Source organism: Adhaeribacter swui, assembly GCF_014217805.1.
In the GTDB taxonomy this organism is placed as follows: Bacteria; Bacteroidota; Bacteroidia; order Cytophagales; family Hymenobacteraceae; genus Adhaeribacter; species Adhaeribacter swui.
Genome location: NZ_CP055156.1, coordinates 1,787,814 through 1,845,484, shown reverse-complemented (window position 1 = coordinate 1,845,484; position 57,671 = coordinate 1,787,814). Strand labels below are relative to the sequence as shown.

At 44.3% G+C, this 57,671-nt stretch carries 44 protein-coding genes and 1 pseudogene (2 of these 45 cut by a window edge); 30 read left to right on the top strand and 15 right to left on the bottom strand.

Going from position 1 to position 57,671, the window contains the following annotated elements; all coding sequences use genetic code 11:
- Both HUW51_RS08335 and HUW51_RS08330 read left to right on the top strand, forming a co-directional pair.
- Positions 1–360, top strand: a pseudogene (locus tag HUW51_RS08335) (sigma-54-dependent transcriptional regulator); it begins 984 nt to the left of the window's first position.
- Positions 361–841: 481 nt separating this feature from the next.
- The gene (locus HUW51_RS08330) at positions 842–2,221 is read left to right on the top strand and encodes an aspartate kinase (protein WP_185273514.1); all 1,380 of its coding nucleotides are present in this window, start codon (positions 842–844) and stop codon (positions 2,219–2,221) included.
- A 393-nt stretch (positions 2,222–2,614) separates the two neighbouring features.
- Here HUW51_RS08330 and HUW51_RS08325 read toward each other — a convergent pair whose 3' ends face one another.
- Complete coding sequence (locus HUW51_RS08325) at positions 2,615–5,941, bottom strand: choice-of-anchor tandem repeat GloVer-containing protein (protein WP_185273513.1); 3,327 nt, start codon at positions 5,939–5,941, stop codon at positions 2,615–2,617.
- Between the two features lie 583 nt (positions 5,942–6,524).
- Between HUW51_RS08325 and HUW51_RS08320 the strand changes: the two genes are divergently transcribed.
- Together HUW51_RS08320 and HUW51_RS08315 are read left to right on the top strand one after the other, a co-directional pair.
- Positions 6,525–7,841, top strand: a complete 1,317-nt coding sequence (locus tag HUW51_RS08320; protein WP_185273512.1) for an amidohydrolase — start codon at positions 6,525–6,527, stop codon at positions 7,839–7,841.
- A gap of 79 nt (positions 7,842–7,920) precedes the next feature.
- A complete protein-coding gene (locus HUW51_RS08315) occupies positions 7,921–8,322 on the top strand; it encodes a VOC family protein (RefSeq protein WP_185273511.1) in 402 nt (133 codons plus the stop codon).
- An 81-nt stretch (positions 8,323–8,403) separates the two neighbouring features.
- Here the strand turns inward: HUW51_RS08315 and HUW51_RS08310 are convergent, their stop codons facing one another.
- A complete protein-coding gene (locus HUW51_RS08310; protein ID WP_185273510.1) occupies positions 8,404–8,871 on the bottom strand; it encodes a phospholipase D-like domain-containing protein in 468 nt (155 codons plus the stop codon).
- A gap of 248 nt (positions 8,872–9,119) precedes the next feature.
- Here HUW51_RS08310 and HUW51_RS08305 point away from each other — a divergent pair, with 248 nt between their 5' ends.
- The 4 genes from HUW51_RS08305 to HUW51_RS08290 all read left to right on the top strand — a co-directional run bounded on the left by HUW51_RS08305 (position 9,120) and on the right by HUW51_RS08290 (position 17,458).
- Positions 9,120–9,740 carry an OB-fold-containig protein gene (locus HUW51_RS08305; protein ID WP_185273509.1) on the top strand — a complete coding sequence of 207 codons (621 nt, stop codon included), beginning with the start codon at positions 9,120–9,122 and terminating at the stop codon, positions 9,738–9,740.
- 72 nt (positions 9,741–9,812) lie between these two features.
- The gene (locus tag HUW51_RS08300) at positions 9,813–11,987 is read left to right on the top strand and encodes a flotillin family protein (RefSeq protein WP_185273508.1); all 2,175 of its coding nucleotides are present in this window, start codon (positions 9,813–9,815) and stop codon (positions 11,985–11,987) included.
- A 52-nt stretch (positions 11,988–12,039) separates the two neighbouring features.
- Positions 12,040–12,459 carry a hypothetical protein gene (locus HUW51_RS24545; RefSeq protein WP_228466969.1) on the top strand — a complete coding sequence of 140 codons (420 nt, stop codon included), beginning with the start codon at positions 12,040–12,042 and terminating at the stop codon, positions 12,457–12,459.
- Positions 12,460–12,508: 49 nt separating this feature from the next.
- Entirely contained in the window at positions 12,509–17,458 is a 4,950-nt protein-coding gene (locus HUW51_RS08290; protein ID WP_185273507.1) for a DNA repair ATPase, read from the top strand.
- A gap of 109 nt (positions 17,459–17,567) precedes the next feature.
- Here the strand turns inward: HUW51_RS08290 and HUW51_RS08285 are convergent, their stop codons facing one another.
- The 3 genes from HUW51_RS08285 to HUW51_RS08275 form a co-directional block, all read right to left on the bottom strand.
- Positions 17,568–17,933 carry an NINE protein gene (locus tag HUW51_RS08285; RefSeq protein WP_185273506.1) on the bottom strand — a complete coding sequence of 122 codons (366 nt, stop codon included), beginning with the start codon at positions 17,931–17,933 and terminating at the stop codon, positions 17,568–17,570.
- 234 nt (positions 17,934–18,167) lie between these two features.
- Positions 18,168–19,526: an energy transducer TonB gene (locus tag HUW51_RS08280; protein ID WP_185273505.1), complete on the bottom strand. Its 1,359-nt coding sequence runs from the start codon at positions 19,524–19,526 to the stop codon at positions 18,168–18,170.
- Positions 19,513–20,109, bottom strand: coding sequence for an RNA polymerase sigma factor (locus tag HUW51_RS08275; RefSeq protein WP_185273504.1), 597 nt, complete (start codon positions 20,107–20,109; stop codon positions 19,513–19,515). Before HUW51_RS08275 ends, HUW51_RS08280 begins: the two co-directional genes overlap by 14 nt.
- Positions 20,110–20,222: 113 nt before the next feature.
- On the opposite strand from HUW51_RS08275, the gene HUW51_RS08270 reads away from it, so the two are divergent.
- The 6 genes from HUW51_RS08270 to HUW51_RS08245 all read left to right on the top strand — a co-directional run bounded on the left by HUW51_RS08270 (position 20,223) and on the right by HUW51_RS08245 (position 26,978).
- Positions 20,223–22,127, top strand: a complete 1,905-nt coding sequence (locus HUW51_RS08270) for a vWA domain-containing protein (RefSeq protein ID WP_185273503.1) — start codon at positions 20,223–20,225, stop codon at positions 22,125–22,127.
- A gap of 371 nt (positions 22,128–22,498) precedes the next feature.
- A complete protein-coding gene (gene rsmI / locus HUW51_RS08265) occupies positions 22,499–23,185 on the top strand; it encodes a 16S rRNA (cytidine(1402)-2'-O)-methyltransferase (RefSeq protein WP_185273502.1) in 687 nt (228 codons plus the stop codon).
- A 97-nt stretch (positions 23,186–23,282) separates the two neighbouring features.
- On the top strand, positions 23,283–24,347 hold the full coding sequence (locus HUW51_RS08260) for an alpha/beta fold hydrolase (protein ID WP_185273501.1): 1,065 nt from the start codon (positions 23,283–23,285) through the stop codon (positions 24,345–24,347).
- A gap of 123 nt (positions 24,348–24,470) precedes the next feature.
- Positions 24,471–25,685, top strand: a complete 1,215-nt coding sequence (locus tag HUW51_RS08255; RefSeq protein ID WP_185273500.1) for an Lnb N-terminal periplasmic domain-containing protein — start codon at positions 24,471–24,473, stop codon at positions 25,683–25,685.
- Between the two features lie 99 nt (positions 25,686–25,784).
- Positions 25,785–26,576 (top strand): inositol monophosphatase family protein, encoded by a 792-nt coding sequence (locus tag HUW51_RS08250; RefSeq protein ID WP_185273499.1) that lies wholly within the window; start codon positions 25,785–25,787, stop codon positions 26,574–26,576.
- A gap of 213 nt (positions 26,577–26,789) precedes the next feature.
- Positions 26,790–26,978: a FeoB-associated Cys-rich membrane protein gene (locus tag HUW51_RS08245; protein WP_185273498.1), complete on the top strand. Its 189-nt coding sequence runs from the start codon at positions 26,790–26,792 to the stop codon at positions 26,976–26,978.
- A gap of 82 nt (positions 26,979–27,060) precedes the next feature.
- On the opposite strand, the gene HUW51_RS08240 is transcribed toward HUW51_RS08245, so the two are convergent.
- A complete protein-coding gene (locus HUW51_RS08240; RefSeq protein WP_185273497.1) occupies positions 27,061–27,510 on the bottom strand; it encodes a YybH family protein in 450 nt (149 codons plus the stop codon).
- Between the two features lie 242 nt (positions 27,511–27,752).
- Here HUW51_RS08240 and HUW51_RS08235 point away from each other — a divergent pair, with 242 nt between their 5' ends.
- On the top strand, positions 27,753–28,085 hold the full coding sequence (locus HUW51_RS08235; RefSeq protein ID WP_185273496.1) for a hypothetical protein: 333 nt from the start codon (positions 27,753–27,755) through the stop codon (positions 28,083–28,085).
- Positions 28,086–28,183: 98 nt separating this feature from the next.
- On the opposite strand, the gene HUW51_RS08230 is transcribed toward HUW51_RS08235, so the two are convergent.
- The 6 genes from HUW51_RS08230 to HUW51_RS08205 all read right to left on the bottom strand — a co-directional run bounded on the left by HUW51_RS08230 (position 28,184) and on the right by HUW51_RS08205 (position 35,118).
- Entirely contained in the window at positions 28,184–29,140 is a 957-nt protein-coding gene (locus tag HUW51_RS08230) for a mechanosensitive ion channel family protein (RefSeq protein WP_185273495.1), read from the bottom strand.
- A gap of 4 nt (positions 29,141–29,144) precedes the next feature.
- Positions 29,145–29,564, bottom strand: a complete 420-nt coding sequence (locus HUW51_RS08225) for a putative signal transducing protein (protein ID WP_185273494.1) — start codon at positions 29,562–29,564, stop codon at positions 29,145–29,147.
- A gap of 87 nt (positions 29,565–29,651) precedes the next feature.
- Positions 29,652–30,680: an SPASM domain-containing protein gene (locus HUW51_RS08220; RefSeq protein ID WP_185273493.1), complete on the bottom strand. Its 1,029-nt coding sequence runs from the start codon at positions 30,678–30,680 to the stop codon at positions 29,652–29,654.
- 844 nt (positions 30,681–31,524) lie between these two features.
- Positions 31,525–32,901 carry a DNA repair protein RadA gene (gene radA, locus HUW51_RS08215; RefSeq protein WP_185273492.1) on the bottom strand — a complete coding sequence of 459 codons (1,377 nt, stop codon included), beginning with the start codon at positions 32,899–32,901 and terminating at the stop codon, positions 31,525–31,527.
- Between the two features lie 216 nt (positions 32,902–33,117).
- Positions 33,118–33,738 (bottom strand): hypothetical protein, encoded by a 621-nt coding sequence (locus HUW51_RS08210; protein ID WP_185273491.1) that lies wholly within the window; start codon positions 33,736–33,738, stop codon positions 33,118–33,120.
- A gap of 135 nt (positions 33,739–33,873) precedes the next feature.
- Positions 33,874–35,118 (bottom strand): MFS transporter, encoded by a 1,245-nt coding sequence (locus HUW51_RS08205; protein WP_185273490.1) that lies wholly within the window; start codon positions 35,116–35,118, stop codon positions 33,874–33,876.
- Between the two features lie 448 nt (positions 35,119–35,566).
- Between HUW51_RS08205 and HUW51_RS08200 the strand changes: the two genes are divergently transcribed.
- Together HUW51_RS08200 and fumC are read left to right on the top strand one after the other, a co-directional pair.
- Positions 35,567–36,139 (top strand): hypothetical protein, encoded by a 573-nt coding sequence (locus HUW51_RS08200; protein WP_185273489.1) that lies wholly within the window; start codon positions 35,567–35,569, stop codon positions 36,137–36,139.
- A gap of 469 nt (positions 36,140–36,608) precedes the next feature.
- Positions 36,609–38,009 carry a class II fumarate hydratase gene (gene fumC / locus HUW51_RS08195; RefSeq protein WP_185273488.1) on the top strand — a complete coding sequence of 467 codons (1,401 nt, stop codon included), beginning with the start codon at positions 36,609–36,611 and terminating at the stop codon, positions 38,007–38,009.
- Between the two features lie 582 nt (positions 38,010–38,591).
- On the opposite strand, the gene HUW51_RS08190 is transcribed toward fumC, so the two are convergent.
- Positions 38,592–40,145 (bottom strand): M20/M25/M40 family metallo-hydrolase, encoded by a 1,554-nt coding sequence (locus HUW51_RS08190; protein WP_185273487.1) that lies wholly within the window; start codon positions 40,143–40,145, stop codon positions 38,592–38,594.
- A 289-nt stretch (positions 40,146–40,434) separates the two neighbouring features.
- Between HUW51_RS08190 and HUW51_RS08185 the strand changes: the two genes are divergently transcribed.
- From HUW51_RS08185 to HUW51_RS08165, 5 genes are all read left to right on the top strand, one after another.
- Entirely contained in the window at positions 40,435–41,541 is a 1,107-nt protein-coding gene (locus HUW51_RS08185) for a Gfo/Idh/MocA family protein (protein ID WP_185273486.1), read from the top strand.
- A gap of 615 nt (positions 41,542–42,156) precedes the next feature.
- Positions 42,157–42,663, top strand: coding sequence for a DUF6265 family protein (locus HUW51_RS08180; RefSeq protein ID WP_185273485.1), 507 nt, complete (start codon positions 42,157–42,159; stop codon positions 42,661–42,663).
- Positions 42,664–42,937: 274 nt separating this feature from the next.
- Positions 42,938–43,453, top strand: a complete 516-nt coding sequence (locus tag HUW51_RS08175) for a DinB family protein (RefSeq protein WP_185273484.1) — start codon at positions 42,938–42,940, stop codon at positions 43,451–43,453.
- 150 nt (positions 43,454–43,603) lie between these two features.
- Positions 43,604–44,620, top strand: a complete 1,017-nt coding sequence (locus tag HUW51_RS08170) for a glycoside hydrolase family 5 protein (RefSeq protein ID WP_185273483.1) — start codon at positions 43,604–43,606, stop codon at positions 44,618–44,620.
- Between the two features lie 160 nt (positions 44,621–44,780).
- Positions 44,781–45,464: a hypothetical protein gene (locus tag HUW51_RS08165; protein ID WP_185273482.1), complete on the top strand. Its 684-nt coding sequence runs from the start codon at positions 44,781–44,783 to the stop codon at positions 45,462–45,464.
- Between the two features lie 103 nt (positions 45,465–45,567).
- On the opposite strand, the gene HUW51_RS08160 is transcribed toward HUW51_RS08165, so the two are convergent.
- Positions 45,568–47,232: a carboxylesterase/lipase family protein gene (locus HUW51_RS08160; RefSeq protein ID WP_185273481.1), complete on the bottom strand. Its 1,665-nt coding sequence runs from the start codon at positions 47,230–47,232 to the stop codon at positions 45,568–45,570.
- A gap of 281 nt (positions 47,233–47,513) precedes the next feature.
- On the opposite strand from HUW51_RS08160, the gene HUW51_RS08155 reads away from it, so the two are divergent.
- The 7 genes from HUW51_RS08155 to HUW51_RS08125 all read left to right on the top strand — a co-directional run bounded on the left by HUW51_RS08155 (position 47,514) and on the right by HUW51_RS08125 (position 55,749).
- On the top strand, positions 47,514–49,292 hold the full coding sequence (locus tag HUW51_RS08155; protein WP_185273480.1) for an ABC transporter ATP-binding protein: 1,779 nt from the start codon (positions 47,514–47,516) through the stop codon (positions 49,290–49,292).
- Between the two features lie 440 nt (positions 49,293–49,732).
- Positions 49,733–51,265 (top strand): CehA/McbA family metallohydrolase, encoded by a 1,533-nt coding sequence (locus tag HUW51_RS08150; RefSeq protein WP_228466968.1) that lies wholly within the window; start codon positions 49,733–49,735, stop codon positions 51,263–51,265.
- Between the two features lie 457 nt (positions 51,266–51,722).
- Positions 51,723–53,219 (top strand): peptide MFS transporter, encoded by a 1,497-nt coding sequence (locus HUW51_RS08145; RefSeq protein WP_185273478.1) that lies wholly within the window; start codon positions 51,723–51,725, stop codon positions 53,217–53,219.
- 45 nt (positions 53,220–53,264) lie between these two features.
- Positions 53,265–53,726, top strand: coding sequence for a hypothetical protein (locus HUW51_RS08140; protein WP_185273477.1), 462 nt, complete (start codon positions 53,265–53,267; stop codon positions 53,724–53,726).
- Positions 53,727–53,781: 55 nt separating this feature from the next.
- The gene (locus HUW51_RS08135; RefSeq protein ID WP_185273476.1) at positions 53,782–54,954 is read left to right on the top strand and encodes a glycoside hydrolase family 18 protein; all 1,173 of its coding nucleotides are present in this window, start codon (positions 53,782–53,784) and stop codon (positions 54,952–54,954) included.
- A 122-nt stretch (positions 54,955–55,076) separates the two neighbouring features.
- The gene (locus HUW51_RS08130; RefSeq protein ID WP_185273475.1) at positions 55,077–55,514 is read left to right on the top strand and encodes a CBS domain-containing protein; all 438 of its coding nucleotides are present in this window, start codon (positions 55,077–55,079) and stop codon (positions 55,512–55,514) included.
- 22 nt (positions 55,515–55,536) lie between these two features.
- Positions 55,537–55,749, top strand: coding sequence for a VF530 family protein (locus HUW51_RS08125; protein ID WP_185273474.1), 213 nt, complete (start codon positions 55,537–55,539; stop codon positions 55,747–55,749).
- A 224-nt stretch (positions 55,750–55,973) separates the two neighbouring features.
- On the opposite strand, the gene HUW51_RS08120 is transcribed toward HUW51_RS08125, so the two are convergent.
- Positions 55,974–56,171: a hypothetical protein gene (locus tag HUW51_RS08120; protein WP_185273473.1), complete on the bottom strand. Its 198-nt coding sequence runs from the start codon at positions 56,169–56,171 to the stop codon at positions 55,974–55,976.
- Positions 56,172–56,548: 377 nt separating this feature from the next.
- Here HUW51_RS08120 and HUW51_RS08115 point away from each other — a divergent pair, with 377 nt between their 5' ends.
- Positions 56,549–57,671: the 5' portion of a putative sensor domain DACNV-containing protein gene (locus HUW51_RS08115; protein WP_228466967.1), read on the top strand. It continues 59 nt past the right edge of the window; the window shows 1,123 of its 1,182 coding nt (coding positions 1–1,123); it begins with the start codon at positions 56,549–56,551; its stop codon lies off the right edge, out of view.

Sequence of the window (57,671 nt, the reverse complement as noted above, 5' to 3'; positions counted from 1 at the left end):
TTCATGAACCGCTACGCGGCTAAACTAACCCGACGTATTAACAAAATGGATGCGGCTTTTCTGCAAAAGCTGCAGGAATATCCCTGGCAGGGCAACATCCGCGAATTAAAAAATGTGATAGAACGCGCCGTTATTCTGGCCGATAGTGATACGCTAACTCTCCCCTTGTTGCCCCCGGAGTTTCAGCAGTTCACGCCGCTACCAGCTTCTGAAATCAGCGAAACTGCCCTGAGTACCGTGGAACGCAATCATATTGCTAAAATCCTGCAACAAACCCACGGCAATAAAACTGAAACGGCTCGTCTGCTGCACATTGGTTTAACCACGCTTTACCGGAAAATTCAGGAATACCAGTTATAGTGGATAGTTGTTCGTTTTTAGTTGTTCGTTGCTCGGCTTGTAAAATGGGAGTTCGAGACAAGAAAAGAATAAATTCAAAAATGAGCTATTCTTTCAGAATGACGGTAATAAACTGGGAAATGGGATAGAAATTACTTTTCTAATTTGATTTATACGGCTAATTATGGTTGGTGTAGGTAAGTTTTTGCACTCAGGTTTAAAGAAGTAACCTTAGAAAAAATTTACCACTTCTGGTAAAATAACTGCTTCATTTTGGCATGCTTACTCTCATTTTAGTAAGTTTGAAGTTTGAAATAAAAGCGCAGCTGGCTTCTGATGGTATCTAAAAATCAGAAATTTTAAAAAAATAGCTTATTACAACGGCGCAGCAGGTAAAAAATTTAAAAAAATAACGGTAAGCCGGGCAGGTAATTAAGAATTATGGGCTGGTGCTTTGGCCGGAACAAAACAAAAACTGGAAATAGAATCCACTTTAATAAACATGCTTACTATTGAAAAAATTGGCGGCACTAGTATGAGTGCGCTGGACAAAGTTTTAGAAAATATCATTTATCATGGTCGTACCGGTGACCAGCTCTACAACCGGGTATTTGTGGTATCGGCTTTTGCCGGAGTTACCAATTTGCTCCTCGAAAATAAAAAAACCGGTGAACCCGGCGTTTACCACCATATTGTGGGGCACAAAGATTTTCACCAGTCGTTAAACCTGGTATCCGAAAAGCTACAAGAAATTAATAAAAGCTACGAGCACCTGGGCCTAAACGTAGAAGTAGCCAATAATTTTATCCGGCAGCGTTTACACGAAGCACAGCAATTCCTGGAAAACCTAGTTAATGTGCTGGCCTCCGGTTACGTAAGCGCCGAAAGCATTTTACAAGCGGCCCGCGAGATTTTAGCCTCCATCGGCGAAGCGCATTCGGCTTTTAATTTTGTGAATATCCTACAGAACCAGGGCGTGAACGCTACTCTGGTAGATTTAAGCGGGTTCCACGACCACGAGCCGTATACCATTGATGAGCGCATTGCGCATTCGCTGCAAGGCATTGATTTTGAAAAAACCATTACCATCGTTACTGGCTATACCAAAGGCACCGAAGGCATTATGCGGGAATTCGACCGGGGTTATTCCGAAGTAACCTTTTGTAAAATAGCCGTGGCCTTAAAACCGCAGGAAGCCATTATTCACAAAGAATACCACTTATCTTCCGCCGACCCGGCTTTGGTGGGCCTGGAAAACTGCGTGCCGGTAGTAAATACTAATTACGATGTGGCCGACCAACTAGCCGATGTGGGCATGGAAGCTATTCACCCGAAGGCCAGCAAACCTTTGGAAATAAATGGCATTAATCTGCGCATTAAAAATACCTTTGAACCCGACCATCCGGGCACTTTAATTACCCGCGACTACGTGTGGCCCAACAAGCGCGTAGAGGTAATTACCGGCACCAACAAAGTGATTATCCTGGATATTTACGATCCTTTAATGGTGGGCACCGTAGGTTCCGACTTTGCCGTGATGCAGGCTTTCCAGCAGTTTGGCATCAGTTATATTTTTAAAGCTACCAGCGCTAACAGCATTTCTATGGTTATCTGGGCCAAAGATTATAAACCGGATTTAAAACAAGCCTTGGAAACCCAGTTCCAGGAAGTAACCGTGGAAGAAGTAGCCATTGTGTGCATGATTGGCTCCAACATCGATCAGCCAGGGGTATTGGCGAAAGCTGCCGGGGCTTTAGCCGAAAATAGTATTAATATCAAGAGTGCCGGCTTCTCGCTCCGGAAAGTAAATGTGCAGTTTGTAGTGGCCCGCGAAGATTTTAAAGCGGCGGTTGTAGCGTTGAATAAGACGATGTTTTTTTAATTTGAAATTAAAAAATGCAGCTTAAAAAGTTTTAGCGGTTGTCGTGAAAGCTTTTCAAGCTTTCATGCTGCGGTGCTATCTAACTTGTTAGTTTCAAGTTTTGCCTCGTGGCCGGCGGGCCTCGTTTGGCTCTTTCGGGCTGGTCTAAGCTTCCTTTCCTCGCTCCGCTGCGGAATGCTGCGCACCGGAACCTTAGAAGGCCCTCAATAGCCAAACTGGTGTCAGTTGCCAGTAGCTACTTGCTCTACTTAGTAGCATGAATGTGACATATTTACGCTACTAGGGTGTTTCATCGGGAGTAACTTTACTAACAAAAATTTAAAAAATAAGCCGGTTACTCCTAAGGGCAACCGGCTTATTTTATTAGAATTAGTTATCTTGATTATTCAAATTCTAATTTTTTAAAAAACGCAAAACCTGCTGATTGTTATTGGCATGTACCAGCAAAGTATACAAGCCTGGTTGCAGTTGGTCCACCAGGAACTCCAGTTTATCAGCTTGGGCCCGGGTTGAAATATGAGTTTTTACGGTTATCCCTGAAGCATCTATAATCGAGAAACTAACTTGCTCGGCGGGTACTTTTAGTTCTACGGTAAATTGGTCAGTAACCGGATTAGGATATAAGCGAGTTACCAAACCTGTCTCTTCTTTTGTTGGCGTAGCTGCTTCAATTTGTTCGGTTCCGGAAGCGGGTAATACTTCAATCGCGGATACACAAGCTTTATCTACCTTGGAAATGAAGTTTAAATCTAGGGTTCCATCGCTTACCGTTACATTGCGGGTAGCTACTATGGCTTGGCGGGCACCTCCGGCAGCGACGTAGATATCATAATTGTTGAGCCAACTACTCCCTTCAGCGGTAACGTTAAATTGGCGTTTTCCGGCAGTAGTATGGAAAGTTTCGGCAAAATGCAGCTTTACGGTGTACTGCCCGTTGGTTACCGGAATAGCATACTGGAAGCTGCCGTTGTTTGCACTCGCCCGACGGTTATCCTGGTATAGGCCAGGATCAGCGGTATTGGCAATGGTAGCAGCCGTAGTAGAAACAGTAGTTGCCCCGGTAAAATAAGCATCGGCGCTAAAGTTACCTTGCGTGGTAGTTAAAGCATTTCCACCGGCATTAATCCGGATAGCAGTGGCAACCGGGGTACCTACCTGAATGGTAATGGTTGCAACCGTAGAACTTTGGCAGCCCCAGTTTACCCGGTAAGTAAAGCTATCTGTACCACTAAAATCAGATTTAGGCGTGTAGGTACGTTTGGCGCCGGAACCACTTAGGGTACCATTCTTTGGTTGGGATATAATTTCGTAGACCAGCGGACTACCACCAGTTCCTTTTAGGGTAATAACTTTAGCCGTGTTCACGGCTGTGGTAACACGCTGCGCGTATGCCGTTGGATTAGCCTTCTGGAAAATTAAACTACCGAAAGCGCTTCTGCCTTCTTTGGGTCCATCTAAATGGTGCAGAACGGTATAATTCCCTTTGGGCGTAATTTTAAAAATAACACCGCTAAAGTTATGCCCACCACCCCAGGTTAAACCATAAAAATTGCCTTCCTTATCCATTACCAGACTACCATGGGGGTTAGCACCATCCGAGATTTCATCCGTCATAAACTTCAGAACGGTTATTTTTCCGGTTGGTGTAAAACGGAAAATAGTACCATGCCCATTCTTACCTCCCCGGGCAGCCATCCCGTAAAAATTACCGTCTTTGCCTTGCACCAGACTACCAGATGGTTTATCGCCATCTTCGAACTGGTAGAAAGAATGCAGTTTGGTAACGGTGCCATCGGGTGCCATTTTAAAAAAAGTACCGGTATTGTAATCGCCGCCTACGTTGGTAAGGCCGTAAAAATTACCGTCTTTACCTTTAATTAAATTACCTTGGGGCGAAGAACCATCCTCATAATTATCAAAGCTGTGTAATACGGTATAATCACCAGTGGGGGTAACCCGAAAGATAACGCCGGATAATAACTCGCCTCCGGCATTGGTCATGCCATAATAATAACCATCGTTGCCATCCAGTAAAGTTCCCCAGGGCGAGTAGCCGGTATCGTCGTTTTGGAAGGAATACAAGACCGTAAAATTACCTTGGGGTGTTATCCGGAAATACGTACCACTGCCATTAACTCCACCATGGCTGGTTAAACCGTAAAGATTGCCGTCTTTCCCCAGCAGCAAGTCACCCCGGGGATATCCTCCATCGTTTACATCATCCAGTGACCGTAAGATTTTATAAGAGCCATCGGAGCACAACCTAAAAATAGTACCGTGATTATACTCACCGCCCCATTCGGTCATGCCGTAGAAAAAGCCATCGGGGCCTTGTACCAACCCACCCCGGGGAGCTACTCCGCCAAAAGAACCGGGCAGATCTACTAATTTTTTAAAATTGGTACCATTGGGTAAAATACGATAGATAACACCATCACCTTGAGGCCCGCCAATTTCGTTCATACCGTATAAATAACCATCAGCAGCTTGCATTAGACCGCTTGCCCGGCCACCATCCTCCGAAGGTGAAAAGGCATGTAAAGCACTTACAATACCACTCGGCGTTACTTTGTAAATGGTTCCATTAAACCAGTCTCCGCCGTTCATGGTGGTACCGTACAGGTTTCCATCTTTTCCCAAAATCAAACTTCTTTTTGGAGTATTTCCTATGGCATCGAAGCCGTAATGGTGCAGTACTTTGTAATCGCCATTGGCCGTTATTCGGAAAATAGTACCGCTATAATTATCGCCGCCCGCGGTAGTTACGCCATAGAAGTTCCCGTCTTTACCCTTTACCAAGCTACCCACCGGAGTACCACCAGTAGCTAATTCAAAAGTATGTAACAAAGTAAAAGTGCCAGCGGTGGTTATTTTAAAAATAGTACCTAACTGGTTGGCGCCAGCACTGGTAGTAACGCCGTAATAATTGCCATCGTTTCCTAGCACTAAATTGCCGGTAGGCCAGCCACCCCGGGACGTACCATTAAAATGATGCAATACGGTATAGGTGCCTGATGGCGTTAATTTAAAAACCGTACCTTTATCAAAAGTACCGCCATAATACGTCATGCCGTAAAAGTTGCCATCCGGGCCTTGCAGTAAATCGCCGTAAGGACGGTAACCTTCATTACGCGTAAAGTTGTAAATTACCTTATACTCCCCGCCAGGAGTTATTCTAAAAGCAATGCCAGGTTCCGCTCCATTATTATTCATACCGCCAGAAGAGGTCATACCGTAAAAGTTACCGTCGGCAGCTTGTATAAGATTATTACTACCCGGCGCATTGCCATCGAAACCGGCAAAATGATGCATAATAGTAATTGTACCAGCCGGCGTCATTCTAAAAATGGTTCCGAAATCACTGGCACCTCCCCGGGCAGTCATCCCGTAAAAGTTACCATCTTTGCCCTGAATCAGCTCGCCGCCCGGGTTTGAACCTAGTTTGGTAAAAGTTTTATGAACAGCAAAATCATTCCCATTGGTTTTAATAGAAAAGGCCGTGCCGCCACCTTGCGGACCATAATCCGACGTGAGTCCTAACAAAACTTCTTGAGCCTGGGCTTGCATAGCGGTAAATAATAAAAGCAATACTGCAACTACTCGGATTGGTACTAATCGGGGCGTGAAAAAGGTATTAAATCGGTTATTAATCAACCAATGTGGCAAGAAGCTTCCTCCGAAAGTATTTTCCCGGATAAGGGAAGCTAAAAGGTATTTCATAGTTAGTAAAGAATTTTGATGAATTGTTACATGTTTAAGATGATGGGACTGTTGCGGAGCTAAAGCGCTCAGAGTTTAAATTTACTAGGTGCGCTCATCGAAGGGTCGTGTTTTGCTTTTACCAATATTGCCCGGTTATTAAAAACCTACTATCTAGTACCGAAAACTTGAATTTAGACCAGGTGCTTACCAGTAATAAAAGCCTGTTAATCAATTAAATTAGCATCTATTTGATGCGGCAATTTTACAAGGAATAATCAAGCAACGAAATACGTACTTCCCGGTAATTTTTAAATTTCATAAGAATCAGGTCAGCATGTATATTGGGAATTAGTTGTTTCATTAGCTGATAACAGTTTTAGAAAGAAATGAAAACTTGCGGAGAACAGCTTTTCCTTAGCTCGCGCTAAACTCATTTTTTAAATTTTTAAAATTTCATTAATCAAAATTCTTGTTTTGGGAGTGTCCGTAAGGGTTAATTTAGTTTCTCAACCTTCTTCCGGCTGTAATCAAATTACTCCAGAATTGTCTTTTGCCTTACTTATTGCTACTTTAACTTTTAAACAAATCCAGAACTTACTTCATGAAAAATATTTACCCGCTGATACTGGGTACGCTATTAACTATTCCGGCAGTAGCTCAGCAAACCACTTTAACTTCCCAAGTAGACCAGGCTGCCAATAAAGTAGAACAAAAGGTAATTACCTGGCGCCGCGACTTTCACCAGAACCCGGAACTAGGCAACCACGAGAAAAGAACGGCCGCTATCGTGGCCAAACATTTAAAAGCCTTGGGTATAGAAGTAAAAACTGGCGTAGCTAAAACCGGTGTAGTGGGTATTTTAAAGGGCGGCAAACCCGGCCCCGTTATAGCTTTACGCGCCGATATGGATGCTTTACCTGTTACCGAACGGGTACCGCTGCCTTTTGCTTCTAAAGTAAAATCTACTTACAACGGACAGCCAGTAGGCGTGATGCACGCTTGCGGCCACGACTCGCACGTGGCTATTTTAATGGGCGTAGCCGAAGTATTGGCGGGCATGAAAAACGAGTTAAGCGGCACTGTTAAATTTATTTTTCAGCCGGCCGAAGAAGGGCCACCTTTTGGCGAACAAGGCGGCGCCGAATTAATGGTAAAAGAAGGCGTATTGGATAACCCGAAAGTAGACGTGGCCTTTGGTCTGCACATAAATTCGCAAACCGAAGTAGGTAAAATTACCTACCGACCGGGCGGCACCATGGCCAGCGTCAACGACATGAAAATTACTGTAAAAGGCAAACAGGCCCACGGCGCTTATCCTTGGTCATCCGTCGATCCGATTGTGGTATCGGCGCAAATCATCAATAATTTACAAACCATTGTGAGCCGCAATTTAAATGTTACTGAAAACCCAGGCATCGTAACCATTGGCACCATTCAGGGCGGTAACCGCTCGAATATTATTCCGGAGCAGGTAGAAATGACGGGTACCTTACGGGCCTTAAGTGCCGATGACGAAAAAATGCTGATCTCCCGCGTAAAGCAAATTGCCACCAAAACCGCCGAAAGTGCCGGAGCCACCGCCGACGTGCAAATTCCGCTGAGTATGCGTTACCCGGTAACGTTTAACAATCTGGCTTTAACCGAAAAAATGCTACCCACTTTGCAGCGCACCGCCGGATCGGAGAACGTAGAATTGCGTCCGGCCGTAACCGGCGGCGAAGATTTTTCATTTTTTCAGGAGAAAGTACCCGGTTTGTTTATTTTTCTGGGTGGCATGCCCAAAGGTAAAAACCGCCTGGAAGCACCCTCACACCACACCCCAGATTTTTTCATCGACGAAAGTGGTTTTAAGCTGGGCGTGAAAGCGATGTGTAACCTAGTGCTGGATTATTCGCAACTCAAATCAACCAATCCTTAATTAAACTTACAGCTATTACCTTGGGGCATTTAAATCAGTGATTGAGCCTACTTTTTAAATTTTTACCTTACTAGCACTTATGCTTTCCTTTACGCAGGTCCGGATTGCCCGGCCCACGAACCAACTCACCAAAGTCATTCAATTTTATACCGAAGGGGTAGGTTTGCCGCAGTTAAGTTCATTTACGGACCATGCCGGGTACAGCGACGTAATGGTAGGTTTACCTCACCGGGAATACCATTTGGAATTTACCCAGTACGAAGCCGGCAGCCCTGGTACCGCCCCAACGAAAGACAACTTACTCGTGTTTTATATTCCACACCCAATTGAGCTAAGCAGCGCGGTAGAGCGCTTACAAAACTTGGGTTATTTCCCGGTTGCTCCCGAAAACCCTTACTGGCAAGATAAATCATTCACTTTCGAAGATCCGGATGGTTGGCGGGTAATATTGTTCCGCGGTACCTGGGGTGAGGTTGAATAATTTTTTAAATTTAAAAAATCTGGACGCCCTGCCGTTGGTGTAGCTTCCTAGCCTTTTATTAAACCAAGTCCAGTGGTATTTTTACAATGCCTCCATCTCTGCCCACAAGCGATCAAACTCTTCACAGAACCCGGCTACAATTGGTTTAGCCGAGGTTAGTACAATATTTTCATGATTATACAGGGCAGCACTGCGGGTCCAGTTGTAGGAGCCAGTTACCACTACCGTGTTATCTACAATGGCAAACTTGTGGTGCATGTGATTGGGCGTATTATCTATCCGTACCGGAATGCCCGCTTGCGCTAATTGCCGGATATCTGAACCTTGGTCGTAAAGCTTTTCGTTATCGGTCACAATTTTTACTTTAATGCCGCGGCGGTGCGCCTGTAAAATAGCCCGGGTAATCCGGTCGTCGCTAATGGTAAATACACATATTTTGAGCGACGTACGCGCCGCCTCTATTTGCTCCAGTATGGCATCTAAGCACTCCGTTCCCGGACTAAAATATACTGCCTGCGTTACTTTCTCGGATTTGCTGAAAAGCGACATACTAATAACAATTGTTGATATGTTAGGCTAAAATAGAGTCTCTGATTACAGATTCCAGAATTACAAAAATTTAAAAAAATTAACTTTCTGATCGTCAATAAAGCCTTTAACTCTTCTTTTATGAAGAATCAAATAATCTGGTGCCACCCAGCTCTATTTCTCTTTAAATATAAAGCAAAAATCAGAAACTTATTTTATTTTATATTAGTTATTTAATATATTTACAATCGTGTATATTAAATACCTTTATGTCGGAGTTTTTACAGGCGGCTAGTGCCAGCGTCAACATCATTCCTAGCATCCTTTTGCTATTTGCCCTGCTTTATTGGGCAGTGGTAATCCTGGGTATTCTGGATTTAGACATGCTGGACATGGATCTGGAAATGGATAGCTCCGACGCGATCGTCTGGTTAAATCATGCTTTGGGCTTCTTTAACGTGGGCAAAATCCCATTCATGATCTTTTTCAGTTTTGTGGCTTTGCCTTTTTGGGCCGCATCTATACTCCTTAACTATTATTTAAATACCGGCGAAAGTTTGGTTGGCTTTGTGCTGCTAATACCCCTTTTCATCTTCAGCCTGCTTGCTTCCAAAGTATTAACCTATCCGTTTGTTAAAATATTTGCCGCCCTCGAAAAAGAGCATGATTCCAAAGCCTCGGTTATTGGACGGGTTTGCACGGTTACTTTGCCCGTTACCGCCACCGAAATGGGGCAGGCTACCGTCCGGACCACCGGATCGCTGCTGCTCCTGAATGTGAAAGCTACATCGGGGGCTTACCTTAAAAAAGGTGAAACCGGGTTAATTATTGATTACAACGCGGCCAAGCAATTCTACCTCATAGAGCCTTACCAAAGTCTTGCTAGCTAGTAAAATTTTTAAAAAACAGACTTACTCAATTCTCAAAATTTAAAAAGCATTTCTACAATTACTTTCTAAAACATGATTGCACAATTATCCTGGTCTATTCTTGCTATTCTGGCGGTTGTACTTTTTGGTTTTATCGCCATTGTTATCCGCATGTACCAAAAAGCCATTCAAGGCGAAGCCATGGTCCGGACGGGTTTAGGCGATACTAAAGTTTCCTTCTCCGGCATTTTTGTGGTACCCATTATCCACAAATTAGAGGTAATGGATATCACCTTAAAAACCATCGTTATTTCCCGCACCGGGCCCGAAGGCTTGATTTGTAAAGACAATCTCCGGGCCGACATTAAAGTAAACTTCTTTTTACGGGTAAATAAAACGCCCGAAGACGTGGTGCAAGTAGCGCAAGCCATTGGTTGTAAACGCGCTTCGGACCATACCGCCCTGGAAGGTTTGTTCGATGCCAAGTTCTCCGAAGCTTTAAAAACCGTAGGCAAGCATTTCGATTTTGTGGATTTATACCAAAGCCGCGACGACTTTAAACGCCAGATTTTACAAACCATCGGCACCGATTTAAACGGCTACGTACTCGACGACTGCGCTATTGATTACCTGGAGCAAACCCCACTAACTAACCTCAACGAAAACAACATTCTGGATGCCGAAGGAATTAAAAAAATTATTGACTTAACCGCCCGCCAGAAAATACAATCGAACTTAATTGAGCGCGAAAAAGAAAAAACGATTAAAAAACAAAACGTAGAAGCGCAGGAAACCATTCTGGAACTGGAACGCCAGCTCGCCGAAAACGAAGAAAAACAACGTCGCGAGATTGCCAATATTAAAGCCAGGGAATTTGCCGAAGCCGAAAAAGTACGTCAGGAAGAACGCCTGAAAGCCGAAAAAGCTAAGATTGCCACCGACGAAGAATTAAAAATTGCCGAACAAAACCGCGACCGCCAGATTTTAGTAGCCGAGCGCAGCAAACAACGCACCGATGCCGTGGAAACTGAACGCGTAGAACAGGCCCGTTTACTCGAAGCCAACGAAAAAGAACGCATTGTAGCCTTGGCTCAGATTGAAAAAGAAAAAGCCATTGAAGAAGAGCGTAAAAACATTCAGGGTATTATCCGGGAGCGGGTTACCGTAGAAAAAGCGGTAGTCGAAGAAGAAGAAAAAATTAAAGATACCCGCGCCTTTGCTGAAGCCGAGCGAGTTAAAGCCGTTGCCATTACCAACGCCGAGCAAGTAGCGCAAGCCGCCTTAGTGAAAGAAATTAAAGGCGCCGAAGCCGCCCGCCAGGCCGCCGAGTTCCGAGCTAAACAATTACTCATTGATTCGGAAGCGCAGCAAGCTTCTGCGGCTAACCGTGCCCAGGCATTAAAAGTAATGGCCGAAGCCGAAGCTACCCAGGCTGCCGCCCTTGGTTTATCCGAAGCCCAGGTTATGGAAGCCAAAGCCTTGGCCCGCCAGAAAGAAGGAGAAGCGGAAGCGGTAGTAACCGAACGCCAAGCCGTAGCGGCCGCCAAAGCCACCAAAGTAAAAGCCGAGGCGCAGGCCGAAGCAGACGAAAAGGTAGGCTTAATAGCTGCCAAAGTAGCCAAAGAAAAAGGCTTAGCAGATGCCGACGTAATTGAGAACTTAGCCATTGCCGAAGAGAAAAAAGGCCTAGCCGAAGCCCGCGTAAACAGCGAGAAATTTACCGTAGATGCCAAAGGCATTGAAAGTAAAGCCGAAGCCATGCGCAAATTAGATGGTGTGGGCAAAGACCACGAAGAATTTAAACTTCGCCTAGATAAAGATAAATCCATTGAACTGGCGCAGATTAACATACAGAAAGACATTGCTGCGTCGCAGGCCGAAGTAATTGCCGAAGCTCTAAAAGCCGCCAAAATCGATATCGTGGGTGGCGAAACTATGTTCTTCGACCAGATTATTGGTTCGATTACCAAAGGTAAATCCGTGGACCGGGTAGTGGATAACAGCCAGGTTTTGGGCACTGTGAAAGATACTTTTTTCCATACTAACGGAAACGGTAAAGTACAGTTCCGCGATAATCTGCAGTATTTCCTAAATCAGTTCGGGATGAAGTCAGAAGATGTGCGCAACCTGAGTGTCTCGGCTTTATTACTGAAAATGATTCAGAAGAGCGCCGACGAAAACACCACCGGTTTGCTGAAGGAACTCACGCAAACTGCCACTTCCATGGGCATCTCGGATAAACTAGTTAGAAGTATGGAATTAGTTTAAAAATGGGTTAGCTGCGTCTGCCAAGCGCAGCTAATCCCTATTTTTTAATTTTATGTCTTCTTTCAGATATAGTATTTGCAAGCCCTGCGAGCCCGAGGCCGTGGAACTAACCATTATGGAGCGCAAGGATTATTTTTATATTTTCAACGAAGTGCCCTGGCTGAAACTGCTAAACGAAGTAAACGTAGCCGAGACCAAAGGCGATAAAATTTACTTTTCGCCTTCTCTGGAAATAGAAAATACCTATAACAAACATGGCGTGAGTATTTCGATTGTGGGCGATGTAGAAGATTATGAGTTTTACATCTTCTATAAACGCCCAAAAATTAAAAAATACTTCTTCGGACTTTTTCAAAAACTGAACGAAAAATACTTCACTGGCCGAACCAACCAAACCAAGTACGATGCCCTGCTAGCTATTAAGGCTTTGCTGGATAACAACCTGGAATTGCTCCGAACCAAATGGGGGTAATAATGCCGTTTAACATTCAATCATAAATTACTTTAGTTTACTGCCGCTTATGGCCGAAAACAATACACCAGCTGCCCAAAATGTACAATTAGAAGGCGGTACTTACGACATACTAAGGGGCCGGCTGCAAAAAAGCGGACAAGATTTACGTAATCGCTTAAATCAGTTAAACCAGGAACGCAAGCAGGTTTTTGGTGCTATCGCTACCACTTTGCTGGCTACGGAACGCGTAACTACCGATAATAATTGCATTCCTTGGGACATGGTGCCCGTGGGAAATTCTTTTATTTTTGGCTATAACGTGCATCTGGGATTAAAAGCGGAGATAGAACTGGCGGATGTATTTAGTATTTACAATTACCAGAACCGGACTTTTCAGCAGCAGACCTTAACGTTACTTTCGGACGCGGTATTTCTGGATGATTTTAAAAAACTGTATCGTTATTACAAGAACACCCAGTTCGTAAAATTTGCGGTAATGGGTACGCACCTGTACATGGTGTTCCGGATTGGCAAAGGCGTAAACGATATTAAAACGTTTAAGTGGCTGATCAAGGAAAACTCCCTGACTTACGTGGACAATCGTAGCGATCACGAATTTGTATTCCCGAACCAGCATGATTTTGCCTGGAAGCGCACCGTACGGGAAGCCCAACGCAAAGGCAAGTTCCCGCACGTTTCCATCGAAGACAAAGTATTTGTAGAAACCACCCACGGCGACCTCACCATAAAAGTAGAAGATAACACGGAAACTGGCTTGGGTATTTACGCCGAACCCGTGGAGGACAAAGACCAAACGCTGGATGATTCGGAAATCTACTACGCCATTATCGGCAACATTATAATTTTAAAAATACGGCCTTACAAAGAGATCAAGTATCGCTACCTGGTTTTTAACGCGAAGTTGCGCGAAGTGCGCCGCATCGATGCCCTCGAAAACTGCTGCGTGCTGCTTCCGGAAAATCAAGGCATTATTTACGCGTACGGCTATTATCTGCAAACCGGCGAGTTTAAAGAATTTGACAATGGCTTGGCGGATATGCTTTTTGAAAAACGGATTGCCTCGCCCAACGGCGAAGATTATCTGTTCGTCTTTTACAACAAAGCCAACGGCGTGTACTTGCTGCTATCGTACAATGTAATCACGCAGAAAATAGAAAACCCGATTGTTTGCCACGGCTACGCAATTTTTGAAAATGGCGAGTTATGTTATTTTAAAGCCGATGCCGAAGCCAAAAAACACCACGCTATCCAAATCTGGCAAACGCCTTATATTGGCAGCAATTACGCCATACCCGTAACCCTGGATTCTTACCTGTATAAAGTAGGCAACAAAGATATTGTGCGGGCCATGGCCGAAAGCACCGAGGTGTTGACCTTGTTACAAAAAGAAGATTCGTACGGGAATTTATACCTCGATTTAATCAAGCTGAGCACCGATTTGCTGGATACTTACCACTGGCTGAATCGTACGGAAACTTATAACCTGGCGGAACCCATCAGCGCAATCCGGCAAAGCGCTACGGCGGCGGTAGAAGAATACGAAAAGGTACTGCGCATTAAAAAAAGCACCCGCGAGCAGGTAACCAAGGTAATTGCAAAAGCTGAGGATTTAATTAAAAATTTAAAAATTCAGAAGCCCACGGCTATTCTGGATTTCGTGAAGTACCTGGCGGAACTGCGTTCGGTGCGTGGCGAAATGATCTCGTTAAAAGATTTGCGCTACGCTGACCTGGCTTTAATCGACACTTACGAACAACAAATACAGGAATATACCCAGCAAACCGCCAATGCCAGCATTACTTTCCTGCTGCAACCCGATGCCCTTACACCTTACGAGCAACGCATCCGGAACATCCAAGCTGATATTCAAAAAATTGAGAAAGTAGTAGAAGCGGATGCTACCGAGAAAAGCATTGCGGCCATAGCCGGTGAGCTGGAGATGCTCCTTGATGTGGTCAGTAATTTAAAAGTAGAAGACGCCACCCAAACCACTAGGATTGTAGATACTATTTCGGCTATTTACGCCACTTTCAATCAAACCAAAGCCGGTTTAAAACGCAAGCGTTTAGAACTAGTAAGCCAGGAAGGCAAAGCCGAATTTAACTCCCAGATCAAGCTTATCAGCCAAAGCGTTATTAATTACCTGGATGTTTGCGATACGCCGGCTAAATGCGAAGAATACCTGGCCAAAGTAATGGTGCAGTTGGAAGAACTGGAAGGCAAGTTCACGGATTTCGACGAGTTTACCGACCAGATTAGCCACAAGCGCGAGGAAATTTACAGCGCTTTTGAATCCAGAAAAGCCGCCTTACAGGAAGCTCAAAACAAACGTGCTACTAACCTGCAACAAACGGCTGAGCGTATTTTAAAAGCCATGCAGGGTCGGGTAGCCAAACTTACCACGGTAAACGATATAAACGGGTATTTTGCCGCGGATTTAATGGTGGAAAAAGTCCGGAATACCGTGGTGGAGTTATTGCACATCGGCGACACCGTGAAAGCCGATACGATCCAAAGCCGTTTAAAAGCCTTAAAAGAAGACACGGTAAGGCAGCTAAAAGACAAAAACGAGCTTTTTGTGGTGGGTTCGAACATCATTCAATTTGGGCCGCATGCTTTTACGGTAAATACCCAACCGCTGGATTTAAGCGTAGTACTGCGCGACAACGCCATGTATTACCACCTTACCGGCACCAACTTTTTTGAAAAAATAACCGACCCGCATTTTTTGAGTTATCAGCCAATTTGGGAACAAACGCTGGTATCCGAAAATAATACGGTGTACCGGGCCGAGTACCTGGCTTTTCAAATTTTGCAGGCTGCTCAAAGCGCCTCGGACTTTGCTTCAAGCGAAGGTTTCGCTTATTTGTCGGTGAATGATTTGCATAAGCTGACCGCTGCCGAACTGTTGGAGTACACGCAAAAATTTATGGCGGCGCGCTTCAACGAAGGGTACATTAAAGGGGTGCACGACCAGGACGCAACTCAGTTGTTAACGGTGCTGGTTCGATTTTTAAAAACCGCCGATCTGTTGCGCTACGCTCCCCTGGACCGGGCAGCAACGCAGTTATTCTGGAAAGCTTTTATCGCCGAAGATCAGAAAGAAATACTAACCAACCAGTTACAAGGAATAAGCGCTATTTTACAGGTTTTCCCCGAAACCCGGCAGTTCGAAGCTGTTATTCAGGAATTGCAACTAGGTATCCAGGCGTTTGTAAACGAAACCGGGTTGTGCGCTAACGCTAACAGTGAAAAGGCGGGCGAGTACTTGTTTTACGAATTAATTCGCCCGAACCATTTTATTATCTCGGACCAGGCTGCGGCCTTGTACCAGGGTTTTCAGCAATATTTAACAGATAAAAAAGTTATAAGTACATACGATACTTCTGTAGCAGCTTTTGCTAACAACCCGGTACAGCAGTTTAAGTTAATTCAGCATTGGCTGAAAGCCTTTTTACAGCAGGCTGGTAGTAGCTTTAACCCCGATTATGTAGCAGAAGCCGCAGTACTTTTGTTTACCCATGATTTTAATTTGCAACGCGTGCATCACGCGGCTTTAACCGAGATTGTAACGAGTATGCAGGGCGCGCACCCATTGGTTCAAAAGCAGCAATACCGTCTAGATTTTCACGCGTTTCAGGAAAAATTAACCAGCTACGCCACTACGGTAGCACCCCGGTTTACACAATTCAACGAGCTAAAAAGAGGCTTAACCCAGGCCTTTGCCGAAGAATTGCGCTTATCAGAATTTAAGCCCCGGGTGTTATCCTCGTTTGTGCGGAACAAATTAATTGATCAGGTTTATTTGCCTTTAATCGGCGCCAACTTAGCGAAACAAATGGGTACGGCCGGCGATACTAAACGCACCGACCTGATGGGAATGTTATTGCTGCTCTCGCCGCCGGGTTACGGTAAAACCACACTGATGGAGTACATTGCCAACCGGTTGGGCGTGATTTTTATGAAAATTAACGGCCCCGCCATTGGCCACCAGGTTACTTCTTTAGACCCCAGCGAAGCGCCGAATGCCGCAGCCCGCGAAGAATTAGGCAAGCTGAACTTAGCTTTCGAGATGGGCGATAACGTCATGATTTACCTGGACGATATTCAGCATTGTAATCCGGAATTCTTGCAAAAGTTTATTTCGTTATGCGATGCCCAACGCAAAATTGAAGGCACGTACAAAGGTAAAACCAAAACCTACGATTTTCGGGGTAAAAAAGTATGCGTGGTTATGGCTGGTAACCCGTACACCGAAACCGGCGAAAAATTCCGGATACCCGACATGCTCGCGAACCGGGCCGATATTTACAACTTAGGCGACATCATCGGCGATACCGAAGCAGTTTTTAAATTGAGTTACCTGGAAAATGCCCTTACCTCTAACGTTACATTGGCCCAACTCACCAGCAAAAGCCAGCAAGATATATATACCTTAATCCGGGTAGCCGAAACCGGCGAAAAGGAAAGCTTAGAACTGGAAGGCAATTACGCTGCCGAAGAAATAAACGAATTAGTGAGAGTATTTCAAAAGTTACTCAGAATCCGGGATGTCATTCTAAGGGTAAATACCGCGTACATCTATTCGGCTGCACAGGCCGAAGAGTACCGCACCGAGCCGGCGTTTAAACTGCAAGGCTCTTACCGCAACATGAACAAGCTGGCCGAAAAAGTAAATCCGGTGATGAACGACCAGGAACTGGAAACCTTGATTTTAGCGCACTACGAAGCCGAAGCACAAACCCTAGCCACCGGCGCGGAAGCTAACTTATTAAAGTTTAAAGAACTTACCGGATTTGCTAATGCTGCAGAATTACAACGCTGGGAAGCCATTAAAGAAACCTTTAGCCGTAACTTAAAATTAAAAACTTTTGGTGCAGACAACCAGGTGGGGCAGGTACTGGCGCAAATGGAAAGTATCGCGGCTGGTTTAAGCGGCATTAAAGAAGTACTCGGCCAATTTAGTCAGGATAAAGTAGCAGCCGCTGATTTTTAAAATTTACAGTTAGACTGGAACAAGGCATGTAGCATAAAAAGATAGCGGAAGCAAGATGCCTGCGCTATCTTTTTATTTTTTAAAATTTTCTTCCTCCGGTGGGAGTACATTAAAAACCATTCCCTGCTTGCCCCATCACTAGAATATTGGTGCGTTGGGCTTCTTTTATATTGGCATTAAACGCTATACCGCGATATTTAATTACATCCACAATGGTACCAATAAAGCAGAGTCCGGCCGTAAAGAAATACAGAATTCCCAACCCAATATCACCCACCACAAAGCGCTGAATACCCGCAAACCCGACAAAACCGAGCAGGGCAGTAAACAGAATAAGCTCAGGTCTTTTCCGGCGCAAACGGTAAATGTCCGTGAATTGCTGGGCTTGCTGCTCGTTAAAATTTTGAAAAAAGCCTTGCACAAAAGCCATCTCGTCGGCTTCCAGTTCGGGTAAATAATTTAAGACGTTGGCCATAGTAGATATACTTAATTTAGAAATGGAATGGACAGTTGTACCTGAAGCTTATTCGAGTTATTCTGATTTGCATTTTAATGCTGCTCAGGTACGATAAATTCTGTTTTGCCAATTAAAAATACATCAGAACGAACCCGAAACGCTGAGGTAAATTGGCGGATTATTCTACTCAAAACAAGATAATAATTAAAAACTTACCGCAGCGGATTATAGCTTAACAGCTACCGCCTGCGTTTACAGCTTAAAACGTACGCTTACCTGCACGTTTTCTGGTTGGGGCTGGCCCTGCATAACGGTGGGTTGCCAGGCCGGACCTTCTTTAATCAACCGGATAGCTTCGGCGTCGCAGGCGGGGCTCAAACTTTTTAAAATTTTAAAATTTGTTAAAGCGCCATGCTCCGTTACGGTAAAACCAACGTCTACCCTCCCTTCCTGCTTTTGCTGCCGGGCTTCGACGGGATATTGCAGATTTTCGCGGATGTATTGATTAAATTCTTTACGTCCGTTTTGCGGTTTAGCCCGGGTTACTTCCACGGCAATGTTGCGGGGCTGACTATAGGAAAGCACCGCTACTTCCTGCAAACTGTTCGGGTCCTCTCTTAATTTTACGGCCAGAGTAGTTTCCTCCTTAATTTTTTGCTCCTGCGATTGGTACCCGATGTAATTAAAGGTAAGGGCATCTTTCCCGGCGGGTACGTTCAATGAAAACTTGCCGGCGGCATCGGTGGTAGTGCCGGTGGTAGTGCCGCTTACCACCACGTTGGCTCCTGCAATAGGTTCTCCTTCAGAATCAGTAACCTGACCGGTTACCCGTTGGCCGGTAAATGTTCCGGTTCGCCGCAAGGCTATTCCCATTTGCTTACCCGCTAACGACGAGGCTACTTTATTTAAAGCTCCCGTTAAATCTACCTTACTGGCATTCCCTTGCGGCGTAGAACTTGTATAACCAGCACGCGGCGTGTCTTCAGTTTTTATTGCGAAAGCATCCAGCACGGCGGCCGTATCAATTGGGAAAGATAGTTCTTGTGGTTTATCGGTAGTAACTGCAACGGCTTTTTCTGGTTTACTTACCTTTACCTTACGCTGGGCTATAATTGGCGCTTTCCTTATTTCTTTAGGATTTATTTCTACTTGCGGTTCAGCGGGTTTAATAATTGGGGCTTCGGGTAAAACCGGAACAGATTGAGTAGGTGCTGGCGAACTTTTAGCCACGGTATTTTCGCGAGTAATCGGTGCCGAATCGGGTTGTTGCAGGTAGCGGAATAGTCCCACGCTTACTAACAAAATAACCAGTGTCGCCGCTATTCCCAGCATCGGGCCGTACATGGGGCGTACTTTCTTGGTTGATTCCTGCTGCACGCGGTTGTTTACCCGCTTGCTTATCTGGTTTAAAGCCGCTTGCGTTTGCGCCTGGTTGCTAAGCGCCATGCCAGCCAAAATATCCGAACATAATTCACAATCCAACAGGTGTTTTTCTACCTGATGCCGGCTGCGCGCAGATAATTCTTCTTCCTGCTGATACAGCCGCAGCTGCTCCAGCGAAGGATGTCCGTCGGTGGGCAAAAGCCATTTGGAAGTATCAGGTTGCATCATGGTGCTTCTCCACGTAAATTTTTAAATTTCTCCGCCCGTTCTGAATATAACTGCGCACCCGGTTTACATCGTAGCCGGTTTGTTCGGCAATCTGGCTGTAACTTTTTTCCTGCAGGTAAAACAACTCCAGGCAAAAACGTTGTTCCGGCGGCAATCCATCCAAGGCTTTTTCGAGTAATTGCCATTCTTGTTCCCGGGCCTCGGTTTCGCCGTTGCTATGATGCAAACTGTTACTGAATTGCACATGCAAATTAGGTTCGGCATCCAAAGAAAAGGTAGGCTTACTCTTTTGGGCCCGTAGCTGCATTAAACAATGGTTTTTAGCGGTAACGTGCAGCCAACTTTTAAAATTAGTAATCTGGTGTTTTTTCAACGATTGAATGAGTTGCTCAAATACCTGCATGGTGGCGTCTTTGCTGGAATCTTCGTCGGGCAGGTACTTGCGGCAAACCAGGAACACTATTTCGGTATAGCGTTCAAATAATTCTCCTATGTAAGCCAAATCACCCGTTTCCTGATAGCGTTGTACCAGTTCCAGGTCGGAGGGCGGTTTGGGTGTTTTGGAGAATAGTTTAAGGAACATGTTAGCCGTATAATTCTTACTTAAATAAAAGAATTTATTTTGAAAATAATACCTTTTCTCCTGTGTAAATCCGGCGGTTAAACCATCATGGAACAAATCTTAACAATACCGCCATGAAAAACTACTGCTACTTACTCGTTCTTTTCTTTTTTCTAACGGCTTTTTCCAATTTAGCCCAAACCCGGATAGTTTCCGGACAAGTTACCGATGCCGCTACCCTTCAACCTTTGCCCGGAGTTACGGTTACGGCTAAAGGTACTTCCATTGGTACGGTTACAGACACTTCAGGAAAATTTAAGTTGGAAGTGCCCCATACTACCCAAACCCTGGTTTTTAATTATATAGGCTTTACTACTCAAGAAGTAAAACTGAATGCGGCTAATACGATAAAAGTAGCTCTACAGCCCAATAATCAGGCATTGGAGGAAGTAGTGGTAACGGGTTATAGCAACGTGCAAAGTTTAGCCGGGAAAGTAGCCGGAGTAGTAAGCGGCGTTCGAATAAGAGGAAATGTTTCCCGTGAAACCCGCCGGATGAGTATGCCCATTGATTATTATTCCCAGCCACGTTTTAATACCGAAGAATACGACCGCATTGAAGACAACAATTTTTTAGCTACCAAGCGTCACCCGCTTTCTACGTTTTCCATTGACGTAGATGCGGCTTCGTACAGCAACGTGCGCCGTTTTTTAAATAATGGTCAAAAACCTCCCAAAGATGCCGTGCGCATAGAAGAAATGGTCAATTATTTTAAATACAATTATCCGCAACCCACACCCGAAGATCCGTTTGCCGTAATAACTGAACTGGCGGCTTGCCCCTGGAACCAGGATAATCAACTACTGCATATTGCCTTACAAGGCAAGAACATTGCTACGGGTAATTTACCACCGGCTAACCTGGTTTTCCTGATTGATGTGTCGGGTTCGATGGATTCGCCGGATAAATTACCTTTGGTAATTGCCGGATTTAAGTTACTGGTAAACCAATTGCGGCCGCAAGATAAAGTAGCCATAACGGTTTATGCCGGATCAGCGGGTTTGGTACTGCCACCAACCGCAGGAAACCAAAAAGAAGTAATTCTAGCGGCATTAGACCGGCTGCAAGCCGGTGGTTCAACGGCGGGCGGTGAAGGCATAAAACTGGCCTACAACGTGGCACAGGAGAATTTTTTAAAAAATGGCAATAACCGGGTAATACTGGCTACCGACGGCGACTTTAACGTGGGCGTATCCAGCACATCGGAGCTGGAAAGGCTCATAGAAGAAAAACGAGAAAGCGGCGTATTTTTAACAGTGCTGGGTTTTGGTACCGGCAACATCAAAGACAGCCGCATGGAAAAACTAGCCGACAAAGGAAATGGCAACTACGCCTACGTGGATAATATCCAAGAAGCGAAGAAAGTTTTTGTGAATGAATTTGGCGGTACTTTATTTACCATCGCCAAAGATGTAAAACTACAACTCGAGTTTAACCCAACCCACGTAAAAGCCTACCGCTTAATTGGCTACGAAAACCGGCAGCTAGCCGACGAAGATTTTAAAAATGACAAGAAAGACGCCGGCGATTTAGGCGCCGGCCACACCGTAACGGCGCTCTACGAAATTGTGCCGGCCACTAGTAAAAAGAACGTAGCGGAGGCTGATCCACTTAAATACCAACCCGTTAAAAACGCGGATAAAAACAACTTCTCTGGCGAACTGCTAACCCTAAAGTTGCGCTACAAAAAACCTACAAGTAATACTAGCCAGTTACTCGAACACGTAGTATACCCTACGCTAACCGCTAACCCTTCGGAGAACTTGCGCTTTGCGGCAGCCGTTGCCGCATTTGGCATGCTGCTCCGCGACTCCGAACATAAAGGGCAAGCTACTTACGCTGGCGTGCTTCATCTCGCGGAAAATGCTAAAGGTAATGACAGCGAAGGCTACCGCGCCGAATTTATTCGTTTAGTAAAAACGACGCAGTTGCTGGATAGCCCCGTAACGGAGGTAAAAGGTAAAACCGATAAAGATTGAGCTTTCGAGGTTGACCAATTAGTAGAAAATTTAAAAAAATCAGCGATTCTCCACAAAATTTAACCACCCATGCTCCTCCTTATCTAAGGAAGGGCAGGGGTGGTTGACATTACGAAATGGTAGAATTTTTAAATTTTCTCAATTTCAACGTTACAGTATAAAAACATAAGAATGGAGAAAGGAATTGCCGCATCCTTATCCCTGTTTTAGGCACGGTGCCTCAGACAGAAAGGAAAACCCAACACCCATAAACCAAATAACTCGGGGTTGGGTAACCGGAATTAGGGCCAAAGAAAACCTGAAAGAGAAATAATCTTCAAACAATAACCTGTTCCTCCACTTACTTAAACCAAAATACCTACCTTTGAAGTATGGCAACTACCCACGAAACCAGGTTGTACCTGGTGCCAACGCCCATCGGCAACCTCGAAGATATTACCTTGCGGGCTATTCGCATTTTAAAAGAAGTAGACACGATTCTGGCCGAAGACACTCGTACCAGCGGCAAATTATTGCAGCACTTGGGTATTGAAAAACGCATGCACAGCCACCACCTGCACAACGAACACAAAGCTGCCGCGCACTTAGTGCAACGCATGCTCGATGGCGAGAAAATGGCCTTAGTTTCGGATGCGGGTACGCCTGCTATTTCGGACCCAGGTTTTTTACTGGTGCGTGAATGCTTGAAAAATGGGGTAGCCGTAGAATGTTTGCCCGGCCCCACAGCTTTTGTGCCGGCACTGGTAAAATCAGGTTTTAGCTCAGAGCGGTTTACCTTCGAAGGGTTTTTACCTATTAAAAAGGGCCGGCAAACCCGCCTGCAAAGCTTGGCCGCCGAAGAACGCACGATGATTTTTTACGAATCGCCGCACCGCTTACTCAAAACCTTGGAGCAGTTTAAAGAAATTTTTGGAGAGGAACGGCAGGTATCGGTTTCGCGTGAGCTTACCAAAATGTTTGAAGAAACCATAACCGGATCGCTACAGGAAGTGATCGCAATTTTTCAACAAAAAGCCATTAAAGGCGAATTTGTGCTGGTGCTGGAAGGTCTAAAGTAAATTTTGATACGAAAAAATCAGGGTTTATTTAAATCATGAATGCTGTTAAATTTTAAAAAACAGCCCTTCCTGTTGAACAAAATTCGCTATCCTGCCCATGAGATTTTGTTTCTTTGCCTTGCTACTCCTGTTGCCCGCATTCGTATTAAATGCTCAAAATAAAACGCCTATTCTGGAGCGAGCTAAAGCCCTGTATAAAGAAGCCAAAGCCGAATTTACGCGCTTCGAAAAAGAACACGGAGCATTTATTCAAACTAAAAATACCCGGATGCACTATCTAACCTGGGGCAATGCATCCGGTACCCCTCTCATCTGGTCGCATGGTAGTTTAACGAACGGTTACGAACTTTTTGATGTGGCGCCCAACCTGGTAAAAGCCGGTTATTACGTTATTGCTATTGATTATTATGGGCACGGGCAAACCCCCATTCCGCCGCACGAAGTATCCTTATACCACATCGCCGACGATTTAAAAGAATTAATGGATAAGCTAAAAATCGAAAAAGCGATTGTAGGCGGGTGGTCCCGGGGTGGCTATATCAGCACGGCTTTTTATGATGCTTATCCTAACCGGGTTCTGGGTTTAGTATTAGAAGATGGGGGATCGGTAAACATGAATACCTATTACCACCAAATGAGTCCGGAGAAGTTAGATAGTACTTTACGGAAAATCGAAAAAGATTGGCCCGCCGATACTTCCTATGCCAGCGAATTGGAAGCTTACTATGCTAATTACGATACTAGCTCGGGTGGTAATCAATTTAACTTACTGGCTTGGATCACGAAAAACAGGAAAGACCGTTGGGCTATCAGTCCGGGAGTTATAGATTTGTTTCATATGCGCTTTGCCAAACAATGGTCTAATAATATTCTTCGTTTTACGCGGGCGCCTCTTTTTGCGGAGTCTATGTCGATACTGGAGCCTAAAATTGTGTATCGTAATTTAAATGTGCCTGTTTTAATTCTAGATCCGGTGAGTGAAAACGATTTTATGCCTTTTGAAGAAGAAAATAGCGCTTTGCAAAAGCAGCATCCGGCGTTTATTACTCATAAAATATATCCCGATACCGGACATAACATCCATTATGAAAGCCCGCAACAGTTTATCCAGGATTTAACCGTATTTTTGAAAAAAGTGAAAGCGCATCATAAAATCAGGTAAGCTCTAAGCAAAAAGGTAAAAGCCCATAATAACTTTACCCGCTTGTTCCGGTAGGTTGAATTAACAAAGCGTATTTTTACATTTATTTTCGCTCTTTTACGTTTACAATTTTAAAATTTATTCATGACTGCTTCGTGCTTTTTTATAAACAAGTGGCTACTAGTTATTTTGGTATTTTTTGGTTTCGGCTTGGTTCCGGGTCAGGCGCAAAGTTTATCGCCGCAGGCGCGTATTAGCTTAATTACCTGCTCGCCCGGCGACGAGTTATACTCCATGTACGGGCACAGCGCCATCCGGATCAATGACCCCAGTTATGGCATAGACTACGTTTTTAACTACGGCACTTTCGACTTTAGCACGCCCAACTTTTACCCTAAATTTGTAATGGGTAAATTAAAATACAAGCTAGCTGTATCTAACTTTTCCGATTTTTTAGCCGCTTACCAATATTATAACCGGTCGGTGTACGAGCAGGTATTAAACTTAACCTTGCCGCAGAAAAATGCGGTTTTTCAATTTTTACAAACCAACTATTTACCCGAAAACCGCGAGTATTATTACGATTTCTTTTTTGATAACTGCGCCACCCGCATCCGCGATGTATTTCAGAAAACCTTGGGCGATAGTTTGCGGTTTAATCCGGCTTTAAATCAAAAACAGCTAAGCTTCCGGCAAATTGTAGGCATTTACCAAAGCCCTTTGCCGTGGGCCGATTTTGGGGTGGATTTAGCCATGGGCGCCACCAGCGACCGGAAAGCCTCTGCCACCGAATACATGTTTATCCCGGATTATTTGCAGGAAGGCTTTGCCAAAGCCACCTTGCAAGGCCAGAGCGGCAATGCCCCATTTGCGCAACCTGTTGCTACTCTGTTTAAAGCTAATCCACCTACGGAAGTACCAGTACCCCTTCGGCCAGGTATTATTTGCTGGGCTTTACTGGTGTTTGGAGTCGTGCTTACCGGCTATCAATGGCGGCAGAAACGCCCGGATTATAGTTTTGATGTAGTTCTTTTCAGCGTAGTGGGGGTGTTAGGCTGCGTGATACTGTTTCTGACGACAAGCAGCGATTACAAAGCTTTTGCGCAAAATTTAAATTTACTCTGGACTATACCTCTGCACTTACCCGTAGCTTTGCTCTTACTCCGGAGAAAAACGCCGCATTTTTTAAAAATTTACTTTTTATTAACTGCCGGTTTAATGGCCTTGTTACTAATAACGTGGCGTTGGCTGCCCCAGGAGTACCACCCGGCGTTTTTTCCTTTGGTGTTATTGTTGGGAGTACGGGCGGCTTTTATTTACTATCAGGAGAAAAGAAAACAACTTAAAACAAATTTGTAGCCCGATACCAAAATATTCCGGAGTATTCATAACCTTTGCACCGCTTCGCAGTAATTCTTTCACTTAGTTTGTTTTTTAAATTTTTAAAATATTTGTTGTATGCAGCTTTCTGAACTTTGCCAAAAAGTAATTGCTATTACCAAAACCACCGGGGCTTTTATCCGGGCCGAAGCCCAGTCTTTCGACCGCAGCAAGATTGAGCACAAAGGTTTAAACGATTTGGTATCGTACGTAGATAAGCAAGCCGAAGAGCAATTAGTGAAAGAATTGCAGCAAATTTTACCCGAAGCTGGTTTTATTACCGAAGAAGGTACCGTAACCGAACGGGGCGCCGAATACAACTGGATCATCGACCCCCTGGATGGCACTACCAACTTTATGCACGGTTTGCCACTTTTCTCCATCAGCATTGGATTAATGCAGCATTCTGAGATTGTGCTGGGCGTAATTTACGAGGTAAGCCACGACGAATGTTTTTACGCTACCAAAGGAGGAGGAGCTTTTTGTAACGACCGTCCCATCCACGTATCCGGCGTAGAAAAATTATCGGATTCGTTGATTGTAACGGGCTATCCGTATACTGATTTCGGCAAAACCGACACCTACCTGCAAATTTTAAAAGCCTACATGCAGCAATCACACGGAGTACGTCGGTTGGGTTCTGCCGCTATTGATTTAGCCTACGTGGCCAAAGGTATTTTCGAAGGTTTTTTTGAATTTAATTTAAATTCGTACGATGTGGCTGCGGGCGTAATTTTGGTACGCGAGGCCGGAGGTTACGTAAGTATGTTTACCGACAACAACGGCGACCCGGTATTCGACCGCGAAATAGTAGCCAGCAACGGCCGGGTTCACGGCGAAATGCTGCAGGTAATTGCCCAGTATTGGTAGTTATTATAAGTTAAAAGTTATGAGTTTTTATAGCTCTTACATAATGGGCTACAATCTTTCATAAACTACTGCTAAACTTTTTGGGGAGGCAATTAGTTAATAAGAAAGCACGTTTCAGGTAGGGAAGGTGTTGCTTCTAAATATAAATAAGATAGTAGCAAAAATTAGTTATCACTTTACAACCACCTAGTACTTACAACAGCTTACTTATTAATGGTACAGGAGATTATTATATTTATTGTTTTTGCTTTAGCTGCCGCGTACGTTATCCGCTTGGTTATCGCTAATTTCCGGCCGAAAGCGGGTGGGGGTTGCGCCAAAGGTTGCGGCGGCGCCTGTTCTTCCATCGATTTCGAAAAAATTAAAAAAGACCTGGAAACCAAATCTACCTCGCTCCGATAATTTTTTAAATTTTTACTTTTTTCATTTAACCCTTTGCTTACAAAAAGCGGTTATTCCTTTTGCGTTAAAGCTCCCTTGGTAATTAATATTGCTTGGTTTGATCGCGCACAATGAACCATTGGTCATTTATCTTCCGGAATTTTAAAATAAACTCGCCGTTTGGGTGATCGTTGGCCCGTGTTAAAGCCCAGTTACCTAAAACCGTAGCCGAATCACCAGCTAACGCACTTACCTTTAGATTAGTAAATTGTAGCGTTCCCATTTTAGCCCGCGAATCGTATACTCGCTTATAACGCGCCAAAGTTGGTTCCCAGCCTTTGGTTACTGTAGTACCCGACACAAAAACCAAATCCGGCGAATTCCAGTAGGTGCGCATAAAGTTATTAATATCGCCTTTATTCCAGGCGGCTACCTGGTTGCTCAATACCTGCAAAACGGCCGCCGAACCAGTAGTATCTATTTGGTTATTTTGAGCCAGAGCACTGCTCCAGGGCAACAGACTAAGTAAAAGATAAAGTATTTTATGCTGCATAACTATAAATAAAGGCACGCTAAATTTTAATTTATTTTTAATTTCTGTGAAAATTACGCATACAAAAAACCGGTAGTACGTAAGTAGCAAATAAGATTACTGACCATTAATAGAGCTAAGTACCCGTAATTTTACCATTACCTTTGAAAAAACCATAGGCGCCATAGAACAAATTCTGGTTTTTGCGTATAGCGTCTATCTCTATTTTTTAATTGGCCTATAAATTTAAAAATTATAAACTTATGCAAGATAAAGAAGAATTAACTACCATGGTTAAAGTAGAAGCCCGTTTAAACAGCGAAGGCTTTACCGAAGATTTCCGGGTATCGGATGGTCGTTTATGTTTACTCAACAGCGATAAAACCTACGGAGTAGAAGACGTGCGCATCGTCAATTTCTTCCGCTTTGAGGGCGAAACCGATCCGGATGACATGTCTATTTTGTACGCTATTGAATGCAACGATGGCACCAAAGGCACGATCAGTAACTCGTATGGCCCCATGGCCGACTCGGAAGTAGATGCCTTTTTAGTAGAAGTAGAAAACCTAGGCAAGAAGCTGGATAAAACAACGTAATTGTCAGAAGAAATTTGTTATTTCTTATTCCATGCTAATAGTCAAAATAAAACTAGTATAAATTAGTAACAGTACTGATTTTTTAAAAAGCGGCAGGTTCATGAATCTTCCGCTTCTTTTTTGCCATTTTGCGAAGCTTTATTCCGGCTACTTTCGCGAACTTCTTCCAGGGTTTCTTTTAACTGCTGATTTAGAGTTTCGCCCGCTTTGCCAGCAAAATCCAGGGTACGGATCGGAAACGGAATTTGAATGTGATTATCGTCGAAAGCTTTTTTGATTTTAATAATGGCCGCGCTACGGGCGTGCACATAATCGGTTTGGCGTTTGTACTGAATCCAGAACCGCACCAAAAAGTTAACCGAGCTATCCCCGAACTCTTCGTAAACTACTTCTACCTCGCGGTTCTCAATCATGCCTTTAATACCGGTTACACAAGCTTTTACCAACGCCTGCACCCGTTCTAAATCTTCGGCGTACGAAACACGCATTTTAATATCAATACGCCGGATGCCGTAGTACGTGAAGTTAACCATTACACTTTCGAACACTTTCCGGTTAGGCACTTTCACTAATTCGCCGGTTACGCGGCGCAAATCAATGGTGCGCATGTTAATGCGTTCGATGGTGCCAAAGTACTCGTTGGTTTCAATTACATCGCCTACGGTAAAGGGCTTACGCACCGCTATAATTACCCCCGAAATAAAATTGGTAGCAATATCCTGAAAAGCTAAACCCAAGGCTAACCCAATAATACCTACCCCAGCCAGCATGGTAGTAACGGTTTTGTCGAGCTTTAAAATAGTAAGCACAAAGAAAATACCCAGCAACAAAGCCCCCGTTTGCACCATGGTAGCAAACAAATTATTAAGCGCTGCACTGTGCGATACCCGAGTCAGTAATTTTTCGGAAAACCGGCGCATTTGCCGGGCTACGTAAAAAGTAATTACTAATAGCACTAAAGCAATAATCAGATTAGGCAACATCAAAACCAGTTGCTTCATCCAAATTTCCAGCTTTTTAATTAACAGACTGAGCGCTTCTTCCAATTCGGTCATTTAGTTAATTTTCCATGATCCATTTGTAACCGCAATTTTGACAGGTAAACCGCCGGACCAAAGGCTGGCTGGGACGGGCAGTAAGTGCATTGCGGAGAAAAGTTAATAACGATGGCTTTGCTGCCGAGGTTGTTTCTTTTACTTTATCGGAATGGCAGTTGGGGCATTGATCCGGGAAGTACTCCGGTGTATTTTCTACCGCAAAGGCCTCACTGGTATTTAATACGGTTAGGGCACGATCGCGGTCTTGTTCCGTTACCTGCAGGCGCACGCCGCCGTAAGCCATGTACAAAAAGGGCTGGTTGGTAATGGTATGTTCATCGGCAATAAAAGCCGGAATACCTTCGGCTTCTAAACGACCGCGCATGATCTGGGCCTTTAAAGCATCCGGAAAAGTAGCAATGGTAATTAATTTAGGATCCATGGATAAAAGCTGTTAAGCCGCTCAACTGCTGAAAAGGCCAGGTAAGTTATTTTTAAATTTTTAAAAATCCGGCGGCTAGTTACCTTTTTATCCCCACACCTTGGTGCCTTCGGTGCAATTCCGGCACATTTCTACCTGGCTCCGCGATTTTAAAACGGCTCCCCGGAATTTCTGATAATGCGTGCCGCGCCACAAAGCCCGGAAACTTTCGGTTTTTAAATCACCCATGCGGTATTCGGCGTCTTTGTCAAAACAACAGGGTACTACCAGGCCGTCCCAGGTTATAACGCAGGAATGCCACATGCGCCAGCAATGATTAAGCAATTTATTTTTAATCTGATACGTACCGTTGCCGGTATTCTGGTACCGCGAGTAATAATCTATAGTAGGTATTAACGGCGAACCTTGCGCATAATCGTAAATTTGCGCTGTTTTAAACCACACATCGTCTACGCCTAACTCCGCCGCCAGTTTTTTAACATCGGCTATCTGGTGTTCGTTGGGCCGCACCACCAAAAATTGAAAAATCACGAAAGGGGTTTTGGATTTTAACTCTTTCTTCCACTTGATCAGGTTGCGGGTGCCTTCGATTACTTTATTTAAGTTGCCACCTACGCGGTAAGCCTGGTAAGTTTCTTGGCTGGTACCGTCGATGGAAATAATCAACCGATCCAGACCCGATTCTACGGTTTTGCGGGCGTTTTCTTCGGTAAGGTAATGCGCATTGGTAGAAGTGGCTGTGTATATTTTTCTTTTAGAAGCATACTGTACCATTTCCAGGAAGCGGGGATGCAAATAAGGTTCGCCCTGAAAGTAAAAAATTAAGTACAATAATTTCTGATGCAGTTGGTCGATGGTATTCCGGAATAACTCATCAGGCAGCATGCCGGTAGGTCGGGTAAACGAACGCAAACCGCTGGGGCACTCGGGGCAACGCAAATTACACGAGGTAGTAGGCTCAAACGAAATACTGATGGGGCTACCCCAGTGCGTGGCTTTTTGGGTAAGCTTCGATAAGATGTAGCTGCTTACCACTTGCCCCATATTACCCGCCCGTTGCCAGGTAAGTTTAGAAAGCAAATTAAAAGCATCGGTTAGTTTTCCGGTTACGGCCATTTACAAAAGCGTTACTCTATAAAACAAAGTAACAATATAATATTGGTATGAAATATTTGATACGGACTTTTTATTGTTTGTTTTGGCGCCGGTTCCCGTTTCCTTGTTCCCCATTCTCTGGGGCAAGTTTTCAAACTTGTGCCTATCTATAAGTTAAAGTCTGTGACTTTACTCCGGTTAAAAGCCGGAACCTGCATCGGCTTTATCAAGCTGCTAAAAAGTAAATTTTTAAAAATTTAGTTTGTTTCCGTATTTACTTGGAGCCGGTTCCCGTCTCCATTTACTGGTTCCATCGTATTTGAACGGGCTGAGTTTGCCTCATGGCCGGCGGGCCTCGTTTGGCTCTCTCGGACGGTTTAGCGAACCTTGGCTCGTTGCACTGCGCCATGCCTCCTGCGTCGGCACCGGAACGCTAAAAGGTCCTCAACAGCCAAACTAGTATCTATTGCGCTTAGCTACTGCTGCTCCCCATTTGGCGCAATAGCGCTTTACAAAAGCTAATTAAAAATTGGCTTTGCAAAAATTACTTAGAACGCTGCGCTAGCTTTAAGCTCAACTAAAATTTTAAAAAATGCATTTTCTTGTTGCAAGCTTCGCATTAATATGAAATTGCCCTGGCTTCGCGCGATGGAAACCAGGGCTTAGGTCGGATTGGATTAATTATTTATGTATAAAAGTTCTTGTACAGGTATGCCGCTGGTGTACGGCTACTTATTAATCCCGGGTAAAATAGTGTTGTGTGTACGGCCTAATTTAAAAATTCCTGTAATACAATCAGTAATTTTACCCTAAGTTTTTGATTTTTATACTCCTATCTAACCAAAACCAAGTGAATTTCTTTTATTTATCCAAAAAGAGAACTTAAAACTTCCTCCAGTTTACTTACCGCGTTTACTTTTATACCTAATTTCTTCTGGTCGATGCCTTTTAAATTAAACTTAGAAATGTAAATTTCTTTAAAACCCAGCTTTTCGGCTTCGCTGATGCGGTTGTCGATGCGGTTTACGGCCCGGATCTCGCCACTTAAGCCTACCTCGGCGGCAAAGCAGGTAGTATGCGGAATAGCTAAATCCTCAAACGACGACAGGATGGAAGCACACACGGCTAAATCAATAGCCGGATCTTCTACTTTAATGCCACCTGCAATGTTTAAAAATACGTCTTGCAAGCCTAACTTAAAACCACTGCGTTTTTCCAATACGGCCAGCAACATATTTAACCGTTTGGCATCGTAACCAGTACTGGAACGCTGCGGCGTACCGTAGGTAGCCGGGCTAACCAAACTTTGCACTTCAATTAATAAAGGGCGATTGCCTTCTAGAGTGGCGCCAATGGTAATGCCGCTAAAGTTTTCTTCGCGCTGCGAAATTAATATCTCCGAAGGATTACTAACCTGCCGCAAACCAGTACCCAGCATCTCGTAAATGCCCAATTCGGAAGTAGAACCGAAACGATTTTTCGTGGTACGTAAAATGCGGTAAGTCATGTGGCGGTCGCCTTCGAACTGCAATACGGTATCTACCATGTGCTCCAGAATTTTAGGGCCGGCCAGGTTACCTTCTTTGGTTATATGGCCGATTAAAAACACCGGCGTACCGCTTTCTTTAGCGTATTTTAACAACTCGGCGGTACATTCCCGCACCTGCGAAATACTACCCGCTCCACTTTCGATAAAAGCCGAATGCAAAGTTTGGATGGAGTCGATGATTAATACTTCGGGCTGCAGTTGCTCAATTTGCTTGAATATATTTTGGGTGCCGGTTTCGGTTAAAATAAAGCAGTTGGGGTGTTGCGCACCGAGGCGTTCGGCCCGCATTTTTATTTGCTGTTCGCTTTCTTCGCCGGAAATGTAGAGTACCCGCTGATTTTTTAAATTTAAGGCAATCTGCAGCATTAAAGTAGATTTACCAATGCCCGGTTCGCCGCCAATTAAAACCATGGAGCCCGGCACAATGCCGCCGCCTAAAACCCGGTTTAATTCCTGGTCGCGGGTATCCAGGCGCAATTCTTCGGAGTAGCTGATTTCGGCAATAGGCCGGGGTTTGTTTGCTATTTGCAGCGACGAAGAGGATTTCCAGGAAGCTGGTCCGGCTGCTTCTTCGCGTTGCAGTACTTCTTCTACGTAGGTATTCCATTCGCCACAAGCTGGGCAACGACCAATCCATTTTGCGGATTGCGCCCCACAACTCTGGCAGAAGTAAGAGGTTTTTATTTTCGCCATTTATTCATTTATCGGATAGACAACTAGCTGAAATTTTTTGGTAAAAAGCAAAATTCAGCCGGACGGCTCGGTATAAGCCATCTTTTTACAACAAAGATAACCGCGTTTTTTATCCCAAAAGAATTATAAATTCTGAAAAGTTATGGATAGTAGCCTTGGGGTTAGAGCGTCTAAAAAACCATTGAAATCAACCCAAAAGCTAAAAGTAAAAAAGGCTTATTCTGGTTGCGGAAGCAAGCTGGCAATAATGATTAAAGGCAATACAATTAAAATAGAAATCAGCAAAGCCCGCCAGATTGGTTTGGCTTCGTAGCCTTGATTAAACCCGATGTATTTGGGCCAGAAGTAAAAATTTAAAATTAAAGCCCCAATTAAGTTTAAACCCAAAGTTAAAGTAGAGCTGCGGTATAACTGAAAAAGAACTACTTCCAGGGCCATATAAGCAATACCAAAACCAACTACAATCCAACTGCCTTTGCGGTTGCCAAGTTCGCGGATATTGGTAACCAACAACATGGCCCCAAACAGCAAACTAAAAAAAATAGAGAACCCCACAATGGCATTAGGCGTGTATAACTGCGATACTTCTTCGGCTTCTTCATCGTTGTCCGTTTCTGCTGCTTTTGCCGCCATCTCGGCTTGATAAGCTTGTCTTACGGCCTGGCGTTCGGGCTCCAGGGTAGCCAGTTCGGTTTCAGAAAAAGTACGGCCCCGCTTCTGCAACTCGGCTACGGCCGCTAATACTGCTACCGGTACGTATTTTTGGTGGTTATTAAAGTATTCCAACAACTCCAATTCGGTCTTGTTCGCCATTTTATTGGCGTAATATGGATCCATAAACACGGATAATTTTTAATGAAACATAACTATTATACTTACTCCGAAAACTTTATGGAGTTAATAATTAATAGTTCTTTTATAAGTAACTCTTAAAAGTATTAAATGTTGCCGGTTTGCAGCATAACCTTTTAATTAGCGCTCCACAAAATCTAAATCTTTACCAAAGGTTTCGGACATGCCCCAAAGTGCTACCAAGGCAATAATAAACGTGAGCGTACCTACCAGTAAGGCGCTCTGCATTAATCCGGTATGCGTTTTAAAATAATCGAATAGCCAGATAACCGGAATTAAGCTGCCCCGCACAAAATTAGGCACCGTAGTAGCTACCGTAGCCCGAATGTTGGTGCCAAATTGTTCGGCGGCAATGGTTACAAACAAAGCCCAGTAGCCAATAGAAAAACCCAGCGCCATACAAGTAAAATAAACCGATTCGGCCGAAGGCAGATCGATGAGCAGGTAGCATAACACGCAGACCACGTTCAGTAAAATAAAGCCCAACACCACTTTTTTCCGGCTCCGGAAATACTGGCTGATAATACCGGAGCTTAAATCGCCGACCGATAAACCCAGATAAGCAAACATCACGGATTTACCCGCCTGCACCGGCTCCGAAACACCCATAGCAACCGCAAATTCCGGCGAAAAAGTAACCAGCACCCCAATCACAAACCAGATGGGTAAACCAATGAAAATGCAGCGCAAGTATTTAACAAAGGTGCGACCCGAAGAAAATAATTGGAAAAAGTTACCCCGCGCTACTTCCTGCTCTTTTACGTTGGTAAACATTCCGGATTCAAACACGCTAAACCGCAGCACCAGTAACAATAAACCCAGGCCCCCGCCAATAAAGTAAGCAATGCGCCAGTCGAATAAATCGGCCATAAAGTACGCCAGCACCGCTCCCAAAATACCCACCGAGGCTACTAACGACGTACCGTAACCCCGGATTTCCTTGGGTAAGATTTCGGCTACTAAAGTTATACCGGCACCCAGTTCCCCGGCTAAACCAATACCGGCAATAAAGCGCAGCAAAGCGTATTGGGTAACACTGGTAGCAAAACCATTGGCAATATTAGCCAGCGAGTACAGCAAAATAGACCCAAATAATACCGAGAGCCGTCCTTTTTTATCGCCCAGAATGCCCCAGAGTACGCCTCCCACCAACATACCGGCCATTTGGGTATTAATCAGGAAAAAGCCGTCTTCGAGTAATTGGTCGCCGGATAAGCCCATGGATTTTAAACTGGGCACCCGCACAATGCTAAACAGCAACAAGTCGTAGATATCCACGAAATAACCCAAGGCCGCAACAATCACGGGAATTTGCAGCAGTTGTTTTAGCTTAGAAGGTGGCGTAGGAGAGGAGGTTGTTATCATACATTAGAAACGCGAAAACCAGTCCGGTGGGGCTGGTCTTCTTTAAGTTATATTCTTCTATTTTAAACAAGTTATTCCGGACAATATCAAAGTATTCTGGTACACTGGCCAAAAAACCACAAGCAAAATTTTAGGAATTAGATTTTTTAAAATTTTAAAAATTTACCTGCTCTGAACAAATGAAATCAATTTTTGGCATAATTCCGTCTTTTTAATCCAGATTTTTTAAGCATCTGGTTGGTGCAATTATAGCGACATTGCTTTCGTAAGTAATATTTATACTTATAAATTTGCGGCAGATTTAATAAACCGCCTAATCAGCCATAGATTTTAGTTACTTGAAAATTACTTTATTTTGCAGGAAACCACATTAAGAATATTAAAAAACACATCTTTTTTAGGAAAGTAGCAGTATATCTTTTTTAAATTATTTATTACGCCAACTTATATGAAAAACATTATCTCTTCTTCCGCCCGCTGGGTAAACGCTATTTTTGCTTTGTTTTTAGCCGTTCTGGTAAGTTCTTGCTCGCAGGAGCCGCAACGTCTTCTGTTCTCGAATCACCCCACAGAATTTAAACGAGTGGAGAACGCTACCGCAAAAGTAGCTACGCCCGAAATTGCTCCTGTAACCGCCAACGCTGCCGAAGCGCCCACCGCTATTTTATCGCCGGAGCAGGCGAAGCAAGAAGAACTAACTGCCGAAATTCGCCGGAACGAAGCCGTAAAAACCGCTCTTGAAAAAACGACTGTTGCTCCTACCCAAAAAGCTACTTTCCGTGAAAAAGTTACGGCTTTAAAAGCAGTGAAGAAAGAAATTAAAACGGCTAAAAAAGAAATTAAAAAAATAAAAGAAGGTAAAAAAGTAGCCGAAGGCCCGGTAACCAACGATGTAGCTATTAAGGTTATTATTCTGGGTTTAATTGTGGCACTGTTAGGCTTAATCGTACCTGTGCTGGGCGGTTTAGGCGGTTTAATTGTAATTGTAGGTTTGGTTTTACTGTTGCTCAATTATTTGTAAAAAACAGCAAAAAATACTTTAGTTAAAAGGTTACCAAGGTTGGTTGTGAAGACACAACCAACGGCAGTGAATCTTTATTTCAAACTTACCAGAAATTAAAAGTTTTAAAATTTTCTGGGTTAAGCCAAAAGGTTATTACGGTTGGTTGTGAAAACACAACCAACGGGCAAAAAATTAGTTGCGGACACACAATCGGCAGCAAGGCTCATTAATCGGTGTTATTATTTACAACTTTTGTGAAGTCTTAGATTAGTTCCGCCGTTGGTTGTGTCTTCACAACCAACCCTTATGAAAGCTTTAAATTTAGTTTAATTAGATTACCCGATTTTTGAACAGCATCGTTTGTTTAAAAATCGGGTAATGCTGTTTATATCAATCTGCATATTTTAAATATTTTTCGCTCTGCTTTCGAAAATTTATTCTTTACTTTCGAGCCGTTTTGTAAAACTTACATTTTTAGAAAAACAATATGGAATTTCGCGTAGAAAAAGATACCATGGGTCCGGTAAACGTGCCCGCCGATAAATACTGGGGCGCACAAACCGAGCGTTCGCGCAACAACTTTAAAATTGGTCCGGAAGGCAGTATGCCCCGGGAAATTGTGTATGCCTTTGCTTACCTTAAAAAAGCCGCCGCGCACGCCAACCTGGAACTAGGTGTATTGCCGCAAGATAAATGCGATATTATCAGCCAAGTTTGCGATGAAATTTTAGCCGGTCAGCACGACAGCGAATTTCCGTTGGTTATCTGGCAAACCGGTTCGGGTACCCAAAGCAACATGAACGTAAACGAGGTAGTTGCCAACCGCGCACATGTGTTACTGGGTGGTTCTTTAAACGACGAAAAAAAACAAATTAACCCCAACGACGACGTAAACAAATCGCAATCGTCGAACGATACGTTCCCGACGGCTATGCACATTGCGGCTTACAAGCAAGTAGCCGAAATTACCTTGCCAGGCCTGCAAACCCTGCGCGACTCCCTGCAACGTAAAGTAGAAGAATTTAAAGACGTGGTTAAAACCGGCCGTACGCACTTTATGGATGCCACGCCACTTACATTAGGCCAGGAGTTTTCGGGTTACGTGCAGCAGATTGACAACAGCATTCGCGCCATTAAAAACGCTTTAGAAGTTGTAAAAGAATTGGCTCTGGGTGGCACCGCCGTAGGGACTGGTTTAAACACCCCACAAGGCTACGATGTACTGGTAGCGCAGAAAATTGCGGATTTTACTGGTTACCCATTTGTAACGGCTCCTAATAAGTTCGAGGCTTTGGCGGCCCACGATGCCATGGTAGAATTATCCGGTGCTTTAAAACGCACGGCGGTAGCGCTCATGAAAGTAGGAAACGATATTCGCATGCTTTCTTCCGGCCCACGCAGTGGTATCGGCGAAATCATTATTCCGGACAACGAACCGGGTTCGTCTATTATGCCGGGTAAAGTAAACCCGACCCAACCCGAAGCTTTAACCATGGTTTGCGCCCAGGTTATGGGCAATGACGTGGCTGTATCCGTAGGAGGCTCCTTGGGTCATTTTGAACTGAACGTATTTAAACCACTAATTGCGGCAAATGTATTGCAATCCGCGAGGTTATTAGGCGATGCCTGCGTATCGTTTACCGTGAATTGTTCCGATGGTATTAAAGCCAACCACGAAATTATTCAGCGCCACCTGGAAAACTCGTTAATGCTGGTAACGGCCCTGAACCCGCACATTGGTTACTACAAAGCCGCCGAAATCGCCAAAAAAGCCCATAAAGAAGGCACTACTTTACGCCAGGCCGCCATTGCCACCGGCTATGTAACCGACGAGCAATTCACCGAATGGGTACGTCCGGAGGATATGACTGGCAGCTTGAAGAGTTAGTTGATAGTCCATAGTCCATAGTCCTTAGAAAAAACTAGACCATGGTTGAGAGTTCACAGATATAGAGTTATTTAAAAAAGCGGCCTTCTCAAAGGCCGCTTTTTTAATGTTAAGTTGATTAAAAGCCTCAAATTATCCTTGATAAGCATGGCATACTTAAAAACTATGGCGCGGAAGTTACTTCCGTGACTATTATACTTATTCCAATTAAACCGCTAGTCCATCTTAAGAATTTAGAAAGGCACGGAAGTAACTTCCGCGCCATAAAGTTTAGGGCTAAATAGAGCTTACAAAATTAGCCCTTTAGTAACTTGTGGTAATTTTACCAATAAAAGTAGCTACTCGCAACTAATACCAGTTTGGCTATTGAGGGCCTTTTAGCGTTCCGGTGCTGCGCAGCAGCATGGCGCAGTGCAACGAGCCAAGGTTCGCTAAACAGCCCGAAAGAGCCGAACGAGGCCCGCCGGCCATGAGGCAAACTCAGCCGTATCCAATAAGATGGAACTTGTGCATGGAGACGGGAACCGGTTCCAAGTAATGCAGCTAACCACAGCTTTTTTGGTTCAGTCCTAACAATTAACCTTAATCTAAACCACCTTTTCGCGTAGGCTGCCGCGGCTCCGGCCAGATACCCGGTTGCCCCGTTTGCGGATTTACCGGCAATACAATCTTATCCCGGGAAGTCTTATTCGGATCTTCGCTGGCCATATACGCCAGAATAGCCGTTAAAATCGCGTTGCTCCGCACATCATCAAACACAATCTTATCATAGGTATCGCGGTTGGTATGCCAGGTATAAGTGCCATACGACCAATTTAAAGAACTCAAGGAAAAAGCAGGTGCGCCGGCCGCCACAAACGAAGCAAAATCAGAACCACCGGTACCCGGCGAACCCGGAAAGCTGGTTTGAATCTGAGAACGGATTTCTTCGGGCACCTGGGTTAGCCAACGGCCCAAATATTCATAAGAATTTAAAAATCCTTGTCCCGCCAAGTTTACCACGCGGCCGGTACCGTTATCCTGGTTAAATACCGCCTGCACGTTCTGCACAATTTCCGGATGATCCGCCACAAAAGCGCGGGAGCCGTTTAAGCCTTGCTCTTCGCTGCCCCAGTGGCCCACCAGAATGGTACGCTTCGGGTTCGGGTATACTTTCTTTAAAATGCGCATGGCTTCCATCATGGTTAGGGTGCCGGTACCATTATCGGTGGCGCCGGTGCCGCCGTCCCAGGAATCAAAGTGCGCCGACAAGATCACGTACTCATTGGGTTTCTCGGAGCCTTTAATTTCGGCAATGGTGTTAAAAGTAGGTACAACGCCTTTTTCCTTCGACTCAGTTTGCACCCGTATTTTAGGTTTATGGCCCGATTCGGTGAGGCGGTAAAGCAACCCATAATCTTCCAGCGACATATCAATGGTCGGGATTTTTTTAGTGTAAGCAGCAAAGATTTTATTCACCCCAAAGCCATTCGACCAGTTACAGGTAACCACCCCGGCGGCTCCAGCTTTTTCCAGGGCAATGGGCAAGTTGCGCGTAGTCCGGCCGGTTTTACTTAAGCGGTTGCGCCAGGCTTCGGTTTGCGCGGTGCGGTCGGCTTTCATTTTCTCGAAAGATTCTTTCCTGGCGAATTCCTGCCAGTTATAATCGGGTCGGCCGGTGGGCTGGTTCATGGAGATGAGCACGAACTTACCTTTTACGGCGGGTAACCATTTTTTAAATTCCATAGAATCTGCTACGTCCGGAATAATAATCAGCTCCGCCGTAACGGCTTTTTTCATGCCGGGACTCCAGGCCAATTGCATACCTTCCAGCGATTCGGTGCGTGGGTAAACTAAATCAATGTGCGAAATACCGCGTTCCCAACCGCGCCACTCGCCCCAGTTTTCATTGCGGGCGCTAATATTCCAATCTTTGTATTTAGCCACGGCCCAGTCGCCGGCTTGTTTCATTTGCGGGGTACCTACCAGCCGGGGACCGATCACGTCCATTAACTCGTGGCCTAATTTTTCGAGTTGCGAGTTCTCGTTCGCTTCTTTCACAATAGCATCTACCACCGGATCTTTGGTTTGCGCCATGGCTACACTGCCCGGTAACAGCACCAAGGAGAGAAGAAATAATTGAAGTTGTTTTTTCATGCAATTAATCAGCGTTATTTAAGCGTATCAATTAAAGTCCGAAGGTACAGAATTAATTAAAACCATTTCCCGTGCTTGTTTAGAGGGTTTTAAATGGATAAAAACAATTACGGTTGGCGGGAATAAGTTTATTTAATTTAAATATAGGGAAAAGGCGCAAAATACTTATCTTGGCATATTTTGATTGCAATTATTTTAAAATGTATCTCAATCGGGCCGGTTTCCTAAAGCTGGTCTTACATAAGAAAAACTAATTTATTATAGCTTTAAACTTTAAAAATTTAAAAATATGTCTTCTACAACTCGCCGAGACGTCTTAAAAACAATTGTTTTGGGTAGTGCTACTGCCATTTTTTCGCCGAACACCTTGCTGGCAGCTACCCGGCCGCAAAAAGACCGATTAGGCGTAGCACTGGTGGGTCTGGGTTATTACAGCACCGATTTGCTGGCGCCTGCTTTGCAGCAAACCAAAAATTGTTACCTGGCTGGTATTGTAACCGGTTCGCCGGAAAAAGCCGAAACGTGGAAGAAAAAGTATAACATTCCGGACAAAAACATTTATAACTACCAGAACTTCGACACCATTGCCAATAACCCCGATATTGACGTGGTGTACGTAGTATTGCCGCCATCTATGCACCGGGAGTACGTGGAACGGGCTGCCAATGCCGGTAAACACGTATGGTGCGAAAAACCCATGGCTGTCACCTCCCAGGAATGCCAGGCCATGATTGCCGCTTGTAAGAAAAACAAAAGATCGTTAGCGATTGGTTACCGCCTGCAGCACGAACCTAACACCAAAGAATACCGCAACATTGTACAAAAACAGCTTTTAGGCAAAGTACAAAGCGTGAAATGCGCCGCCGGCTACCAAGATAACCGCACCGACCACTGGAAGCAGAAGAAAGAAATGGGCGGCGGCGTCATGCACGACATGGGCGTTTATGCCATCCAAGGAGCCCGCATGGGAACGGGCATGGAACCGATTGCTGTAGCTATGGCTAAAACCTCAACTACCCGGCCGGAAATTTATAAAAACGGATTAGCCGAAACCGCTGTAGCTACCCTGGAGTTTCCGGGCGGCGTGCTGGCCGATATTAAAACGAGCTTCGGCGAAAACGTAAATTTTTTAACGATTAAATGTGCCAAAGGCGAAATTAAGATGGAACCTTACTCGGCCTACGATGGGGTAAAAGGCAGCAGCCCCCTTGGCGAAATCAACCACCCATACAAAAACCCGTGGCAGCAAGCCAACCAAATGGACGATGACGCGCGCACCATCATGCAAGGCAAACCCATGCCCGTTGGCGGCGAAGAAGGTCTCCGCGACATCCGGATTGTAGAAGCTATCTACAAATCCGCCGAAACCGGCAAACGGGTGGCGCTTACGGTTTGATGTGGTTGGAAGGTTGAAAGGTTGGAAGGTTGGAAGGTTGGAAGGTTGTGAATTAGCTAAAAATTAAAAAAACTTCTGCCGCGAGCGTCCACGCTCGCGATAGAAATGGAACTTAACGGCCTTTAAAGAGGCGAAGATTAACATGTAATGGCTGTTACTAATGGAACTTGTTCTGCTGCGTAGCAAAATAGGTTCCTTCTGAATGACAAAGACTTTTAAATTGTAAAACTTTAAATTATCCTAGCCAGCGATGCAACAAATAGCATCTGCCAGGTGCAAGGTTTGACGCTAAACTGTTCGAGCGTTCAGCGAGTTTTTAGCGTCTTGACTTTTTTGGTTCTTTTTGTGTCAAGACAAAAAGAACAAGAAGCGAGCAATAAAACAGTTCCACTAAGCAATAAAGCTACTCAGTCAGCTATGCGAACGATAATTTTTTAAATCAAAAGTAACGGAAGTAACTTCCGCGCCATAGTCATTTACTTTGAAAAGTATTCCATTACTGAATTAATAGATTGATTAAAAGCCCTGGCTTTAACATCCTAATACTAGAGTTCATTTACTTAAAACCATTTTGTATATTTAAATTTTAAAAATTTAAACCAAATTTCTGCTTCTATGAAACGCATTTTTGCTTTGTTATCCTTTTTTGTTTTCGCGGGCTTGTTGCCGCAAGTGTATGCTCAGAGCCAACCCAAAGGTGGTTCGGTGGCCGATGTAAGCTTTATTCAAGGTAACTGGAAAGCCACTACCGCTGATGGCAGAAGCATTGATGGCGTGTGGGTAGCGCCGGAGAACGGCAACATTATGGGCTCTATGCGCATGATGAAAGGCGGCAAAGCCGACATGTACGAAATACTCGTTTATGAGCAAACGCCGCAAGGTTTAGTGTCGCTGGTGAAACACTTTGCACCCGGCTTAATTGGCCATGAAGAAAAAGACAAACAAGACCGTTACAACTTTGTGGAAGCCAGCAAAGACAAAGCTATTTTTCAAAAAGAAGGCGAAGACCTCCGCATTTTGTACGAAAAGCGTTCGGCTAACCAGTTTGTGATTGCCCGCGGGAACCAGCAAGATGGCAAGTGGGTGTTCAAAGATTTATTTGTTTTTAACCGGGCTAAGTAAATCTTCTTTATCCGGCCTTAACTTATTTTATTTAAAAATGCCTAGCTCCAATACAGTTGGAGTTAGGCATTTTTGTTTGGGTACCGGGTGGTAAAGATTAAAAAGATATTCTTGTGATGAACTACTATTCAACAAGTAACAAGTAAGCCGTTACGGGTAGTTAAATCCTTAAAAATTTAAAAAATTAAAAATTCTGAAAGTACACTGCCATAGGGTTGTCAGTGGACCTAATGTTCTTTGTACTATTCAGCAACACCTCTAAAAACATAAAACTATGCCCGAAACTCAAACTTTATCCGTACTCGATTTACTTCCTAAAGAACTGGCTCAGGAAGCCGAAACTACCCGCAAAATGTTATCCCGCATTCCGGATGACAAGTACGACTGGCAGCCGCACCCTAAAAGCATGACCATTCGGCAACTGGCTACGCACATTGCCGAATTACCATCGTGGATAACCATGGGCCTGAATACCGATGAACTGGATTTTGCCGCCCAACCTTATGCGCCCAAGGAGATAAATAATACGGCGGAGTTAATGCAGCATTTAGAAGAATCTATCGCCTCGGGTGCCGAAGCTTTAAACAAAGCCAGCGAAGAAGACTTACTACCTAACTGGACTTTACGCAATGGCGACGAAGTGTACGCAGTTTATACCAAATACGAGGTTATCCGGCACGCTCTTAGCCAACTCATTCACCATCGGGCCCAATTAGGCGTATACCTGCGGTTGTTAAACATTCCCATTCCGGGTAGCTACGGCCCTAGCGCCGACGAAATGGAATTTTAATCGGAATCAAGACTTCGTCATAACAAGGGCTGCTTCTTACCTGGAAGCAGCCTTTTTATTTGCTAAAATTTAAAAATTTTACCGGAGCCATCCTTCTTTGTATCTCTATTTCGTGCTACCTTACCAAGTGGTATAATCCCCTCTGTACATATGCTAAAAAAGATTACCCTATTAATGCTGGTTAGTTTGCTGCTAATTGGTAAAACTACTTTTGCGCAAACCGCCGGTACTTTGCCCTTGGTAAGCGTACAAGGCAATAAGTTTGTAACGGCCGGCAATAAACCCATTGTTTTTAGAGGCCTGGATACCAGCGACCCCGATAAACTGCAGCGGGATGGGCACTGGAACAAAGAATATTTTGAAGTAATGAAAAGCTGGGGCGCCAATGTGGTGCGGTTCCCGGTGCACCCCAATGCCTGGCGCAAACAAGGTCAGGAAAACTACATTAAGTTACTCGACCAAGGCGTACAATGGGCCACCGAACTAGGTTTATACGTGATCATTGACTGGCACAGCATCGGCAACCTGCGCTCGGAATTGTACCAGAACCCCATGTACGAAACTACCCAAAAAGAAACGTTCGAGTTTTGGCGCACCATGGCAAAACATTACAAAGGCAATACCACGGTAGCTATGTTCGAGCTGTTCAACGAACCTACCGTAATGGGCGGGCAAGCCGGTACCTGCACCTGGCCGCAATGGAAAGAAATCATGGAAGAAATAATCGTGATCATCCGGGCGAACGGTTCGCAAGCGGTACCCTTAGTAGCTGGTTTTAACTGGGCCTATGACCTCACGCCAGTAAACCTGGACCCCATTAACGCCCAAGGCATTGCCTACGTGAGTCACCCGTACCCCCAGAAACGCGAAAAACCCTGGGAACCACAGTGGGCTTTGGACTGGGGCAACGTAGCGAAAAAATACCCGGTAATTTTAACCGAAATTGGTTTCTGCGGCCCCGATGACAAAGGCGCCCACGTACCCGTTATCAGCGACGAGTCGTACGGCGACGCCATCACCAAATACGCCGATGCCAATGGCATTTCCTATACCGTCTGGGTTTTCGATCCGCAATGGGCACCCATGCTCATCCAGGACTGGAAATTTACTCCTACCCGCCAGGGTAAGTATTTCAAGTCTGCTTTACAGAAGTATGGTAAGAAGTAATATTATAGTCAATAAGGAATTTTTAAATTTTCTTGTTGCCTAGAGTTCAAAAGGGCTAATTGTTATTTCTGAACAATTCATGGTTACTACATCTGCCGTTTGCTGATGCGCACTTTCGTAAGCAAACGACTACTATCTCGTTTCTTGAAAAACTTACTGTATGAAATTTATTGGTTGTCTTTTGTTTTCTATTCTGTGCTCTTTATCAACTTTCGCTCAATCTCCTAATTCAGGTGAAGCAAAAAAATCCCAACTAAAACCTAACTATGTAGGACTTCGGCTTAACAATACTTCGTATTATTTGAATTTTAATCAAATGCCCTATAATGGCTTTTTTGCAGCTTGGCCCATTTTACATGTAGGCTACTATTTAACTAAAAGATCCTCCTTGCAAATAGGAGTAGCCTATGGCAAACGAAAATTCGACTGGGCAAATATTTATAATGATGAAGAAAATAAATTAATAGAAGAATACAATTATAGTAAATCAAGGGGAATTATACTGCCTATAACCTGGCGCTACATTTTAAATCCAACCAAGCGCTTTCAGTATTTTGGTTCGGTTTCAATGGCTCCAGCTTACGGAAGTATTTTTGAACAAAGAACAGGTAAAACAGACCAGCTTCCCACATTCACCTATCAAGCTACAGCCAAAGGTTTTAATGCATTTATCACCGGTACTTTAGAAGTTAACTATCAAATAAGTAAACAGTGGGAAGGAAATGCAGAATTGATATTGTTTAATAGGAATGTGAAAGAATTAACCGGAACAACTATTTCCCCCGTTATAACAGGCTCACGTATTTTTAAGGTTATAGGTTTTGGAGTGAATTATAAACTATGAAACTCTGGCGAGATTTACTTATATAGTTATAAACATAAGCTAAAAGCTAACTTAAGAAAGTAGAGCCCGCCATTACGGACTCTACTTTTTAACATATATAATATTACGCTAAAGCCTTCCGGGCTTCGCGATCCGGATCGTTTTTAATAACGGGAACATCGTCCAGGAACATGGTTTCGCCGTTTTCAGGAGTGTAACGGGGCCAAGTAGGTAAGCCGCCACCATTGGGGTTACCGGTACGGGCAAATTTTACGAACGAATCTGCCATTTTTGCCGATAACTTCCGCGGGCGCGAACCACCGCCGGTATGCGTGTACATTAAATCGGTATTATAGAACCAGAAACTAATATCGCTGCAATGGAAAGCCCGCATGCGATTATCAAATAAAGGCGGTTGCCAGCCAAACCAAGCTACATACACCGGCGCTTTTTGCTTGGACTTAGCATTAGCCAGGGCAATTACATTTTGCCTGTTACTCACGGCCATCGACCAGATTTCAATGGGCTTTCTTTCGGGGAAAGCTTTGGCGTAAGAGTCGATTACTTTTCCGGCATTTTCGCCGAAACGGTCTTTTACCTTTTCTTTTACGGCATCCAGGGTAATATTTTCCAGCGAAGCATCCGATCGGCTCGGCGACGATTCATTCAGTGTAGAGCAAAGTATTAAAGGAACATCCGCTGACAGGGGAGAGGCTACCGGATCGAAAGGATGTTGCGGCAGGAAATTACCATCCGCTACCGGTGCCCAGCCACCGCCTCGCTTACCAGCAGCTTTCAATTCGTCGGCTAATTTTTTGCTGGCCCGGGTGGCAATTTCGTAGTATTCTTTCCAGGGCATGGTTTGCAGTTTATCTACCTGGCTGTTGGTTAAGCCAGCTTCCTGTAAAATATAAGCGCCAAGCTTTTCCGAAGTTTCTTTTTCGGTTACTTTTAAAGTTGCTCCACTCAATGCTACTCCTTTATGAAATAAACCTTTGGCCGAAGGCATCGCCATTAAAGTACAAACCTTACCACCACCTCCGGACTGACCAATAATCGTAACACTACCCGGGTCGCCGCCGAAATTAGCAATATTGGCTTTTACCCATTCTAGTGCCGCTACGCAGTCCAGCATGCCCACATTACCCGAAGCGGCGTACTTGGTAGCATTAGCGCCGGCAAAGTTGGCAAAACCCATTGGACCTAAGCGGTGGTTAATGGAAACATACACTACATCGCCGCGCCGGCTGATATTTTCGCCGTGGTATCCATCTTGTTCAATAGCATTACCGTTGGTATAACCGCCACCGTGCAACCAAACAATTACCGGCCGTTTTTTACCGTCAGCAATAGCGGGCGTCCAAACGTTCAGGCGCAAACAATCTTCGCTCACGTCGTCGTAGTTCCAGTGGTCGATAAAAGAACTAACCGGATCGGCGTAGCGCTTTTCCATGTTTTGCGGCGCGGTATTGCCCCACCAGATAGTGGGCTTTACCTCGGTCCAGGGAGTTGGTTTTTTAGGCGGCATAAACCGGTTTTCGCCGGAAGTATCGGCTCCGTACGGAATACCCAGGTAGGTGTAAATGCCTCTCAGTTTAAAGCCTCTTACTTTCCCGTAAGCGGTATTGGCAATCGCAATTTTTTCGCCGATAAAAAGGATTTGATCCTCTTCTTCTTTTTTAACACGGGAGGAACCAGCCAACGAGGGCAACGAAAAGGCGGAGCTCAGACCCAAGGCAGTAGTACCTAAACCAAGCTTTTGCAGAAAACTTCTACGGTTATTTGCCATAAATTTTAAAAATTTAGATGCGTTAAGATGAATGTTCGATAAAAAGGAAAAAGAATGACTTACCGGAGTAAATTCGTTTTTACGACTTTCAATTTAAGTAAATTACCGACAGAAAAAATAACCTACCCCTTATTTTCAATTTGATTTTTTAACTTTGAGAGCCAATTAATTAGCTATTATCTTTTATGAAGTAGCTGATTCGATTTTTTAAGCGTCCATAACAATTTACAGAAGGTGCTGGTTACTTATAATTGGTACCTCTTCCGCATTAATCTTTCCGTATGAAACTGCTCTTTGAATATTTAAAACAATACAAGTGGTTGGTCTTTCTGGCCTTATTGCTGGCCGCTATTAACCAAACCTTTTCGCTCCTGGACCCGCTTATTTTGCGGAAGATCATTGATGACTACGCGACCGCTGCTGTTACCAAAAAATTAAAATTATCTACCCCGGAGTTCTTTAAAGGAGCCGGTACTTTAATTTTATTGGCGATGGGTGTCGCTATGGTATCGCGCATTGCCAAAGCCTTTCAGGATTACTACGTAAACGTGATTACCCAGCGGCTTGGCGCGCAGATTTACTCCGACGGCCTGCGCCATTCCCTGGATTTACCTTATTCGGTGTTCGAAGACCAGCGCAGCGGCGAAACCCTGGGCAAGCTGCAAAAAGTACGGATTGATGTGGAAAAGCTTATTTCCAATTTTATCAACGTGCTTTTCACTTCTTTAATCGGGATAATTTTCGTGGTGGTGTATGCCATTAACGTGTACTGGGTTATTGCGCCGGTTTACTTCTCAGCAGTGCCTATTCTGGGTATTTTAAGCTCGGTGCTGAGTAAAAAAATTAAAGTAATCCAGAAAACCATTGTGGCCGAAACTACCTCGCTGGCCGGTGCCACTACCGAATCGCTGCGCAACATTGAACTGGTTAAAAGTTTGGGCTTAGCGCAGCAGGAAACAGTGCGGTTAAACAACACCACCGACAAAATTTTAAAATTAGAACTGAAAAAGGTAAAGTACATCCGGAGTTTGAGCTTTGTGCAAGGTACCTGCGTGAACTTACTGCGCAACGTTATTTTGTTGCTGATGCTCTACCTGGTATTTATTAACCGGATAACCGTGGGCGATTTTATTTCCATGTTTATTTATTCGTTCTTTATTTTCGGGCCATTACAGGAACTGGGTAACATTATTAATATTTACCGCGAAACCGAAGTCTCGCTGGATAACTTCCAGAAAATACTAGACACGCCCAAAGAAGTTCGGCCAGCCCATCCGGCGCCGCTCCAAACTATTCAAACCCTGGCTTTCGAGAACGTTAAGTTTAAACACCAAACTGCTGCCAGCCGGGCACTTGATGGTATTTCTTTTAAAACGCAATTAGGCGAAACCATTGCTTTTGTGGGTCCATCGGGTTCTGGTAAAACAACGCTGGTAAAATTGCTGGTAGGCTTGTATAAACCCGAGGAAGGCCGCATTTTGTACAACAATATTCCGGGCGAGGAGCTAGACCTGGATAATCTGCGCGAACAAATGGGCTTTGTTACTCAGGATACCCAATTATTTGCCGGTACTATCCGCGAAAATTTATTGTTCGTCGCGCCAAACGCCACCGATGCCGATTGTTTGGCAGCGCTCCGGAATGCGGCTTGCGGTTCTTTGCTGGCCCGCGCCGACAAAGGACTGGATACGGTTTTGGGCGAAGGGGGAGTAAAAGTGTCGGGTGGCGAAAAGCAACGTTTAAGTATTGCCCGGGCTTTGTTGCGTAACCCTACTTTACTAGTTTTCGACGAAGCTACCTCGGCTTTAGATTCTTTAACCGAAGAAGAAATCAGCAAAACGGTCCGCGATGTTTCCCGGAACGCCAACCACATCACTATCTTAATTGCGCACCGCCTTTCTACGGTGTTGCACGCCGATTGTATTTACGTGCTGGAGCGCGGCCGCATTGCCGAATCGGGCAAACACCTGGAGTTACTCGCCCAAAAAGGTTTGTACTACGCCATGTGGCGCCAGCAAATCGGCGAACGGCACGTAGAAGAAAAGCCGGCTTTAGTATAGTCTGAATCGCGGATTAAACGGATTGTACGGATTTCGCAGATTAGTGTCGGAACCTTGATTTGCTTGATTAAAGGATTAACTTAATGCTAAGTAGATTAGAGAGTGGCTGATATAAAAGCATTAGATGATCGTGAAACGGTTGTCCTGTTTTTAGGAAAATGATTCTGTTGCAAAATCAACCATCCCTGCCCCTCCTTATCTAAGGAAGGGAGCTTTTTACCCATATTCTTTAAATTTCACCTGGTCATTCTAACATTTTATCATCTGCGAAACCCGTATAATCTGTTTGTTTCCCGATTCAGATAGCATCAAGTTAATCCTTTAATCAAGTAAATCAAGGTTCAGACAATAAAAGCCGGATGCACCAAGCTAGCCAAACTCTAACCGTTGTTCTATTTCAGTTTTTTTTGATTATTGGTTTAGCACTGCCTGTTCCGCTTTTGGCCCAACAACCAGCTTCGGGCCGATTAGAAGTACAGGTAACCGATGCTACAACCAACCAGTTAACGCCGGTCCGGGTGCGTTTGAGCCGGAATGGCTGGGCAGTGAAAAAGCTACCAAAAGCTGCTGTGGGTGTAATGTATGGTGTATGGGACCATGCGGATGGCTACGATTACCAACCGGATAGTTCATATTATGTAGCCGGACAATTTAGTTTGGATTTGCCGCCGGGTACGTACCAATTATCACTGGCTAAAGGACCGGAATACCTCGAACAAAAACACCAACTACAAATCGAAGCCGGACAGGTACAGCAGCAAAACTACCAACTAAAACGGTGGATTAATATGCCCGAAAAAGGCTGGTACTCTGCCGATGATCACATCCACATCCGGCGTTCGCCGCGCGAAGATTCTTTGCTTTTAACCTGGACCCAGGCCGAGGATGTACACGTAGGCGTAATGCTGCGCATGGGCGATTTCTGGGAAGCTTATTACCCGCAATATGCCTGGGGTGAGAAAGGCGTGTATCAGAAAAATGATTATTTATTGACCTCCGGTCAGGAAGACCCACGTACCCCCGAACTAGGTCATGCCTTAGGAATAGGCGCTTCCGACAAGGTTCGGTTTGGCAAAGAATATTATTACTACGACAAAGTTTTTGATAAGCTCCGCGAATTAGGCGGACTGGGCGGTTATGCGCACCAAGCCGAAACGTTTCACGGCTACCGGGGCTTGACGCTGGATGGCTTGCGCGGCAAAGTAGATGTACTAGAGTTGCTGCAATTCTGCGCTTCGGATAAGCCTTTAATTACCAACCATTACTACCACTTGCTGGATCTGGGCATTCCGGTTACCGCGGTAGCCGGCTCCGATTTTCCATGGTGCGGCAACGACCACGCTACCGGACCACCCGAACGTTCAGCGCGACTGGGCAATGTTCGTTTCTATACTTACGTGGATGGCCCCTTAACCTACAATAGCTGGAAAGCCGGTCTGGCCGCCGGTCATACCTTTGTTTCCAATGGTCCCATGTTGAGCTTTGAAGTAAATGGCCAGCTACCCGGTAGCAAATTGCCGGTAAGTAAAGGAACAACCTTACATATTACGGCACATGCTTACGGCAACGCTGCTCAGGTACCTTTACAAAGTTTAGAGATTGTGGGGCACGGTAAAGTTTTGGGCCGGGTTAGCATTTCAGATGCAGGGCAATCAACGGAGCATCTTTCCTTGACACTTGATATACCAGCAGAGCAAGGCATTTGGTTGGCAGCCCGCGCCTACGGTAATCCTACCCAAGCGGCCCACACGACGCCGGTATACGTGCAGGTTGATGGCAAAAACTTTCATAACCCGGCTACTGCTCCTCAATATTTAAAATTAAGCGAAGGATACTTAAAAGAACTTAAAAAAGATTTAAAAAACCGCCAAGCCGATCCGCAATACCGTGCCTGGCAATACCGCGCCGGTCTGGAAAGACGTATTGCCGAAACCCAGCAAGTTATTAAAGGCATGAAAAAGCAATTGAGGTAAGTCTGAACCGGGATTTATAGGATTTAGAGATTCTCAGGATTAAAGATCGTGCTGATGGTAGGATATTTTTATATTATTTATTGTTTCTAGCCGCTTGCCAAACTGGTATGATTTAATTAAAAGTAACTGACACCAGTTTGGCTGTTGAGGGCCTTCTAAGGTTCCGGTGCGCAGCATTGCGAGGCACGAGCAAAGGAAGCTTAGACCAGCCCGAAAGAGTCAAACGATGCCTGCCGGCCATGAGGCAAACTCAGCCCGTTCAAATAAGATGGAACCCGAGCATGGAGACTTGAAAAGGCTCCAAAGGAAAACCTTTCCATCGGATAAAATTTGTGGATAACCGGACTAAGTTTTATATATTCCGTAGTTCTACAATATTAGAGAAGCCGGAATAAAAAAATGAATTTCCCGTTACTCTGGTATCAGCCTCCATCAACAATCATAACATTACATTTTAATGGATATTACGGAAACCCAAATTGCCGAAGCTCCACCCACTAGTATCGGCCATCCCAAGCAATTATACTTGCTCTTTTTTGCCGAAATGTGGGAACGGTTTTCTTTCTACGGCATGAAGGCCTTGCTGCTGGCGTATATGGTTACGCAACTAAAATTTCCGGAGCCAAAAGGTTACGCTATTCTGGGTTCCTACGCCGCTTTAGTATATACCATGCCCCTGTTTGGCGGCATGATGGCCGACCGGTTTTTAGGTTACCGCAAAGCCGTGATATTTGGCGGTATTTTGATGTCCATTGGGCACCTGATAATGGCCTTACCGCAGGGCTGGAGTTTTTTTTACGGCATGGCTTTTATTATTTGCGGCAATGGTTTTTTTAAACCTAACATTTCCAGCCTGGTCGGAACCCTGTACGCCGAAAACGATCCTCGTCGGGATAGCGGTTTTTCCATTTTTTACATGGGTATTAACGTGGGAGCTGCCATAGGCGGTTTGTTGTGCGGCTACGTGGGGCAGCGTATTAACTGGCATTATGGCTTTGGTTTAGCCGGTATTTTTATGCTGGTAGGGTTAATCGTATTTTACCTGGGTAAAAACTCCTTGCAACATCGAGGCTTGCCGCCCGATGTAAAAAATTTAAAAAAACCGGTGTTTGCCGGCATTTCCACCGAAATAATTATTTATGCCGCTTCGCTGTTGGTGATACCCGTGGTGGTTGCACTCTTTAACCAATACCATTTCATGGACTACATTATGTTCGGGTTAGGAGCCGTGTCGCTGGTATACATTTTAGTAATGGCGTTTCGGATGGATGGTATGGCCCGGAGTAAATTAATGGCTGCCTTGGTCATGATCGTATTTTCAGCGCTGTTCTGGGCTTTTTACGAACAAAATGCCGGATCGCTTAATTTGTTTGCCATGCGCAATGTAGATATGCACGTTGCCGGCACAGAACTGCCCGCTTTATCCGTAAATAACTTTCTGCCGCCCGCCTGGGTGATTATTCTCAGCTTCTTTTTCGCCTGGCTTTGGCCGGTGCTTAACCGCAAAGGGATAGAACCATCTACGCCGCTTAAATTCGGGCTCTCGTTTATTTTCGTGGGCTTAGGCTTTTACGTGTTTTACGCTGCCTGCCACATGGGTACGGAGACCGGTTTAATTTCTTTAACTGCTTTTATTCTGGGATACTTTTTTATCATCTGCGGCGAATTATGCCTTTCGCCTATTGGCCTGAGCATGGTTACCAAACTTTCACCGGCGCGCATGGTAGCCCTTATGATGGGTATTTGGTTTTTTGCTTCGGCCGTAGGGGAGTTTCTGGCGGGTAAAATCGGGGCCTTAATGAGCGTTCCGGAAGAAGTAGTGAACAACCCGGTGTTATCACTGCCTTATTACGCGGCTATTCTAAGTAAAATAGGTCTTTGGTCGTTGGGGATCGGCGTGCTGTTAATTTGCCTGAGCCCGCTCATTCGTAAGTGGATGGCGGATGTGCGATAGGTTATAGTTGGAAGATGAGTAAACAGTAAATCTAAATTATGCGAAATGCGATTGATTACATTTATTTGGCTGTTTTTATTCATTAGCTGCAATAATTCTCATAAAGAATCTCACAATGGACAACTACCTACCACAACTTCACCTTTAACAAAAGGCCATGCTTTAACAAGTATACCAACGTATAACCCAGTTAATGAGAATAACTTTGATATCTTTCTTAAAAAATTTTCTGATGATTCAACTTTCCAGTATTCCAGAATAAAATTCCCAATAAAAGTTATTTATTCAGTTGATGATAAGGATTCAATTACCTTTATTGATAGGAATAAATGGGAGTATACCAATTATTTAAACCTTACTCCTAGTCGCATAGATAAAGAAAATTTAAATAATAATTTAATAAACCTGATTTATACAATAGAAGATACGGGTACTCTAGTCTATCATTTTTTTCAAAAGAAAAATGGCAAATGGGAGCTCATTCTTATTGAAGATCATTCAACCTGAAAGTATTTTTAAATTTATCATTCATTATCATCATCAAACTGAACCACAAACTTATATGCGAAAACTTACTACTTTATTTAAAAAACAAGGCTATGCTTGTTTCTTGTTTTACTTACTAATCCATTTTTCTGTTTCTACCCAAGTACTGGCCCAAACCGCAACAGCAACCAACAAGCCAGTAATAATCGGGTACGTGGGTGGCTTTCGGGGACTGATTAATACCGAAAACATTAGCGCCAATAAGTTAACGCACATCAACTATGCTTTTGTGGATGTAAAGGGCAACCGGGCTTTTCTCACGAATTTGGCCACCGATACTACTAATTTCCGGAAGCTAAATTTGTTGAAAAAGCAAAATCCGGAACTGAAAATTTTAATTTCGCTGGGCGGTTGGGCCTGGAGCGAGAACTTCTCCGACGCGGTACTTTCCGATACTTCCCGGCAGGCCTTTGCCGCCAGTTGCGTGCGCATCATGCAGGAAAACCAACTCGATGGGGTGGATATTGATTGGGAATACCCGGCTATTAAAGGGGAAGAGGGCAACATTTACCGGCCTGAAGATACCCAAAACTTTACGCTGATGTTTGCGGCCATCCGGCAGGAACTGGATAAACTAGGAGCCCAAACCGGCAAAAAATATTTGCTTACTACGGCTATTCCCACCTTCACGGATTTTATTAACCACACCGAAATGGGCAAAGCGCAGCAATACCTGGATTACATTAACATGATGACCTACGATTATTCCGGCGGGCAGGTAGCGGGTCACCACACTAACTTATACGCTTCTAAAAAGTACGACACCAAAGATTACGCTGCTAAAGCTTTTAAAGACTATACGGCTTTAGGTATTCCTGCTTCTAAGTTGGTAATGGGTTTGGCGTTTTACGGTAAAGGCTTTAACCTGGCCGAAGCCAAGAAAAAAGGCTTGGGGCAAAAAACCACCGGCACTACCCAGGGCGGCGGTTACACCATGTTAAAAGACAGCCTGATTAATAAAAACGGCTACAAAGCGTACCGCGATAAAAAAGCCAAAGCACCTTACTTGTACAATGCCGCCGAAAAGAAATTTATAACCTACGAAGACGAAGAATCCGTGCGGGAGAAATGTAAGTTCGTGCTCGATAATAAACTGGCAGGCGTGATGTTCTGGGAATACAACTCCGACCCCAAGGAATATTTACTCGACGAAGTTAACCGGAACTTGAACAAGGGCGTTACGCAGTAAAAAGCCTTACTTTTAGGCACTTATTTAGCCGGGGTATTTTTTATCCCGGCTTTTTTAATATATTGTACTTTTAAATATTTAAATGCTCTAAACCCGAAGCTGCTAAACTTAACAAGACAATTATGAGCCACGTAAAGAATATTTTGCAAAAGAAAGGTTACGCCACCATCACCATCGAATCGTATTCTACGGTTTACAACGCCTTGGAAATGATGATGAATAAAAATGTAGGCGCTTTGCTGGTAATGGATTCCGACAAGTTTATCGGCATTTTTACGGAAAGAGATTATGCCCGTAAAGTGATTCTGGAAGGAAAAGCTTCGAAGAAAACGCTCATTAAAGAAATCATGAACGACCACCCGGTTACGGTAACGCCCACTACCACTGTGAAAGAATGCATGAACCTGATGACCGATAAAGTAATCCGGTATTTACCGGTGCTGGATGATAGCGATAAAGTAGTAGGCATTATCTCAATGAGCGATATTGTAAAACACCTGATGGAAGAGCAAAAGTTTATCATTGATAGTTTGCAAAACTACATCTCCAATCAACAATAAATACTGCCTGGTTTACAGTTAAATGGAAGAACAAAAGAATAATCCGTTGCACGGTAAAACGCTGGAGATGATTTTAACGCACCTGGTAAACTATTACGGTTGGGAAGAATTGGGTGCCAGGATAAACATTAAAAGTTTTACCAACAACCCCAGCATTAAATCCAGCTTAACTTTTCTGCGGAAAACGCCTTGGGCCCGCCAAAAAGTAGAAAACCTTTACTTAAAAAGTATTTGATTAAGCAGCTTGGCTTTTAGCTGTTTACAACTAGTAGCCCCTATTTTTTAAATTTTTATATTGTCAACTTACTTCTAAACTAAAAACCAGAAAGCCGGAGAAAGTAAAATGCTTCTCCGGCTTTCTGGTTTATTAAATGTTTGTTATTTAAGGTAGGCTAATTTCTCTGTAAAGTTTTGCTGACAACTAACTTCCGGCAAAACTTTGCCAAACAGGCGAGTAGCTTATTTAAATAATTGCTTAAAAGCGTTTAAGGTTTGCTGACCGTTCTTAATGTGTTCGTATACTTGCAGGCAAAATCGTCGCGCGTGGCTGTCTGTCATATCGCGGTTATACGTTATACCATCCTGATCTTTTGTTTTCGTGATTAACAAAAATTCATCTGATTCCATGAGCCGGAGCATTGCCTGTAGCTTTTCCATTAGGGTAATTTTAATAGGTTGATTAATTGGTTAGGTCATTAGTAGGGTTTACTAATTTGGGTGCAGATACCTCCGCAGCAACATTGTGCTATTATTCACCAAATCAGCTATATGTCTGTAACAATTATAATAAAAATTTAGAATTAATAAAAATTTAACAAATAATTTTTCTATATATAATATATAAATTGTAAACATCCACCCAAGCATTTATGTGTTGGTGATCTCTTGCCTAAAATACCAGTGGTTGCTAATCCGTAATTCTAAATTAACTTCCTGCTTGCTTCTCCGTTACTGCCATGTATTGTCTGGCAACTTTATAGCGTTCTGTTTGTTTGCACCTCAACAGAATCCAGCGTAATTTCGAATTTTAGTATATGTTAAAACGTGAGCCTTTACCTTCTGCACACCGTCGTAAAATGAACCGCGAAACCCGATACCAGGCTGCCCGGGTAGTAGCCCCGGCCATTGAACAACACTTTGCGGAACTTACAACAGCCAACCAACACCGGGAGCATATTGTAACTTCTACTCCGGATGAAACGGCTATCGAGGCCATTGTGGACGTTGCATTTTGGGCCAGCTTACGACGTGAAGAAGGACATTCGCCGCAAATTTCCTTAGCTTTTCTGCCCCCGGAACAAGCCTTTCAGCCCATGTTGTTTGAGCAAAAACTGGCTCTTACTCCCAGCAGCCTTACAAAACTGGGCCCAGCTGTAGAACGGCCCGGTATTCATTTAGGCGTATGGGGGCAAGGCGATGATTTATACGTGTGGGGAGCCACTCGCCAGATACCTAGTTTATGTTTTGTACTGGAGGTAATTGAGCCGGGCTTGCTGGTAATTAAACACCGCGGACAAGATAGCTTCGGCAAGTTTGTGAATGTGGCCGTATTAAAAGGCGACGAAGTAAAAATTATTGATGAGCAAAGTGCCAGCTTACCCGATTGTCCGGCTGTGCTCACTTCTTTGTTAGGTTTTACCACCCCTACCACCTGGAACGGTTCGGTAGATGTGCTGGTACAATTAGCAGCATCTATGCGGGCCCATAAACGCGGGGGTAGTTTGCTGGTAGTTCCGCATGGTACCCAAACCTGGCGCGATTCCATTATTCACCCTATTTCCTATGCCATTCAGCCGGCCTTTGATGGTTTATCTGCGATTCTGAAGCAGGAAGAACAAGAACAAGGCTCCAGTTACTGGCAAGCTAAGCTGCGCCAAGCGGTAGAAGGGGTGGCGGGAGTAACAGCCGTAGATGGCGCTACCATTATCAGCGACCAATACGAACTGCTTGCCTTTGGAGCTAAAATTCGTCGACCGCCCGATAAACCGCCGGTAGAACAGATAATTGTAACCGAACCTATTCTGGGAGCGGAGCCTTTAATTATTCATCCGGCGCAAAACGGCGGTACCCGGCATTTATCGGCGGCCCAATTTGTATACGACCAACGCGATGCACACGCACTTGTAGCTTCTCAGGACGGCCGTTTTACTATATTTT

Bases quoted from the DNA above. Each gene is read 5' to 3' on its own strand.
- HUW51_RS08170 (WP_185273483.1), top strand. From the start codon at position 43,604: ATGCTAAAAAAGATTACCCTATTAATGCTGGTTAGTTTGCTGCTAATT.
- HUW51_RS08250 (WP_185273499.1), top strand. From the start codon at position 25,785: ATGCAGCTTTCTGAACTTTGCCAAAAAGTAATTGCTATTACCAAAACC.
- HUW51_RS08225 (WP_185273494.1), bottom strand. From the start codon at position 29,564: ATGGATCCTAAATTAATTACCATTGCTACTTTTCCGGATGCTTTAAAG.
- HUW51_RS08185 (WP_185273486.1), top strand. From the start codon at position 40,435: ATGTCTTCTACAACTCGCCGAGACGTCTTAAAAACAATTGTTTTGGGT.
- HUW51_RS08230 (WP_185273495.1), bottom strand. From the start codon at position 29,140: ATGACCGAATTGGAAGAAGCGCTCAGTCTGTTAATTAAAAAGCTGGAA.
- HUW51_RS08310 (WP_185273510.1), bottom strand. From the start codon at position 8,871: ATGTCGCTTTTCAGCAAATCCGAGAAAGTAACGCAGGCAGTATATTTT.
- HUW51_RS08285 (WP_185273506.1), bottom strand. From the start codon at position 17,933: ATGGCCAACGTCTTAAATTATTTACCCGAACTGGAAGCCGACGAGATG.
- HUW51_RS08130 (WP_185273475.1), top strand. From the start codon at position 55,077: ATGAGCCACGTAAAGAATATTTTGCAAAAGAAAGGTTACGCCACCATC.
- HUW51_RS24545 (WP_228466969.1), top strand. From the start codon at position 12,040: ATGTCTTCTTTCAGATATAGTATTTGCAAGCCCTGCGAGCCCGAGGCC.
- HUW51_RS08165 (WP_185273482.1), top strand. From the start codon at position 44,781: ATGAAATTTATTGGTTGTCTTTTGTTTTCTATTCTGTGCTCTTTATCA.
- HUW51_RS08270 (WP_185273503.1), top strand. From the start codon at position 20,223: ATGAAAAACTACTGCTACTTACTCGTTCTTTTCTTTTTTCTAACGGCT.
- HUW51_RS08205 (WP_185273490.1), bottom strand. From the start codon at position 35,118: ATGATAACAACCTCCTCTCCTACGCCACCTTCTAAGCTAAAACAACTG.
- HUW51_RS08160 (WP_185273481.1), bottom strand. From the start codon at position 47,232: ATGGCAAATAACCGTAGAAGTTTTCTGCAAAAGCTTGGTTTAGGTACT.
- HUW51_RS08200 (WP_185273489.1), top strand. From the start codon at position 35,567: ATGAAAAACATTATCTCTTCTTCCGCCCGCTGGGTAAACGCTATTTTT.
- HUW51_RS08155 (WP_185273480.1), top strand. From the start codon at position 47,514: ATGAAACTGCTCTTTGAATATTTAAAACAATACAAGTGGTTGGTCTTT.
- HUW51_RS08220 (WP_185273493.1), bottom strand. From the start codon at position 30,680: ATGGCCGTAACCGGAAAACTAACCGATGCTTTTAATTTGCTTTCTAAA.
- HUW51_RS08180 (WP_185273485.1), top strand. From the start codon at position 42,157: ATGAAACGCATTTTTGCTTTGTTATCCTTTTTTGTTTTCGCGGGCTTG.
- fumC (WP_185273488.1), top strand. From the start codon at position 36,609: ATGGAATTTCGCGTAGAAAAAGATACCATGGGTCCGGTAAACGTGCCC.
- HUW51_RS08145 (WP_185273478.1), top strand. From the start codon at position 51,723: ATGGATATTACGGAAACCCAAATTGCCGAAGCTCCACCCACTAGTATC.
- HUW51_RS08315 (WP_185273511.1), top strand. From the start codon at position 7,921: ATGCTTTCCTTTACGCAGGTCCGGATTGCCCGGCCCACGAACCAACTC.
- HUW51_RS08135 (WP_185273476.1), top strand. From the start codon at position 53,782: ATGCGAAAACTTACTACTTTATTTAAAAAACAAGGCTATGCTTGTTTC.
- HUW51_RS08175 (WP_185273484.1), top strand. From the start codon at position 42,938: ATGCCCGAAACTCAAACTTTATCCGTACTCGATTTACTTCCTAAAGAA.
- HUW51_RS08300 (WP_185273508.1), top strand. From the start codon at position 9,813: ATGATTGCACAATTATCCTGGTCTATTCTTGCTATTCTGGCGGTTGTA.
- HUW51_RS08255 (WP_185273500.1), top strand. From the start codon at position 24,471: ATGACTGCTTCGTGCTTTTTTATAAACAAGTGGCTACTAGTTATTTTG.
- radA (WP_185273492.1), bottom strand. From the start codon at position 32,901: ATGGCGAAAATAAAAACCTCTTACTTCTGCCAGAGTTGTGGGGCGCAA.
- HUW51_RS08305 (WP_185273509.1), top strand. From the start codon at position 9,120: ATGTCGGAGTTTTTACAGGCGGCTAGTGCCAGCGTCAACATCATTCCT.
- HUW51_RS08120 (WP_185273473.1), bottom strand. From the start codon at position 56,171: ATGGAAAAGCTACAGGCAATGCTCCGGCTCATGGAATCAGATGAATTT.
- rsmI (WP_185273502.1), top strand. From the start codon at position 22,499: ATGGCAACTACCCACGAAACCAGGTTGTACCTGGTGCCAACGCCCATC.
- HUW51_RS08320 (WP_185273512.1), top strand. From the start codon at position 6,525: ATGAAAAATATTTACCCGCTGATACTGGGTACGCTATTAACTATTCCG.
- HUW51_RS08125 (WP_185273474.1), top strand. From the start codon at position 55,537: ATGGAAGAACAAAAGAATAATCCGTTGCACGGTAAAACGCTGGAGATG.
- HUW51_RS08235 (WP_185273496.1), top strand. From the start codon at position 27,753: ATGCAAGATAAAGAAGAATTAACTACCATGGTTAAAGTAGAAGCCCGT.
- HUW51_RS08325 (WP_185273513.1), bottom strand. From the start codon at position 5,941: ATGAAATACCTTTTAGCTTCCCTTATCCGGGAAAATACTTTCGGAGGA.
- HUW51_RS08275 (WP_185273504.1), bottom strand. From the start codon at position 20,109: ATGTTCCTTAAACTATTCTCCAAAACACCCAAACCGCCCTCCGACCTG.
- HUW51_RS08260 (WP_185273501.1), top strand. From the start codon at position 23,283: ATGAGATTTTGTTTCTTTGCCTTGCTACTCCTGTTGCCCGCATTCGTA.
- HUW51_RS08210 (WP_185273491.1), bottom strand. From the start codon at position 33,738: ATGGATCCATATTACGCCAATAAAATGGCGAACAAGACCGAATTGGAG.
- HUW51_RS08190 (WP_185273487.1), bottom strand. From the start codon at position 40,145: ATGAAAAAACAACTTCAATTATTTCTTCTCTCCTTGGTGCTGTTACCG.
- HUW51_RS08280 (WP_185273505.1), bottom strand. From the start codon at position 19,526: ATGATGCAACCTGATACTTCCAAATGGCTTTTGCCCACCGACGGACAT.
- HUW51_RS08330 (WP_185273514.1), top strand. From the start codon at position 842: ATGCTTACTATTGAAAAAATTGGCGGCACTAGTATGAGTGCGCTGGAC.
- HUW51_RS08245 (WP_185273498.1), top strand. From the start codon at position 26,790: ATGGTACAGGAGATTATTATATTTATTGTTTTTGCTTTAGCTGCCGCG.
- HUW51_RS08240 (WP_185273497.1), bottom strand. From the start codon at position 27,510: ATGCAGCATAAAATACTTTATCTTTTACTTAGTCTGTTGCCCTGGAGC.
- HUW51_RS08140 (WP_185273477.1), top strand. From the start codon at position 53,265: ATGCGATTGATTACATTTATTTGGCTGTTTTTATTCATTAGCTGCAAT.
- HUW51_RS08290 (WP_185273507.1), top strand. From the start codon at position 12,509: ATGGCCGAAAACAATACACCAGCTGCCCAAAATGTACAATTAGAAGGC.